The sequence below is a fragment of the Anaeromyxobacter dehalogenans 2CP-1 genome, assembly GCF_000022145.1.
In the GTDB taxonomy this organism is placed as follows: Bacteria; Myxococcota; Myxococcia; order Myxococcales; family Anaeromyxobacteraceae; genus Anaeromyxobacter; species Anaeromyxobacter dehalogenans.
On the sequence record NC_011891.1, the window covers coordinates 678,184 to 733,584 of the forward strand.

The window sequence follows — 55,401 nt, forward strand, 5'->3', positions numbered from 1 at the left end:
CGGCCCTCGCGGGCGGCACGCAGGGTGAATGGCGCGCCTGCGCGGGAGGCGCCGCACCCGCGCTGCCTAGCGCGGCAGGGCGTCGGTGCCGTGGACCACGCGCTCCACCGCCGCGCGCTCGCGGCGCCGCGACGGCCCGACCACCACCGCGACCAGGTTGCGGCGGCGGAAGGTCTCGCGCGACACGCGCAGCAGGTCGGCCGCGGTCACCTGCTCCACGCGCCGGCAGCGCTCCTCGAAGCCCTCCGGCGCGGACAGGACCTCGCCGGCGCCGTACCAGCCGGCCAGGTCGGCCGCGGAGTCGAGCGAGAAGGCGAGCGTCATGCGGTGGCGCCGCTGGACGCGGAGCAGCTCCTCCTCCGGCACCGGGCGCTCGGCCAGCCCGCCGAGCACGCGCAGGACCTCCTCGATGACCCGCGGCAGCTTGGCGGGCGCGCAGGCGCCGTCGATGACCGTCATGCCGGCGTCGGCGAACGTGTCGATGCCGGCGTGCAGCGAGTAGGCGAGGCCGCGCCGCTCCACGATCTCGAACGGCAGCCGCGAGGAGAGCCCGTCGTCGAGGATCCGGCGCAGGCACATGTGGGCCGGGTAGTCGGGGTGGCGCTCGGGCGGGCAGGGGAAGGACAGCGAGAACTCCGCCTGCGCGTCGTCGTGCTCCACCATCTCGAGCCGCGGCCCCTCCGGCCAGCCCGGCGCCGGGACATCCACGCTCAGCTGTCCGCGCGGGAGCCGGCCCAGGTGCCGCTCGGCGAGGTCCGCCACCTGGTCCGGCCGCACCGGCCCGGCCACCGCCAGCACCAGGTTCGAGCCGGTGTAGAAGCGCTCGAGGTGGACGCGCACGTCGCGCGGGCGGAGCCGCCGCACGATCTCCTGCGTGCCGGCGATCTTGAAGCCGAGCGGGTGGCGCCCGAAGACGATCTTCTTCGAGAGGTTGTCCGGGTCGATGTCGCGGCCGGACGCGTCCACCTCGTCGAGGATCTCCTCGAGGATGACCTCGCGCTCGACGTCCATCTCCTTGAGGAGCGGCCGCCGGATCAGGTCGCCCAGCACGGCCAGGCCGGTGCCCACCTCCTCGGGGTGGATGGGCGTGTAGTAGCAGCCGTGGTCGCGCGCGGTGATCCCGTTCAGGCTCCCGCCGGCGGCCTCCACCTCGGCGTTCATCGCCACCGTGTCCGGGTAGCCCACCGAGCCGCGGAAGAACAGGTGCTCGAGGAAGTGCGAGACGCCGTTGCGCGCCTCGGTCTCGTGGCGCGAGCCGGCGCGCACGTAGAGCGCGATCATGGCCGAGTGCAGCCCGGGGGCGCGGGCGGTGAGCACCCGGAGGCCGTTCGGCAGCACGGCCCGGTGCACCTCCCCCCAGTCCTCCTGCGCGCGCCGGACGCGCGCCGCCACCCGGGCGCGCGGCAGCGCCACGCGGAACGCGCCGCCCCGCTTCTCCGACGCATCCTTGCGCTGCTTCACCCGCACCTGCCGGCTCGACCGCCTCATGTGGCTGCACCCACCTCGTGTTCCACCCTGTCCTGGACCGCCGGGAAGCGGAGGGTGAAGATCGTTCCCCGGCCCACGGTGCTCTCGCACCGGATGGTCCCGCCGTGCTCCTCGACGACCTGCTGGGTGAACGCGAGCCCCAGGCCGGTGCCGCGTTCCTTCGTGGAGTAGAACGGCTCGAAGATCCGCGTCAGGTCACCTGGGGGGATCCCCCCCCCGGTGTCCCCCAGCTCGGCCTCGACGGCCGCGCCGGAGTCCGCCCGGCGGGTCACCACGGTCACGGTCCCGCCTCCGGGCATCGCCTCGCGGCTGTTCCGCAGGAGGTTCAGGAACACCGCGCGGAGCTGCCCCTCGTCGCAGCGCACGCCGGGCAGGCCGGGCGCCAGGGCGCGGTGCACCGCCACGCGCGCGGCGGCGAGCTCGGGCCCGAGGAAGTCGAGCAGGCCGCCCAGGATCTCGTTCAGGTCGTGGCGCTCGAGCTGCGGGCGCGGGAGGCGCGCGAAGCGGAGGTACTCCTCGGTCACCGCGTTCAGCCGGTCCACCTCGCGCGAGATCGCGGACACCAGCCCGGTCGCCTCGGCCGGCGGCGCGGGCAGGGCGGCGATCTCCTCGGCGAGCAGCTCGGCGTTCAGGCCGATGGCGTTCAGCGGGTTCCGGATCTCGTGCGTGATCTGCGCCGAGATGCGGCCGACCGCGGCCAGCCGCTCCGCCCGGAGCAGGTCGGCGCGCTGCCGGTCGAGCGAGGCCGCCATGGCGTTGAACTCGTGCGCGAGCACCGAGATCTCGTCCCGGCCGCGCGCCTCCACCTTGCGGGTGAGGTCGCCGGCCGCGACCGCCTTCACGCCCTCGGTCAAGGTCTGGATGGGCGCGAGCAGCCGCTGCGAGATGGCCGCCGCGCCGACGCCCACCGCCAGCGCGAGCAGGGAGTAGATCACCGTCAGCGCGACGGTGTTCCCCTCGGTCCGCTCGGCGGCGTGCACGCGGTCGGCGATCTGCGTCTCGAGCGCGACCTGCAGCAGCTTCACGTCCAGGCTGAGCCCCTTCTCCAGCTGCCGCACCGCGGCCACGCGCGCGTCGAACGCCGCCGCGCCCGGGCCCAGGCCCGCCCCGCCCTCCAGCGCGTCGAGCAGCGCCCGCGCCTCGCGATCGTAGTCGGCCCATCGCGCGGCGAGGCCGTCCAGCCGGGCGAGCACGTCGCCGAGGAAGTGGGCGTCGTCGCCGGAGGCGTTGAGCCGCGCGCCGGCGGCCACGCGCTTGCCCTCCTCGATCTTCTCGCGCACCAGCGCGGGGAAGTGCGCCCTCGCCACCGGGAGGTAGGCCCGCCGGGCGGCGGGGTCGAGCACCCGCGCCTCCAGCGCGCGGGCGGTGACCCAGTCCTTCACGTCGAGCTGCGCCGCGATCCGGGTGAGCGGGATGTAGCCGGAGGACAGCGTGCGCAGGTCGCGCCGCAGATCGTGGAGGCGCGCCACACCGAACCCGGCCACCGCCGCGAACGCCGCCAGGGCGACCGCGAAGGTGAGGAAGATCTTGGTGGCGACGCGTCGCATGGGGGAGCCGGCGATCCTACCGTGCCCGGCCCGGCGGCGGGCGGGAACGTTCCTAACCCGCGCCACCCGCAAGCGCCGCGCCGGGCGCCCGCTCGCATGGCCGTGGTGCTTCCCAGGCGCGAGCACCTGGGGTAGTGAAGGAGTCCCACACCGGAGCCTTCACCCCATGACCGGCCTCGCCCTCGTCGTCGCCCTCGTCGGCATCGCCATCGCCGTGCTCTCCTTCCGCAGCGCCAGCGCCGCCCGGGCCGCGCTGGCCGCGCGCGCCGCGGAGGACGTGAAGCGCGGCGAGGAGCTGGAGGCGGCCCGCAAGGCGGAGCGCGCCGCCCGCGCCGAGGCGAAGGAGCGGCGCGACGACGCCACCGCCGTGAAGGCGGAGCTGGAGCGCACCAAGAAGAAGGCGTTCGAGCAGCAGGAGGCGGCGAAGAAGGCCGGCGGCGCCCAGGCGCTCCGCGTCGAGATCGACAAGCTCGCCGCCCGGCTCGCCGAGGCCCGCGCCGAGGCCGAGCACCAGGCCACCCGCGCGCGCGCGCTGGAGAAGGAGCTCGAGAAGGCCGCCGCCGCGGTGAAGCGGCTCGAGGCCCGGCCGGTCGAGGTCGCCGCGCCCGCGCCGGTCGTGCCCGCGCCGAGGCCCGCCGCCCCGGCCGCGCCGGCGGCCGACGACGGCCGCCTCGCGGCGGAGAAGGACCGGGCCGACAAGGCCGAGGCGAAGCTCGCCGAGGCGCGCAAGCGGGTGGCCGACCTGGAGAAGGACGTGAAGAACGTCCGGGGCCGGCTCGAGACCGAGAAGCGTGTCTTCATCGTCCAGAAGAGCGAGCTCGAGCTCGCCGGCGATCGGTACGCCGAGCTGCGCCGCCGCCACGAGGCGCTGCGCAAGGATCACGACGAGCTGGTCGAGGCCGTGCGCCAGGCCGCGCGCGAGGAGCGGCGCCTGACGCAGAAGGAGGCGGCCCGCGCCGAGGCGGCCACGCCGCCCGCCGCGCCGGAGGGCGACGGCGAGGGCGAGCCGGGCGGCTCGACGGCGGCGTAGGGCAGCGGCACCGCGCGGCGCAGCCGCGCTCGCGGGGCCCGCGCGCGCGGGCGCGCGAGGTCACGGGAGCCGCGCAGCCAGGGGTGGGGCCCCGACGCGCTTTGCTCGGCGGGGCGGCACGCCCCGCCATCCGTTCATTCGGCGTTGGCCAGAACCTTGTACAACGGCGCCAGATCGCGGAACACGCCCAGCAGGTCGCCCAGCGCGATGCTCCGCGCCTCCTCCTGCGTCCACGCGATCCCGAGGTCGAGGCCCGCGCCGCCGGGCGCGAGCGCCTCGCCCATCTCCAGCCAGAACGCGGTCGAGTGGGCCGGGGCGAGCTCGGGCAACTCCTCGTGGTTCCAGTCCAGGAACTCGCGGAGCTTCCGGAACGGCTTCCCCTTGCGCGCCAGGTTGGTGGCCTCGCGCTCGAGCGCGCGCTGCATGCCGGTGCGCCGCGGCGAGTCGCCCCGCACGCCCACCCGGGCGTGCAGGTGCTCGCGGGTCATGACCACGGCGAGGAAGGCGAGCCCACGGTAGCCCTTCGGGCTGTCGGAGAAGGCGACCAGCACCTCCTCGGGCGCGGCGTTGCGGCGGCGCGGCAGCTTCCCCGGGTGGACGAACAGCTCCTTGCCGGCGACGCGCGCGAGGCCCGAGCTGCACTGGGCGCCCAGGGCGAGGAGCTTCGGCTGGAGCTCCTCCTCGAGGGCCCGGGCGCGCTCGTCGGGATCGCCGAGCTCGAACAGCGCGAAGTCGGGTGGACCGAGTCCCAGCCCTGCCATCAGCACGCTCCCGCGCTCCCGGGGGAACCGCCAGTTTAGCACATTGACTGGCCGGGCGGGCTCTGCGACGTTCTCGCGCGATGCAGAAGGATCAGCGGCTCCTCGATCTCGCGGCGCTCCTCCTCAAGGCCGCCGAGCCGGTCTCCTGGCGCGAGATCCAGGAGCAGTTCCCCGAGGACTACGGCGGCAAGGGCGAGGCCGCGATCCGCAAGTTCGAGCGCGACAAGGCCGACCTGCTCGAGCTCGGGATCCCGGTGCGCTACGCGAGCGGCGACGAGGATCTCCCCGCCGGCTACCTCATCGACCGGGACGAGTTCTACCTGCCGGACCTGAAGCTCCCTCCCGAGGACCTGGCGCTCCTGTACCTGGCCGGCTCCGCCGCGCTCGCCACCGGCACCTTCCCGTACGCTCGCGATCTCGCCCACGCGCTCAACAAGCTGTCGTTCGCGGCGCGGGCGCCGGGTGCCTCCGAGGCGGCCGCGTTCGCCGCCCGCCGGCTGGGCGAGGGCGACGGCCCCGGGCCGGCGGTCGGGCCCATCGTGGAGGAGCTGTCGCGCGCCATCGCGCTGAAGAAGCGCGTGCACCTCGCCTACCTCGGCGCCGAGCGCCGCGAGCAGACCGAGCGCGACGTGGACCCGTACGGCCTGTTCCAGCGCGGCGGGGCCTGGTTCCTGGTGGGCTGGTGCCACCTGCGCCGCGACCTGCGCACGTTCCACGTGTCCCGGATCGAGTCGCTGACGGTGAACCCGTCCGCGCGGCGCACCCCCGACTTCCAGCCGCGCAAGGACTTCTCGCTCGCCGATCACGCCACCCGCGAGGCCTGGGAGTACTCGGTCCACGCGCCGGTGCGGTGCAAGGTGCGGCTCGAGCCGCCGGTCTCGGCCGAGGTGCTCGCCTCGTTCGGCGCTCGCGCCCGCGTGCGGGAGGACGGCGCGGCCACGCTGGTGGAGGTGGACGCCACCAACGGCGAGGGGCTGCTGCGCCACGTGCTCGCGCTGGGCGACGGGGCCGAGCTCCTCGCGCCGAAGGCGCTGCGCGACCGCGCGCGGGCGGTGCTCGAGCAGCTCGCGGAGGAGCTGGCGTGAGCGCCGCCGGGTCGCGGCGCCGTCCCGCCGGGGCGCGGGCGAAGGCGCCCACGAAGGCGGCGGCCGCCAAGGCGCCGCCGGCGGCGAAGCCGGCCCGCGGTGCCGCGCGCGCCGCCCCCCGTCCCTCCGCCCGCGCGCCCGCCGCGCCGAAGAAGGCCGACCCGCGCGACCGGCTCCGCCGCGTGCTGTTCCTCGTGCCCTACGCGGTCCGCCACCCGGGCATCCCGGTGCGCGACCTGGCGCGGCGCTGCGGCTGCACCGAGAAGGAGCTGCTCGAGGACCTCGACTTCCTGCTCGAGGTCGGCTCGCCCCCGTTCGCCCCCGACGACTTCCTCGACCTCTACGTCGAGGGCGACCGCGTCTACGTGGCGCTGCACCAGAGCTTCTCGCGCCCGCCGCGGTTCACCGAGAGCGAAGCCGCCGCGCTCGCCGCGGCCGCGGCCGCGCTGGGCGGCGAGGGGCGCGAGCGCGCCGTGAAGGCGCTCCGCGACTCGGTCCCCCGCGACCGGCGCGCCAGCTTCGACGAGCTGGTGGAGCGCATCTACGCCGGCGCCCCCCCGGCGCGGGACTCGGTGCTGGGCCGGCTCCAGCGCGCCATCGCCGAGCGGCGCGCGGTGCGCCTCGCCTACCACTCCGCCTCGCGCGACGCCGAGACCGACCGGACCGTGCGCCCGTACACGCTCGCGCAGCGCTTCGGCCACTGGTACCTGTACGGGCACGACGCCGAGCGGGGGAAGGCGCTCGCCTTCCGCCTCGACCGGATCCGGGAGTGCACCTTGCTGCCGGAGCGCTTCGAGCCGCCCACCGAGGCCGAGCTGGCCAGGGCCCGCCTGTTCTCCGAGGCGGCCGGCGAGCCCGTGCGGATCCGGCTCGGCGCGCAGGCGGCGCCCTGGGCGGTGTCGCGTCCCGGCATCTCGCTGGTGGAGCGGACGCCGGGCGGCGGGGCCGTGGTGGAGGTGGCCGGCGCCGGGAACGACTGGGCCACCCGGTTCGCGCTCTCGCTGGGTGGCGGCGCCGAGGTGGTCGCGCCGGCCGCCGCGCGCCGCGCGTTCGCCGAGACGGTGCGTCGCACGCTGGCGCGCTACCGCTGACGCGCCGGGTGCGTCCGGCACGCACCGTGCGGGGTGGGGCCGCTGTCCCGGGAACGAATGACCCAGGGTCGCGCGACGGCCCTGGGATCCCTCCGGAAAACACGGGCCGGCGCCCGGCACGCGGCACGCAACGCGCCAACGGCAGGGGGCTGGAGGACGCCGTGGCGCAGGTTCTCATCGTGGACGACACCGACATCGTGCGGCGCGCCATCGAGCTGGCGCTCCGCCGGATGGGACACGTCGCGGTGTCGACCTGCGACGCCGCCGAGGCGCTCGTCCTCGCGCGGCGGAACCCGCCCGACCTCGCGCTGCTCGACTTCCGCATGCCCGGCATGGACGGCGCCACCCTGTTCCAGGAGCTGCGCGCCGCGCTCGGCGAGCGGTGCCCGCGGGTGCTGTTCGTGTCGGCGTCGCCGCCCGACGAGGTGGCGCGCGAGGTGGAGCGGATCGCGCCGGCGGCCGGGTACGTGCGGAAGCCCTTCCACCTCGACGATCTGGTCCGCGCCGTGGCCGAGGCGCTCGAGCCCGCCGGACCGACGCGACCCGCGCTGGCGGAAGGTGCGCCGTAGGCGCGACCCGCGTCACCGCCTCCGCGTCCACTCCAGGTAGAGGTCGGCGAGCGCCGCGACGTCCTGGTCCCCGCGGCCGGCCTCGGTCGCGGCGGCCATCAGCTCGCGGACCGCCTCGCTGACCGGGACCTGCGCGCCCAGCTCGGCCGCGGCCTCCTGCGCGAGGCGCTGGTCCTTCTCCGCGAGCGCGATGCGGAACCGCGGCGCCCAGTCCTTCTTCTGCACCAGCTCGCCCTTCATGAGGTAGAGCGGCGAGTGGAAGGCGGACGCCTGCAGCACCTCCACCAGGCGCGACGGCTCGACGCCGCCCGCGGAGGCGAGCGCCACCGCCTCGCCGAACGCGGTCATCATCGCGCCGCCGACCGCGTTCACGCACAGCTTCATCAGCGCGGCCTGCGCCGGGTCGTCAAGCTCGAACAGCCGGGCCGAGATCGCGTGGAGCGCCGGGCGGAGCCGCTCGCGGGCCGGACCGGGGCCGCCCGCCACCAGCACGACCTGCGCCTGCTCCGCGGCCGTCTTCGAGCCGAGCACCGGGCAGGCGACGAAGCGCGCGCCCCGCGCGTCCGCGCGGGCGGCGACCGCGCGGGCGGAGGTGACGCCCGCGGTGGTGAGGTCCACCAGCACGTCGCCCTCGCGCAGCCCGGCGAGCACGCCGTCGGGCCCGTCGAGGACCGCGTCGAGCGCGCGCTCGTCGGACACGCAGGTGAACACCGCGTCCCTGCCGCTCGCGCACTCGCGCGGCGTGGCGGCGCGCTTCGCGCCCCTGGACACGAGGTGATCCGCCCGGGCCGGCGTGCGGTTCCAGACCGCGAGCTCGTGGCCAGCGCGGCGCAGGTTGTTGGCGATGGGCTCGCCCATCGTCCCGAGGCCGATGAAGCCGATCCGCAAGCGCATCCGGGATCTCTAGATCAATCGAACGGCCCCGGCCAGCGCGGCGGAGCGCCGCGCGGGCGCGCCCCGCGGCCGTGCGGGAGGCCGGCGAAAAGCCCTCTGGCGCGTCGCGGCGTTCTCTGCGAGGCTTCCTCGTCCTCTCGGCGGGGACGTCACGCAGCGGAAGGTCCATCGACATGGCAGACGTCATCGTGGTCGGCGCGGGCATCAGCGGGCTCGCGTTCGCCTGGAAGGCCGGGCAGGCGGGCAAGCAGGTGCTGGTCCTGGAGCGCGACCGGCGCGTCGGCGGCTGCCTGCACTCCGAGCGGCGCCCCGACGGCTACTGGTTCGAGATGGGCGCGCACACCGTCTACAACAGCTACGGCGCGTTCCTGGACATCGCGGTGGGCGGCGGCGTGGCCGGAAAGATCGTCCAGCGCGGCCCGGCCCGCGCCAGCTTCGGGCTGCTGCGCGACGGGACCTATCGCTGGCTCACCCCGCCCAAGGTCCTGCTCCAGCTGAGCTGGCTCGAGGCCGCGGTGCACTTCCCCGCCGGCATCTTCCGCAAGAAGGAGGGGGAGACCGTCTACTCGTACTACTCGCGGCTGCTCGGCCGCGGGAACTACGACCGCGTCATCTCGCCGTTCTTCGCCGCGGTGCCGTCGCAGAAGGCGGACGGCTTCCCGCTGGAGGGCGCCGGCTCGCTGTTCAAGAAGCGGCCGCGGCGGGAGGAGTTCGTCCGCAGCTTCGGGTTCGACGGCGGCCTGCAGCTGGTGGCCGACGCGGCGGCCCGCTCGAAGGGCGTGACGGTGGAGACCGGGGTCGAGGTCCGCCGCGTGGCGCGCACCGCCGGCGGCTTCGCGGTGACCACCGCCGACGGGCGCACGCTGGAGGCGCCGCTGGTGGCGGTCGCGGCGCCGCCCGACGCGGCGGCGGCCATGCTCGAGCAGGACTTCCACGAGCTCGCCACCGGGATCCGCCGGGTCGGCACGGTCCGGGTGGACAGCATGGGCGTGGTCCTGCCGCGCGCCGAGTGCTGGATGCCGGAGTGCGCGTTCCTGGTGCCGGTGGACGACCTGTTCTTCTCGTGCGTGACGCGCGACCCGTTCCCGGACCCGCGGATGCGCGCCTTCGCGTTCCACTTCCGCGACGGGACCTCGCGCGAGCAGCGCCTGAAGCGCATGAGCGAGGTGCTGCGCGTGCCGGTGGAGCGGCTGGGGACGCCGGTGGAGCGGCGGACCACGCTGCCGTCGCCGGCGCTGGGGCACGCGGACATCGTGGCGGAGCTGGACCGCTGCCTGGCGGGCGGGAAGCTCGCCGTCACCGGCAACTACTTCGCCGGCCTCGCCATCGAGGACTGCGTGCTCCGCTCCAACGAGGAGTGGAAGCGGGTGGCGGGGTAGCGCCGAGCCCGGTCGAGCGCGCGCGGTCCCGGCCTCGTCAGCGCCGCGCGCCGTCGAGCGGCGTCGGGTCGAGCACCAGGCCGAACAGCCACGCGTCGAGCCGCTCCTCGAAGCGGATGTTGAGATAGTCGTACCCGACGTGGCGCCGCACGAAGAGGCCCATCACCATGCCCTTCGGGTTGCGGGGCAGGATGGCCACCTCCGCCGACAGGTCGCCGAACGGGCCGCGCGCCGCCCCCAGGTGCACGTTGCCCGAGAGCGTGGCCCGCAGGCTGCTGTCCAGGTGGACCGTGCCGAGCAGCGGGACGCGCCGCGTGCGACCGCGCAGCACCAGCGCCTCCCACTCGGCCAGGTACCGGGCGTTCACCGGCCCGAAGCGGCGGCGCATGCCCTGCGGCATGCACGCGCCGAGGCCGCAGGCGACCTCGTACTCGAGCCCGCCGCCCACCGTGAGCGCCGAGGTGAACGCGCCGGGCTGGTCGCCGGTGCGGAGCAGGCGCAGGTACGCGCCGCCGGCGACGAAGTTCGTGGTGAAGCTGCCGTCGTCGAGGTTGAGCGCGGTGGAGGGCGGGTCGGTGGCCGGGGCGCACTCCCAGTCGCCGTCGCCCGGGCGGCGGACGTGCTCGTCGAGCGAGCACCCGCGCTGCCCGTTGGAGCGGTGGCCGCCGCCCAGCTCCAGCACCGCCATCCGCATCCAGGGCTGCGGCGCCGAGGGCGCGGGGCGCGCACCGGCCGGATCGAGATGGAAGAGCTGCAGCTTCGCGTGCGGCTCGTAGGTGGGCGTGCGCACCGGCGCCGAGTCGCCGCGCGACACGCGCAGCGTGGCCAGGAACGAGGCCGAGAGCGCGCTGGCCCACCCGCCCCGCTCGAAGACGTCCGGGTCGTCGAGCCCGTTGTGCAGGAGCACGTGGAGGGCCGGCGCCGCCTCGAAGGACTGGCCGCTCGCCGTGGACGCGCCCACGTAGCTGCGCTCGAGCAGCATGGTGGGCTCGTCGGAGCGGGGCATGTGGGCGACGCAGCCGGACGTACCGGCGAGCAGCGCGGCCGCGACCAGGATGGCGGGCCGGGGGAGGGGGGGGCGGCGCATGCCGGCACAACCTACGACGGGTGCGTGCGGCGGCAAAGCACGAGTTCGGGCCGCGCAGCGGTCCGGCGGCTCATGGCGCCTCCCGTTCGCGTGGGGCCCGTCGCGAGGCACACGATGGCGTCGCCGAGCCGGGCACACGAGGACCGAGCAGCGCAGGCGTGCCCCTGGGCACGTCGAGCAGCGCAGGGACGAGTCTGCCCGGCGCAGGCAGCCAGCGTGCGCCGCAGCAGGGCTCCACGTGAATGGGCGGCGCTGTCAGTGGGTCCGCTCGCCGCCCTCGCCGGCCAGCGCGGAGGGGGTGCCGAGCAGCTCCGCCAGCCGCGCCGCGAGCCGCCGCGGGCGCAGCTCGCCGGCGGGCGCGACGAAGATGGTGTCGTCGCCGGCGATGGTGCCGAGCACCTCCGGCGGCTGGGCCAGGTCGATGGCGCGCGCGATGGCGGGCGCGCTGCCGGGGTGGGTGCGGATGACCACCATGGACGCGTTCGCGGCGATGCTGCTCACCAGGCCGCGCAGCGCGGCCAGGCCGCCGTCGGCGCCGTCGGCGCCCAGCTCGTACACCGCGCCCTCCGGCCCGGAGACGCGGCGCGCGCCCAGCCGGGCGAGGTCGCGCGAGAGCGTCGCCTGGGTGGCGCGGAAGCCGGCCCGCTCCAGCGCGGCGAGCAGCTCCTCCTGCGTCCCGATGCGGCGGGCGCGGATGATGCGGGCGACGGCGTCGCGGCGGCGGTCGGCGGAGGTCATTCGGCGGTGAGGAGCGAGCCCACCCCGCGGTCGGTGAAGAGCTCGGCGATGACGGTGTGCGGCTGCCGGCCGTCGAGGACGTGCACCCGGCCCACCCCGCCGCGGAGCGCGGTCTGGATGGCCCAGGCCTTCCACTTCATCCCGCCGGTGATGGCGCCCGCCTGGATGCGGCGGTCGAGGTCGGCGAGCGTGAGCTGGCGGACCAGCTGCCCGTCGGGCGCCGACTCCAGCACCCCGGCGACGTCGGTCAGGTAGATGAGCTTCGGCGCCCCGAGCGCCACCGCGATGGCCGCGGCGACGTCGTCGGCGTTGATCGACAGGCCGGTGCCGTCGTCGGTGAGGCCGATGGGCGAGATCACCGGGACGTAGCCGCCGTCCAGGAACATGCGCAGGAACTGGGTGTTCACCTGCACCACCTCGCCCACGTAGCCGAGGTCGCGGCCGGACTCGTGCACCGCCTTGCGCGCCCGGAGCAGCTGCCCGTCCTTGCCGGACAGGCCCACCGCGCCGGCGCTGCGCGCGTTGAGCAGCGCCACCAGCTCCTGGTTCACCTTGCCGGTGAGCACCATCTCCACCACCGGCAGGCTCTGCGCGTCGGTGATGCGCATGCCGTCCACGAACTCGCTGCGCTCGCCCAGCTTCTCGAGCGTGCGGGTGATCTCCGGCGCGCCGCCGTGCACCACCACCGGCTTCAGCCCGACCTTCTTCAGCAGCGTCACGTCCTCGGCGAACGCGGCCTTCAGGCTGTCCTTCACCATGGCGGCGCCGCCGTACTTGATGACCGCCACCTGCCCGGAGAACGCGGCGATGTACTTCAGCGCCTCGGCGAGCAGGGTCCGCTTGAACGCCGGGCTGTAGTTGGAGACGCGGTCGTCCTTGCCGACGCCGCCGTCGGGCCGCTGCACGATGAGCGAGGTGTAGTCGGCGTTGATCTTGACGTAGTCGTAGGAGAGATCGCAGCCCCAGGCCACCGCGCGCGCGGTCCCGTCGGCGAGCTCGACCAGCACGTCGATGCGGCTGTCGCGCATGCGCGTCCGGAGCCCCTCGCGATCCAGCTCGACCGGCGCGCCGCCCTCGAACACCGTCACGCCCTGCAGCACCACCCGCGCCCGGTACGGGTCGATGGGGTAGTTCATGGCGCCGGCGCGCGCGCCCACCGTGGCGAGCACGCGGCCCCAGTTCGGATCGGCCCCGAACAGCGCCGCCTTCACCAGCGGCGAGGAGGCGACGGCGCGGGCGCAGTCGCGTGCCGCCTCGTCCGACGGGGCGCCGGACACCACCACCTCCACCAGCTTGGTGGCGCCCTCGCCGTCGGCCGCCATGGCGCGGGCCATCTCCTCCAGCAGGTCGGTGAGCGCGGTCTCCAGGCGATCCAGGTCCGGCCCCGGGTCGGAGATGCGCGGGTTGCCGGCCAGCCCGTTCGCGAGCGCGTAGACCGTGTCGTTGGTGGACATCTCGCCGTCCACCGTCACCATGTGCAGCGTCCGCTCCACCGCCCGTGCCAGCGCGTCCTGCAGCGCGCGCGGCGTCACCGCCGCGTCGGTGACGAGCAGGCAGATCGTGGTCGCGAGCTGCGGCGCGAGCATGCCCGAGCCCTTGCAGATCGCGGTCACGATGGCGGTCTTCCCGCCCAGCGTCACCTCGCGCGCGGCCATCTTCGGCCGCGTGTCGGTGGTCATGATCGCCTCGGCGGCGAGATCCGGGTGGTCGCCGAGCTGGTCCACCAGCGCCGGCAGCGCGGTGACCACCTTCATGGCGGGCAGCCGCGCGCCGATGACGCCGGTGGACGCGGTGAGCACCGCGCGCTTCTGGAGCCCGAGCGCGTCGGCCACCGCGGCGCGGATCACGGTGACGTCGTCGAGGCCGGCCGGGCCGGTGAGCGCGTTCGCGTTCCCGGAGTTCACCACGATGGCGCGGATGCCCTCGGCCGGCACGCGCGTGCGCGCGTCGATGACCGGCGCGGCGGCGGCGCGGTTGATGGTGAACAGGCCGGCCGCGGCGGCCGGGTGGTCGGAGACGACGAGCGCGAGGTCGCGGCGCTGCGGCTTCAGCCCGCACGCCACCCCGCCGAACCGGAAGCCCTTCGGGATCCTCACCGCTAGCCTCCCAGCAGGTCGAGGCCGGCCGTCTCCGGCCAGCCCAGCGCGGCGTTCATGGACTGCACGGCCTGCCCCGCGGCGCCCTTCACCAGGTTGTCGATGGCGGAGACCGCCACCAGGGCGCCGGCGCGCGCGTCCAGCGCCGCGCCCACGTGGCAGCGGTTCGTGTGCACCACGTCCTTCACCGCCACCTTGTCGGGCGCGCGCACCGAGACGAACGGCTCGTCGCCGTAGGCCCGCTCCAGCGCCGCGGCCACGTCGGCCTGCGTCGCGCCGGGGGCGGGGCGCAGGACCGCGGTGGCGAGGATGCCGCGGCGGATGGGCACGAGCACCGGGGAGAAGGAGATGGGGCCGCACGCGCCGGCGTGGCGCGCCACGGTCTGCTCGATCTCCGGGACGTGCTGGTGGCGGCCCAGCCGGTAGGCGCGCAGGTCGTCGGAGACCTCGACGAAGCTGTAGTCCTCGCTCGACTTGCGGCCGGCGCCGGACACGCCGGAGAGGCCGGTCACCGCGATGCCGTCCGGCGAGGCCACGCCGCTGCGCACCAGCGGCGCGAGCGCCAGCGCGATCGTCGTGGCGTAGCAGCCCGGGTTCGTGACCAGCCGCGCGCCGGCCAGCGCCTCGCGGCCCAGCTCCGGGCAGCCGTAGCGCGCCTCGGCGAGCAGCTCCGGGGCGGGGTGGGTGAAGCCGTACCAGGCCGGATAGGCGGCGGGGTCGGTGAGCCGGAACGCGCCGGAGAGATCCACCACCAGCTTCGCCCCGCGCGCGAGCAGCCGCGGCACGAGGTCGGCCGAGACCTCGGCCGGCGTGGCGAGGAACACCACGTCCGCGTCGGCCGCCTCGCCCTCGGCGAGCGGCAGGTACGCGAGCGAGGCGGCGGGGCCGGGCAGCGGCAGGCGCGCGCCGGCGCGCTCGCCGCTCCAGCGGTCGGAGTAGATCGCGGTGAGGCGCGCGTGCGGGTGGCGCGCCAGCAGGCGGGTGAGCTCGAGGCCGGAGTAACCGGACGCGCCGATCACCGCGGCCGAATGGCTATGCATGGGGATGCATAAATATGCAGTCGGCCCGCGATGTCAATACGCGCCGGGCCGGGCCCGCGGCCGCGCCGGGCGATCAGGGCGCGGGCGGGCACGGGAGCGGGCCGGATCGGCGCCTGGAGGCGAAAAAAAGACCGGCGGGCTTTCGCCCGCCGGTCAGTGCCCAGGAGAGGATTCGAACCTCCACGGTTTTGAGGCCGCCAGACCCTGAATCTGGTGCGTCTACCAGTTCCGCCACCTGGGCGAAGGGGCCTCCTCTCTAGCCGGGGGTGGCCGGGGTGTCAACTAGTACGGGGCCTGCGGCCCCGCCCCACGGAGCGGAGCTCCGCGGGGCCCGACCCTGCCCCGCGGGTCCCGTGACCTCGCGCGCCCGCGTGCGCGGGCTCGCGCGAGGTCCCCGCGGGCGCGGGGAGCGTGGGAAGCGGGACGGGGCGGCTCCGCGCGGACGCGGCTGCGCGCGAGGCTGGAGCGGGCCTTCGGGGCTGCGGCAAGCGACGGGCGCGGAATCGCTTCGCTCGCGGAGCGTTCCCGAACCCGGAGCGGCCGTCTAGAATCCGCCGACTCCGGAGGGATCACCATGCTCGCCACCGTCGCCGCGCTCCACCTCGTCCTCGCCGCCCCGGGCCCCGTGCTCGCCCAGGCGAACCCCGGCGACGCGCCGTTCGGCGGCAACCCGCCGCTGCCCGAGAAGGGGAAGCGCAGCCCGGCGCCGCCGCCCGGCGCGATGCTCCCCGCGCCGCCGCCGCCGGCCCAGGACGCGCCCCCCGGCGCGCCCACCGACGCCGCGCCGCCGGAGGCCCGGCCCGCGCCGGCCCCCGCGCCCGCGCGTCCGCCGCCCGCCCGCGCCGAGCCTGCGCCGGCGCCGGCCGCCCCCGCCTCGTACGGCGCCGCCCGGGCCCCGCTCCGGTCGCTCCTCTCCGCCGAGCCGCTCGGCGGCGGCTCCGCCGTCGAGGTCGAGGCGGGCTGGCCCTCGCTCGGCGCGATGTACGGCCAGGGCCTCACCCGGATCGACGACCTGGGCGCGCTCGCCTCGCTGGACTGGGCCAAGACCGAGCTCCGCCTCGGCGGCTGGTACCGCCGTGGCCTGGGGCGCTCGAGCGGCCTCGACGTGGCCGCCCGCCTCGCCGTGGCCTGGTACGCGAACTTCGGCGGCACCTGGATCGACTCGAAGAACCACACCGACCGGGGGCTCGAGGTCGCGCCCGGGCTCGCGCTCTCGCGGCGCGCCGGCGGCGGGGTCGCGTCGGCGCTGGGCGAGCTGCCCCTCGTGTTCACCGTCCGGCACGACGCCGGCCTGCTGTTCCTGCCGCGGGTCACCTTCGCGTACGAGGCGCCGTTCTACGGCGACTTCACGCTGGGGGCCCGCGCCGGGTTGGGCGTGCGCGCCGGTGCGGGCGACGCGCCGCTGAAGGAGACGCGGGGCGAGCTGACGTTCCTGATCGTCGGAGGCTTCCGGGCGTTCTGATCGTGACGAGGGCTGCGCCCTCGCGCCGGGCTGCTACCAGCGCGAGGCGCAGGCCATCGCGACCGGCTCGCCCTGCACCGCGGCGGGCTTCGCCGGCGACGGCTGGCCCTCGCAGGCGCGGTCCACGGCGCGGAGCTTCTGCACCATCTCGCCGGCGGAGATGGCGCCCATCACGCGGTCCGGCACCTCGCGACCGCGCGGGTCGATGAAGATCACGGTGGGCATGCCCACCACGCCGTACTTCTCGGCGAGCGCGTTGAACGCGTCCGAGCCGTCGGTGCCGTCGAGCTTCAGCGCCACGAACCGGGCGGCCTCGTCCTGCACCTCCGGCTTCGCCCAGGCGATCTTGTCCAGCTCCTTGCAGGCGGTGCACCAGTCGGCCCAGAAGTCGATGATGACCGGCCGGCCCTCGGCCTTGGCGAGCGCGAGCGCCTCCGCCTCGGAGTGGAGCCACGAGAAGCCCGCGTGCGCGCGCGCCCGCTCGCGGGCGCCGGCCGCGCCGGCCGCGTAGGCGATCCCGCCCACCAGGAGCGCGACGCCGAGCCCCTTCGCGAGCCGCTGCCGCGCGGGCGCGTGGAAGCTCCCGGAGAGCGCGCCGGCCAGCACGCCGAGCGCCGCCGCGGCGGCCGCCGCGAACGCCGCGCCGCGGGCCGCCGAGAACAGCGGCTTCAGCGCGGGGAACGCGTCCTTCAGGAAGATGAGCGCGGCCGCGAGCAGCGCCACGCCGAACACCGACTTCACCGTCTCCATCCACGCCCCGCTCTTCGGGAGCGAGATGGAGAACGCGCCGATGAGGAAGAACAGCAGCCCCATGCCGAGCGCGTACGCGAACATGATGCCGAAGCCGAACGCGACCGAGCCCTTGGCCGCCACGAAGGTGAGCGCGGCGGCGAGCACCGGCCCGGTGCAGGGCGCGGCGATGATCCCGGAGACGAGCCCCATCGCGAAGGCGCCGGCGCGGCCCGCGCCGCCCACGCCGTTCAGGCGGGCCTGCATCGAGGCCGGGAGCTGCAGCTCGAACGCGCCGAACATCGAGGCCGCCATGGCGGCGAGCACGAGCGCCACGAACCCGATCACCCACGGGTTCTGCATCACGCTGCCGAACGCCTTGCCGGTGAGCGCCGCACCCACCCCGAGGGCGGAGTACATCGCGGCGATGCCGAGGACGTAGAGCGCCGACACCGCCATCGCCTCGCCGCGGGAGCCCGCCTTGCGGGCGCCGAAGATCGAGACGGTGATCGGGATGAGCGGGTACACGCACGGCGTGAGGCTGGTCGCCACGCCGCCGGCGAACGCGACCGCGAACGCCAGCACGGACCCCTCCGCCAGCAGTGCGCCGAGGCGCAGATCGCTCGACCCCCCAGCGGGTCCGAGACCGATCAGGTCTGGGATCCACGCCACGGCGGCGAAGGTGAGGGCAGCGAGGAGGGTGCGGATGGCGAAGCGCATGCGAATGGCCTTGCAGATCTAAGAAAAAAAGTCCTGTCGCGCCCGATAGTTTGGTAGAGGGGGGCCGCTTGACCCGATGACGTGAATCTTTATACTCGACCCCGGCCGTCCACGTTGGTCACGGCCGAGGCCCCTGCATCTTAGAGGTTCCGGGCGCGATGAAGATTCCCATCTACATGGATTACCACGCGACGACGCCCGTCGATCCGCGCGTGCTGGAGGCCATGCTCCCGTACTTCACCACGGAGTACGGGAACGCCGCGTCGAAGAGCCACGCCTTCGGCTGGAAGGCCGAGGAGGCGGTGGAGGCAGCCCGCGAGGAGGTCGCGAAGCTGATCGGCGCCTCGGCCAAGGAGATCGTCTGGACGAGCGGCGCGACCGAGTCCGACAACCTCGCGGTCAAGGGCGCGGCGCACTTCTACCAGGCGAAGGGCAAGCACCTCGTCACCTGCAAGACCGAGCACAAGGCGGTGCTCGACTCGATGCACGCCCTCGAGCGGCAGGGCTTCGAGGTCACCTTCCTCGAGCCCGAGCGCGACGGCCGGCTCGATCCCGCCAAGGTGCAGGCGGCGCTGCGCCCCGACACGATCCTCGTCTCGGTGATGCACGCGAACAACGAGACCGGCGTGGTCCACCCCATCGCCGAGATCGGCCGCATCGCCCGCGGGGCGGGCGTGGTGTTCCACTGCGACGCGGTGCAGTCGATCGGCAAGATCCCGTTCGACGTCGAGGCGATGAACGTGGATCTCGCCTCGATCTCCGCGCACAAGATGTACGGCCCGAAGGGGATGGGCGCGCTCTACGTCCGCCGCAAGCCGCGCGTGCGCCTCGTCGCCGAGATGGACGGCGGCGGCCACGAGCGCGGCTTCCGCTCCGGCACGCTGAACGTCCCCGGCATCGTGGGCATGGGCAAGGCGGCCGAGCTGGCGCGGCTGGAGCGCGACGCCGAGGCGGTCCGCGTCACCGCGCTCCGCGAGCGGCTGCGCAAGGGCCTGGAGAAGGAGCTCGATCTCCTGACCGTGAACGGGAGCCTGGAGCACCGCGTCCCCGGCAACCTCAACGTGAGCTTCGCCTACGTCGAGGGCGAGGCGCTCATGATGGCGGTGAAGGACGTGGCCGTCTCCTCCGGCTCCGCCTGCACCAGCGCGTCGCTCGAGCCGTCGTACGTGCTCCGGGCGATGGGCGTGTCCGAGGACCTGGCCCACTCGTCGATCCGCTTCGGCCTGGGCCGGTTCAGCACGGAGGAGGAGGTGGACTACACGATCCGCCTCTTCGGCGAGAAGGTCCGCAAGCTGCGCGAGATGTCGCCGCTCTACGAGATGGTGAAGGACGGCGTCGACCTGAACCAGATCGAGTGGGCGAACCCACACTAGGACCGGGACTGCTCGAGCCGGTCCACGTGGACGGGAACGAGGGAAGGAACGACCGATGGCGTACTCCGAGAAGCTCATCGACCACTACGAGCACCCCCGCAACGTCGGCTCGCTCGACAAGAACGATCCGGACGTCGGCACGGGCCTGGTGGGCGCCCCGGCCTGCGGCGACGTGATGAAGCTGCAGATCAAGGTCAGCGACGACGGCGTCATCGAGGACGCGAAGTTCAAGACGTTCGGCTGCGGGTCGGCCATCGCCTCGTCGTCGCTCGTGACCGAGTGGGTGAAGGGCCGGACGGTGGAGGAGGCCCTCACCATCAAGAACACCGACGTGGCGAACGAGCTGAACCTGCCGCCGGTCAAGATCCACTGCTCGGTCCTGGCGGAGGATGCCATCAAGGCGGCGGTGGCCGACTGGCAGAAGAAGCACGGCCGGGAGCCGTCGGTGAAGCCGAACACGGTCCAGGGCGATCGCAGCGCGCTCATCGAGAAGGGCGTGCTGAAGTCCGGGATCTAGGAGCGCGGGACATGGCGGCGGCGATCGAGATCAGCGAGAAGGCGGCGGTGCAGATCAAGGCGCTCGGCGCGCAGAAGGGCACGCCCGCGGGCGGGCTCCGCCTCGGCGTGAAGGGCGGGGGCTGCTCGGGCCTGTCGTACTTCATCGACTGGTCGAACGAGCCGGCCAGGTTCGACCAGGTCATCGAGCGCGACGGCGCGCGCGTGTTCGTGGACCCGAAGAGCGCGGTGTTCCTCGCCGGCACCGTGATCGACTGGCAGCAGACGCTCATGCAGACCGGGTTCGTGTTCCGGAACCCGAACGTGAAGAGCGCCTGCGGCTGCGGCGAGTCCTTCACGATCTAGCCGCCCCGGCTGGATCGCGTTCCCGCTTCGCCCCGCGCCACGGCGCGCAGGCAGGGCGGGAACGATCGTTATCGGGGCCACGGAGGCCGCGTGGCGCACTGCTGGAGCTGCAAGGCGCAGGAGGAGCAGCAGACCCCCTTCTGCCCGAGCTGCCAGAAGATCCAGCCGGTCGGGCGCACCGAGGACTACTTCTCGCTGCTCGGCCTGCCGCGCCAGTTCGCGCTCGATCCCGCGGAGCTCGACCGCAACTTCCGCACGCTCTCCCGCTCGCTGCACCCCGATCGCTTCGCCAAGGCGGAGGCGCGAGAGCGCCGCCTCTCGCTGGAGCGCGCCACCCGGCTGAACGACGCGCACCGCTACCTGAAGGACTGGCGCCTCCGCGCCGCCTACCTGCTCAAGCTGGCCGGCACCGACGTGTTCGCCGAGGGCAGGACCTTCGCCGATCCGCAGTTCCTGGAGGAGCAGCTGGAGTGGCGCGAGGACATGGCGCTCGCCCAGTCGGATCGCGACGCGGCCGGCCTGCGCGACATCGCGGCCCGCGCCCGGGCCCGCCTGCAGGCCCTCGAGACCGAGGTGGCGCGCTGCTTCGAGGACGATCACTGGTTCTCGGAGCTCGTGATCGAGATCGCTCGCCTGCTCTCCCGCGCCCGGTATTACGATCACATCATCGCGGACGCGGAGCGCGCCAGCGCGGCGGTCGCGTCCTAGCGATCCGTAGTAGAAGAAAGCCATGCCCCGCGCGATCGGGATCGACCTCGGCACGACCAACTCGCTCGTCGCCCACGTGGACGAGCGGAACCGCCCCCGCATCCTCCCGGTGGACGAGGGCAGGCCGCTGCTCGCGTCGGCGGTGTTCTATCCGCCGGACGGCAGCGTCGAGGTCGGCGGCGCCGCCAAGCGCCGCGCCCCCGAGCGGCCGGTGGACACGATCCTGTCGGTGAAGCGCTTCATGGGCCGCGGTCCGGGCGACATCCGGCCGGAGGACCGGGGCATCTACCAGTTCGACGAGGCCGGCGCGATGGTGCGCCTCCGCGTCGGCGGCGGGAAGCGCACGGTGACGCCGATCGAGGTCTCGGCGGAGATCCTGCGCGTGCTGCGGCGCGCGGCGGGCGAGGCGCTGGGCGGAGCACCGGGCGGCTGCGTGATCACCGTGCCGGCGTACTTCGACGACGCGCAGCGCCAGGCCACCAAGGACGCCGGCCGGCTCGCCGGGCTGGACGTGCTGCGCCTCCTGAACGAGCCGACCGCGGCCGCGGTGGCGTACGGCCTCGACAAGCGCTCGCAGGGCGTGTTCGCGGTCTACGACCTGGGCGGCGGCACGTTCGACGTGTCGATCCTGCGGCTGGAGGAGGGCGTGTTCGAGGTGCTCTCCACCGTCGGCGACACGCACCTCGGCGGCGACGACTTCGACCGCCTGGTGGCGCGCAGGCTGCTCGACGGCGGCCTCACCCCGCCCAGCGCCGACCCGTCGCCGGCGGTGCTGCGCGGCGCGGTGGCGGCGGCGCAGCGGATCCGCGAGGCGCTCACCGACGAGGAGACCGTCGAGGCCGAGGTGGAGCTGCCGGAGGGTCATCACCTGCGGGCGCGCCTGACCCGTGCCGAGCTGGAGGCGCTCATCCAGCCGGTGGTGGAGCGCACCACGATCCCGTGCCGGGCGGCGCTCCGCGACGCGGGCGTCGAGAAGGTGGACGGGGTGGTGCTGGTGGGCGGGGCCACCCGCACGCCGCTGGTGCGCCGCCACGTGAAGGCGCTCTTCGGCCAGGAGCCGCTCACCGACCTCGACCCGGACACGGTGGTGGCGCTCGGGGCCGCGGTGCAGGCCGACGCGCTCGACCGGGGCGGGCGCGAGGACGTGCTGCTGCTCGACGTCATCCCGCTCTCGCTCGGCGTCGAGATGATGGGCGGGGTGGTCGAGAAGATCATCCTGCGCAACTCCACCATCCCGGCCTCCGCCACCCAGCAGTTCACCACCTACGCCGACGGCCAGACCGGCATGGTGATCCACGTGGTGCAGGGCGAGCGCGAGCTGGCCCGCGACTGCCGCTCGCTGGCCCGCTTCACGCTGAAGGGCATCCCGCCCATGCCGGCCGGCATCGCGCGGGTGGAGATCACCTACTCGGTGGACGCGGACGGCATCCTGCAGGTCTCGGCGCGCGAGCTCACCACCGGCATCGAGCAGCGGATCCAGGTGAAGCCCACCTACGGCCTCACCGAGGAAGAGGTCGAGCACATGCTGGTGGAGAGCATCGAGCACGCCGAGGAGGACGTGTCCGAGCGCTTCCTGCGCGAGTGGCGGGTGGAGGGCGACCGGATCCTCTCCTCGCTCGAGACCGCGTTCGCGATGGACGGCGAGCTGCTCCGGCCCGACGAGCGGGCCGCCGTCGAGGAGCGGATGCGCGGCCTGCGCACCGCCATGGAGGGCACCGACTACCTGGCCGTGAAGGCCTGGATCGAGTCGGTGGACGCGGCCTCCAAGGCGTTCGCGGAGCGGCGCATGGACAAGCACGTGGCGAAGGCCATGGCCGGCCACCGCGTGGACGAGTTCGGCGACGCCCCGCCCGCCACGGGCGCGAAGGGCGAGGACCAGGAACACGGGGAGGAGGGCTGACGTGCCAAGGGTGACCTTCCTCCCGGACGGGAAGTCGGCCGAGGTGCCGGCCGGGACCTCGATCCTCGACGCGGCCGAGGCCGCCGACGTGGACCTGCCGCACAACTGCGGCGGGGTCGCGGCGTGCACCACCTGTCACGTGTGGATCGAGCAGGGGCTCGCCTCGCTCTCGGAGCTCGGCGACCGCGAGGACGACAAGCTGAACGAGGCGGCGGGGCTCGCGCCCAGCTCGCGGCTCGGGTGCCAGGCCTGCGTCGGCGGCGAGGACGTGGTGGTCCGCATCCCCGGCAACCGCATCGCGTCGTGAGCCGCGGCCGCCGCGGCCGGCGCTGGAGGCGAACATGAAGTGGACGGACGTGCGGGACATCGCGATCGAGCTGGCGGACCGCCACCCCGGCGTGGCGCCGCTCTCGGTGCGCTTCACCGACCTGCACCGCTGGGTCCGCGAGCTGCCCGGCTTCGCCGACGACCCGGAGAAGTCGAGCGAGAAGGTCCTCGAGGCCATCCAGATGGCCTGGCTCGACGAGGTCGAGTAGCGGCCCTATCGCGCCCAGGCCAGCAGGGCGGGCGCGATGCGCGGGAGCGGGAGCACCTCGACGGCCCCGCCGCGGGCGATGGCCTCCTTCGGCATCCCGAACACCACCGAGGTGGACTCGTCCTGCGCGACCGTGTGCGCGCCGGCCCGTCGCAGCTCCACCATCCCGTCCGCGCCGTCGTCGCCCATGCCGGTGAGCAGGATGGCGAGCGTGCCCGGTCCCGCGACCCGTGCGGCCGAGTGGAACAGCACGTCCACGCTGGGCCGGTGCAGCGAGACCGGCGGGCCGTCGGACACCACCGCCACCAGCCCGCCCGCGCGCTTCACCGAGAGGTGACGGTTGCCGGGCGCCACCAGCGCGCGCCCGGGCAGCAGCCGATCGCCGTCGGCGGCCTCCTTCACCTCGATCCGGCAGAGCTTGTCGAGGCGCCTCGCGAACTGCTCGGTGAACACCTCCGGCATGTGCTGCACCACCGCGATGGCGGGCGCGTCGGCCGGCATCGCCTCGAGCAGCACGCGCAGCGCCTCGGTGCCGCCGGTCGAGGCGCCCACCACCACCAGCTCGGCGCGCCCGGGCCGCGCCGCGAGCCGGGGGGCGGGACGGGGCTGGGCGCCGGCCGGTGCCCGGGGCAGCGGGCGGAGCGCGCGGACCCGGGCCCGCAGGCGCGCCTGCGTGGCGGCGCGGACCACCTCCACGATCCGCCGCGCCGACTCCTCCAGGAACCCCTTCACCCCGAGGCGCGGCTTCTCGATGACGTCCACCGCGCCGTGCTCCAGCGCGTGCAGCGCCACCTCGCTCCCCGGCCCGGCCAGGCCCGAGCACACCACCACCGGCACGGGATCCTGGGCCATGACGCGGTCGAGGAACGTGAGCCCGTCCATGCGCGGCATCTCGATGTCGAGGACGATCGCGTCCGGGCGGGCCCGGCGCATCTTCTCCATCGCCACCAGCGGGTCGATGGCGGTCTCGACCTCGAGCCCGGCCCGTCCCAGGATCTGGGACAGCGCCATCCGGACCACCGCCGAGTCGTCCACCACCAGGATGCGCGGCGCCACGGGCAGGACCTCAGGCGGAACGCGCCGGCGGCGCGTCGGCGGCGAGCTGGTACACGGTGGGCACGACCGCGCGCGCCCGGGTGGAGAGGCCGCCCAGGCTCTCGGCGTGGCCGAGGAACAGGTGGCCGCCCGGCACCAGCCGGTCGAGGAGCCGGTTCACCACCTTGGCCTTGGTGTCGCGGTCGAAGTAGATGAGGACGTTCCGGCAGAACACGAGGTCGAAGTGCCCGATGGCCGGGTACGGCTCCTGGCTGAGGTTCAGGCGCGCGAAGCGGACCAGGCGGCGGATCTCCGGCCCTGCCTTCATGAGGCCCTCCTGGCTGCCGAAGCCCCGCAGCATGTAAGCCTTCAGGTACGCCGCCGGGATCTCCTTCGCCTTCTCCACCGGCCAGAGCGCGTCCTCGGCGCGCGCCAGCACCTTCGTGGAGAGGTCGGTGGCGACGATCTCCACCTCCCAGCCCGGCAGCCCGGCCAGCAGCGACATGGCGAGCGAGTACGGCTCCTCGCCGGTGGAGCACGCGGCGCTCCACACGCGGGCCCGCCGCGGCCGCCGGCCCGCGTCCGCCTCGGCCACCCAGGCCGGGACGATCCGCTCGGCCAGCAGGTCGAAGTGGCGCGGCTCGCGGAAGAAGTGCGTCTCGTTGGTGCAGATGGCGTCGAGCATCCGCACGCGCTCGGCGCCGTCCTCCACCACGCGGTCGTAGTACTCGCCGTAGCCGTGCAGCCCGAGCTCGCGCAGGCGGCGCGCCAGCCGGCCCACCAGCAGCGCCTTCTTCACCGGCGCGAGCCAGATGCCCGCCTCGCGGTTGATGAGCGCCTGGAAGCGCAGGAAGTCGCGGTCGCTCACCGTGGCGAGCGGGCGCGGTTCGACCAGCGCGGCGCGGCGGGGCGCGCCCTCCTCGGCGGCGCGGCTCACGGGGCGGGCGGCGCCTCCGCGGCGGGCTCGGGCGCGGCGGCGGCGGCGTCGCCGGCGGCGCCCTCGGCGGCGGGCGCCTCGGCCTCGGGCAGCCCGTCGCGCACCGCCTCGGCGAACTCCTTCTCGTCGGCGGAGATCACCCGGTCGAGGTCGAGCAGCAGCACGAAGCGCTTGCCGACCTTGCCCATGCCGAGCAGGAAGTCCACGCGGACCTGGGTGCCGAAGGACGGGGGCGGCTCGACGTCGTCGAACCCGAGCTCGATCACCTCGCGGACCGCGTCGGCCATGACGCCCACGACCGTGGGCTGGCCCTCGAGCAGCGCCTCGACGATCAGGATGCAGGTGAGGCGGGTCACCTCGGTCTCGGCCAGGCCGAACTTCACGCCCAGGTCGATCACCGGGACCACCGCGCCTCGCAGGTTGATGACCCCGCGGACGGAGCGCGGCGTGGAAGGCACGCGCGTGATCGCCTCGTACTGCAGGATCTCCTTCACCTTGAGGATGCCGACGCCGTACTCGGCGCCCCCCAGCGAGAAGGACAGGTACTGTGCGCGCTGCGCGCTCTCGGTGCTCTCGGCCATGGTTCCTCCCTCGGGTTCGCGATGCCTCAGGCGGCCGCCTGCGCCGCCGCCCGGCGGAGCGTCTCGCGCAGGATGCCCGCCACGTCCAGGATCAGGGCCACCCGGCCGTTGCCCAGGATCGACGATCCCGAGACGCCGGCCACGGCGCCCACCAGCCCGCCCAGCGGCTTGATCACCGTCGAGCTCTCGCCGTGCAGCACGTCCACGGCCACGCCCGCCACCTGGGCGCCGTGCTGCACCACCACCACGTTCTCGCGCTGCGGCGCGGCGCCGGCCACCTTGAAGTGGTCGCGGAGCCGCAGGTACGGGAGCGGCTTCCCGCGCACGTTGATGACGCCCCAGGGCGCGCCGGCCCGCGTCTCCTCCGGCGGGAGCTCCAGGCACTCGGAGACCGCGTCGAGCGGGAGGATGTACGTCTCGCCGCCCACGCCCACCTTGAAGCCCTGGATGATGGCGAGGGTGAGCGGGACGCGCAGGGTGATGGCGGTGCCGTGCCCCGGCTCGCTCTCCACCGACACCGAGCCGCGCAGCGCCTCGATGTTGCGCCGGACCACGTCCATGCCCACGCCGCGGCCGGACAGCTCGGTGACCGCGTCCGCGGTGGACAGGCCCGGCTCGAAGATCAGGCCGGCCGCGTCCTCGGGGCCGATGCGGGCGGGATCGGAGGCGAGCCCGCGCGCCACCGCCTGCTGCGCGATGCGCCGCACGTCCAGGCCGCGCCCGTCGTCCAGCACCTGCACCACCATGCTGCCCGCGTCGTGGAACGCGCGCAGCGTGAGCGTGCCCACCGGCGGCTTGCCCGCGGCGCGCCGCTCGTCGGGCCGCTCGATGCCGTGGTCGAGCGCGTTGCGGACCATGTGCAGCAGCGGGTCGCGGATGTGCTCGATGACCGCGGTGTCCACCTCGACGTCCTCGCCCTCCATCACCAGCCGGGCCTGCTTGCCCAGGTTCGAGGCGAGGTCGCGCAGCGTGCGCACGTGCTGGTGGAACGTCGGCCCGATGGGCACCATGCGGGCCTTCATGATCAGCTCCTGCAGGTCGAGGTAGAGCCGGTCCGCCTCGCGGTGCGCGTCGAGCGCGTCCTCCGCCGACACCCCGCCACGCCGCTCCAGCATCTCGCCCAGGCGCCCGCGCGCGATGGCGATCTCGCCCGACAGGTTGAGCATGCGGTCGAGCTTGCCCACGTCGACGCGGAGCGTGCGCGCGGCGGCTGCGTGCGGCGCGTGCGGCTCGTGCGCGTCCGGCGCCTCGGCGGCGCCCGAGGGCGCGGCGCGCTCGGCCACCGCCGCCCGGGCCGCCTCGGCCAGCCTGGCGCGGAACGCCAGGACCGCGTCCGAGGCGCCGCCCCCACCGGCCCCGGCCTCGGCCTCGGCCACGGCCCGGCGGAGCACGTCCACCGACTGGAGCAGCAGCGTCACCAGCGCGTCGGTGACCGCGAGCGTCTTCTGGCGGAGCCGCTCCAGCACGTCCTCGAGGTCGTGCGCCACGTCGCGCGCGCCGTCGAACGACACCAGCGACGCGGCGCCCTTCAGCGTGTGCACGTCGCGGAACAGCGCGTTCAGGAGCTCGTCGTCCTCCGGCGTGCGCTCGAGCGCGAGGAGCTGCTGCTCCATGTGCGCGAACGTCTCGTCCGCCTCCGCCAGGAACGTGGCGAGCAGCGCCTCGCGATCGATCTCGAGCTCGTCCATCACCGCTCCCTAGAGCTGCCGCACCCAGGCGGCGCCGTCGTCCACGTGGAAGATGAGCTTGCGCCCCCGCGCGCCGCCCACGTCGCGGTCGAGCACCGGGATGTGGGCCTCCTCGAGGAGGCGCAGGGCCAGCTGTACGTTCTCGTCGCCGAGGTTGCGTGCGCCGCGGAACGCGCCGATGACGCTGGCGCCGCCGAAGACCTTCGCGACCAGGCTCGCCCGCCGCGCCCCGGCTCGCTCCACCGCCTCGACGAGCTGCGGGACCGCGACCGTGCCGAAGCGCGCCGACTGCTCGCGCTCGACGTGCAGCGGCAGCAGGAAGTGGTTCATCCCGCCCACCCGCGCGACCGGATCGTGCAGGCACACCGCCACGCACGAGCCGAGCACGGTGACGATCGCGGTCGGCTCGGTCGCCACGGCGATCTGGCCCGCGTGCAGGTACACCTGGGCGCGGCCGCCGCCGCCCGGGGTCTCCCCGGCCGCCGGCGCTGCTCGATCCGGCGCTGCGCCGGTGGTGCGGGTCACGGTCAGCTCGCCGCGCCGGCGCGCTCGGCCTGCGCGCGGAGGTGGAGCGCCAGGCCCGCGTGCGCCGAGAGCAGGTCGAACACCGCCTGGTCGGACTCGCCCAGGCCCGGCTTGTGGCCGAGCAGCCGGAAGATCGCGAGCACCGCGGTGACGCGGTCGCCGACGCGGAGCGGGATGCAGGCGGTGAGGTCCCGGTCCGCCTCGTCGGGCGAGCCGTCGCGGCCCGCCACGTAGAGCCGGCCGGTCCGGGCGGTGCGCCCGATGGCGCCCTGGCCGAGCGCGATCTCGCGGAGCGGGCCGGGCGCCACGCCGAACGCGTGCGCCAGCACCAGCTTGCCGTCGCGCACCTCGAGCAGCGCCAGCTCCTCGGTCCCCACCACGTTGATGACGATCTCCTGCAGCGCGGTGAGCACCTCGGCGCGGGTGGGCGCGCCGTGGATCCGCTCCAGCGCCACGAACAGCTGCGCCAGCTCGGAGTGGCGCTCCTCCACCGCCACGTAGTCGTCGGAGACGCGCTGGTGCTCGGCCTCGATCTCCGCAAGCCGGTCGCGCAGGCGGGCGCGCTCGGCGGTGGCGTGCTCGACCGCCTCGCGCGCCAGCGCCAGCTCGGCCGCGAGCCGCTTCTTCTCGAGGTCCACCGCCGCGGGCGGCGACGGCTCGGCGGCGGCCGGCACGGGCGCGGGCGTCGAGGCGGAGTGGCGCGACTCGGAGAGCCGCTCCTTCTCGGTCCGGAGCGAGCTGATGAGCTCGCGCAGCTTCTCGTTCACCTGCTGCAGGTCGCGGCCGGTGCCGCCCGGCTTGCCACGGATGTCGCTCATGCGCGTCGCGCTCCGGCTACTGGCCGAGGCAGCTGCGCACCTTGGCGAGCAGCTCGAGGCCGTTGATGGGCTTGGTGACGTAGTCGGTGCAGCCGCTCGCGTAGCCGGTCTCCACGCTGGCGAGCTCGCCGCGGGTGGTCACCATGATCACCGGGATGGCGGCCGTCTCCTCGTGCTCGCGGAGCTTGCGGCACGCCTCGAAGCCGTCCATGCGCGGCATGACCACGTCCATCAGGATGAGGTCCGGCCGCTCGGCCCGCGCCTTCTCGACCCCCTCCTGCCCGTCGCGCGCCGTGACCACGTCGTACGCGCTCTTCGCGAGGATCATGCGTTCCATGAGCAGCACGGTGCTCGAGTCGTCCACGAGCAGGATCTTCTTCCGCTCCATCTCGCCTCCAGGTCGGCCTCGCACTCCGTGCAAGCCTGGCACCACGCGGCGTCCCCGCGCCACGGGACGGTGTGGTCGCCGCGGGGGAGCGCGCACACACCCGGCGGCCGATCGGATTTCCCTGGAACGGCGGCTGGATGCGACCGAGCCGCGCCGCGCCTCCGCCCTCCGGTGCGGCGGCTGCGCCGGCCGGCGCGGACGCGTACCCGCAGTCGTTCCACCGCGAGCGCGTGCGGGGCCGGGTCGCCGTGGCCCCTCGGGTCGCGCGCGCGTGGGTGAGGACGCACCTGTCCCCGGGACGCGTGACCGCCCGGGCGGCGTACCGCGCGGCCGAGGTGCGTCCCATGCCCACCGCGCAAGGCCGCGGAACGACGGTCCGGCGCGCTGGTCCGCCCCGTGCTCTCGTCGGGCCGCATGGCCTCGCCCCACCTCGCCCTCCTCGCGGCCGCGCTCGCGCTCTGCGCCGCGGCGCCCGCGCGCGCCCAGCCCCGCGCCGCGCCGCCGCCCGCCGGCGCGCCGTATGCCATCGTCTACGCCGCGCCCCCGGCCGCCGTCGCCCGCGGCGCCGATCCCGCCGGCGCGGGCGACGCGGCGGACGCCGAGGTCGCCGCGCTGCAGGCCGCGGCCGCACGCCGTGCCGAGCGCGCCGGCTCCCTCTCCGGCTCCTTCCCGGCGCGCGCGCGGCTCGCGGCGCTCCTGCCACGCATCACCGCCGAGTACCGCCACGAGGAGCAGTCGAACCGCGTGGTGGGGCTGCAGGGCTCGGGGGAGGTGGACTACCTGCGCGTCGCGCCCGGCAACACGTTCCTCCTCCGCGCCACCTGGGACCTGGGGCGGCTGGTGGCCGCGCCGGGCGAGCTCCAGGCGGCGGCGCAGGACGCGGCGCGCGCGCGGCGCCGGGACGAGGCGGTGGCGCGGGCCACCCGGCTCCACTTCGAGCGGCAGCGGCTCCGGGTCCGGCTCGTGCTCGCGCCGCCGGCGGAGTCGCTGGCGCGCGCCGAGCTGGAGCTGGAGATCGCGCGGCTCGGCGCCGAGCTGGACGCGGTGACCGGCGGCGCCGGGGTGGCGCGGTGAGCGGCCGCCGGGCCGGCCCGGTGAGCGGGCGGCGCGCAGCGCTCCCCGCGGTCATCTGGGCGGCGGCGCTCGCGGCGGGCTGCGGGCTGCCCGAGGCGGCGCCGCACGTGCGGGTGATCGCGCTCGAGCCGGCCGGGCCCGGCGTGGCGCCGGAGCTGGCCGAGGCGGCGGTGACGTTCAGCGCGCCGGTGGACCCCGCCGGCCTGGCGGATGGGGCGCGCCTCGTGCTCGTGCCGGCCGACGCGATGAAGGCAGCGCTCGACGCGGTCGAGTCGGAGGAGGGCGGGGCGGGCCTGGCGCAGGCGGTGCCGGCGCGCGCGGCGCTGGATGCGGACGGCACGCGCGCGGTGCTCCGGCCGGACGCACCGCTCCGCGCGCACGCCGGGTACGCGCTCGTGCTCTCGTCGCGGGCCCGCGCGGCGGATGGCCGGCCGGTGCTCGACGCCGACGGTCGCCGCCGGCCGTCGATCGCGACGTTCGAGACCGGCGCCGCCGCCGGGCCTCCGCCGGCCCCGGCGCTGACCGAGGTCCGCGCCGACGCGGCCACGCCGGAGGCGGGCGGCGAGTACGCCGAGCTCGCCAACCTGGGCGAGGGTCCGCTCGACCTGTACGGCCACCGGCTGGCCAAGCGCACCTCCACCGGCGGGCTCTCCTCGTGCGCGCTCCCGCCGGACGCGGTGGTCGCGCCGGGCGAGGTGGTGGTGCTGGCGGGCGGCGCCTATGACGGACGGTACGCGCTGCCGGCGGGGACGCGCGTGCTCGCCTGCGGCGCCACCGCGCTGCTCGGCGGGATCGCGAACGATCGCCCGCCGGAGCTGCTGCTGCTCGACGGGAGCGGGGCGATGGTGGCGAGCTTCGGGGCGGCCGGCGTCGCGCCGGTCTGTGCCGAGGCCGCGGCGGTGAAGCGCGATCCCGCGGGCCCCGATGTCGCGGCCAACCTGGCCTGCGCCGCCGGCTCGCCGGGCGCGCTCTGACAGCGCGTCAGCCGGCGTTCTCGGCGATCCACTTTCCGAGCAGCTCGCCCTTCGAGAGGAAGCCGTCCGCGCCGCACTCCGCCACCAGGCGCTGGACCTTCTCCTTGTCCTCGCCCGAGCAGAACAGCACCTTGATCGACCGGAAGCGCTCGTTCTTCTTCACGAACCGGCAGAACTGCCCGCCGTCCACCTTCGGCATGTTGACGTCGAGGAGGATGAGGTCGGGGCGGGTCTGGCGCTTCAGGATGATCGAGGTCGCCTTCTCCGCGTCGGGCGCGTAGTGGATCTCGAAGCCCTTCGCCTCGAGCTCCTCCTGCAGCAGGCGCGCGACGATCTCGGAGTCGTCGACGATGAGGACGCGCCGCCGGGCGCCCACCGCGGCGGTGAAGCGCTGCGCGAAGTCGTCGGTGGCCGGCGAGGCCACCGCGCCGTCCAGCGTCAGCTCCGCGGCGGCGCGGGTCAGCTCCTCCTGCGCACCCTCACCCACCAGCAGCGACCGGCCGGCGAAGCCGCGATCGCGCAGCAGCGCGGGCGCCTGCCGGGCGCGCCCCGCGTCCACCAGCAGCGCCGCCGCGCCCTGCACGTGGGGCAGCAGCGCGTGCGGTTCGCGCTCCAGCGCCACCTGGTGGCCGGCGGCCTCCAGCGCCATCCCGGTCACCTGTAGGATGATCTCGCTCTCGCAGCAGATGAGGACCTTCACGCGTTCCCTCGGGACGGGAGAAATTAGCACCGATCTTGCCCGGCCGTCCCACCCTCGCGGATAATCCCGCGCCGAATGGCCGACCCGAAGCCCACCGACGCGACGGGCGCCGACGCCTGGTACTTCTGCCTCCGCCTGCTGGGCGCGCGCTACGCGTTCGAGGCGCCGCTCGTGACCGAGGTCGTGCGCCTGGGACCGCTCACCCGGCTCCCCGCCGCGCCCGCCTTCCTCCCCGGCGTGTTCACGCACCGTGGCGAGGTGCTGCCGGTGCTCGACATCGGCCTGCTGGTGGGCCACGGCGCCGTCGCCATCCGCGCCAGCACCCGCGCCGCCATCGTGCACTGCGGCCCGTGGAAGGTGGCGGTGGTGACCGAGGGCGTGGAGGGGCTCGTCGCGATCCCGCGGCGCGCCATCGAGCCGCCGCCGGCCGAGTCCTCCGGCATGGCCGAGTTCCTCTCCGGCGTCGGGCGCGATCGCGCCGGGACGGTGGCGGTGCTCGACCTGCCGCGCCTGGTGGAGACGGCCCGCGCGCGCGCCGTTCCGGCGGGGGGCCCGGCGGCGTGACCGAGCCCAGCAGCGAGATCCTCCTGTTCCAGGTGGGCGCGCGCGTGTTCGCGGCCGTGGTGCACGACGCCGTGCGGATCGGCGCGGTGCGCGACGTCTCCGAGGACGACCTGGTGCTGGAGAGCGCGCTGGGCGCGCCGTTCGCGCGCGAGCGCGGCATCGTGGTGGCGAGCCACGAGGGCGCGTCCGAGCGCACGCTGGTGGTGGACCAGGTGGTCGGGGTCCGCAGCGTGCCGGAGGCCGACGTCCAGCCGCTCCCCGCGTTCGCCGCCGCCTGCCTCGTCTCCGGCGCCGTCACCGGCCTCGTCATGCTGGACGACGCGCCCCTGCTCCTCGTCGATCTCCCCACCCTGGTCCGCGAGCGCTCCCCCGCCGCGCCCGAGCTCACCGCCTGAAGAGGCCCACACCGATGCGCGACCCCTCCGAACTCGACAAGCCGAAGAAGAAGCCCGCCCGCGCCGCGAGGCCCGCCCGCAAGACCGGCGTCGCCCCCGGCGACGCGTTGCAGGTCGAGGCGTTCCTGCGCTCCTTCGCCGCCGGCGAGCACGGGGTGGCCCGGCTCGACGTCTCCGCGTTCGCGGATCCGATGCTGCGCGGCATCGCCGAGGCCGCCAACGCGGCCGCCGACCACGCGGCGGGGCAGCTGGACGCGTCGCGCCAGCGCGTGCAGGTCGTCACCGCCGGCGTCGACGAGGCCATCGAGGCGATGATCCGGCTGGTCATCCAGGGCGACCTCTCGGGCACGCTGCGGCTGGGCGTGAGCGACGCGGCGCTCGCGCCGCTCATCGCCGGCATCGGGCAGGTGATGGAGACGCTGAAGCGCTTCGTCACCGAGATCCGCGAGGCGGCGCTGCAGCTCTCGACCTCCTCGGCCGAGGTGCTCGCCGCCGCCACGCAGAACGAGTCCTCCACCAGCGCGCAGGCCTCGGCCATCCACGAGACCACCGCCACGATGGAGGAGCTGAAGGGCGCCTCGCACCAGATCGCCGAGAACGCGCAGATGGTGGCCGCCATCGCCGAGCAGACGCTCACCGGGGCGAAGCAGGGCGAGGGCGCCATCAAGTCGTTCATGTCCTCGATGGAGAAGGTGCGGCACAACGCGGTCGAGGTGGACGACGCCATCGCCAAGCTGTCGAAGCGCGTGGAGCGCATCGGCACGGTGGTGGAGGTGATCGACGAGATCGCCGACCGCTCCGATCTGCTCGCGCTGAACGCGGCGCTGGAGGGCGCCAAGGCGGGCGAGGCCGGGCGCGGGTTCTCCATCGTGGCGGCGGAGATGCGGCGGCTCGCCGAGAACGTGATGGAGTCCACCAAGGAGATCAAGAACCTCATCACCGAGATCCGCGAGGCCACGCACGCCGCCAAGGAGGCGTCGGACGGCAACAAGCGGATGGCGGCCGAGGGCGAGCAGCTCGGCGGCAACGCCATGACGAGCGTCTCCGGCATCCTCTCCGGGATCCAGGAGACCAGCGACGCGGCCCGCGTCATCCACCTCGCCACCCAGCAGCAGCGGACCGCCACCGAGCAGGTGGTGCAGTCCATGTCGGAGATCGAGGAGGTCACGCGGCAGGCGCAGACCGGGTCGAAGCAGGCCACCGGCGCCGCCTCCGAGCTGACCAAGCTGGCCGAGCGGCTCGCGGAGCTGGTGAAGCGCTTCAAGGTCGAGTAGCCGCGGGGCGCCCCGCAGACCGCCGCCGCCATGGGCATCTCCGAAGAGATCCGCCAGAAGCTGCTCCCGCGCTTCCGCGAGACCACCGCGGACCGCGTGGAGAAGATCTCGGCGGCGCTGCTCGAGATCGAGCGCGGCGCCGCGACGCCCGAGGTGCGCGAGGAGCTGGCCCGCGAGCTCCACACGCTGAAGGGCGAGGCCCGCATGATGGGCTTCGCGGGGATCTCCACCGTGGTGCACGCGGCGGAGGACCTGCTGAAGGCGCTCCCGGCGGAGCGCCCGGGCGACCGGATCGACGCGCTGCTCAGCGCGTGCGACACGATCCTGCCCATGCTCGACGCGCCCGCCGACGGCGGCGCCGCCGCGACCGCGCTGGCGGAGCGGATGCGCGCGCTCATCTCCGGGGGGCCTGCGCCCGAGGCCACCGCGGCGGCCCCCGCCGCGCCCGCCCCCGCCGCGCCGCCGGCCGCGCCGCCGGCCGCCCCGTCCCCCCCGCCGCGCGAGGCCGAGGCCGCCCAGCCCGCTCCGCCCGCCGCGGTCCCGCACGCCGAGGAGGCGCCGCGCGCCGAGCTGCGCGGGGACAAGCCCGCCGCGTCCATCCGCGTGGACGTGGACCGGCTGGACGAGATCGCCGCCCTGGCCGGCGACGTGATGGTCGAGGGCGCGCGCGCGATGCGCCGCTCCAAGGACCTCGTCGGCCTGTTCGCCCGCTGGGCGCGGATCTCCGACCGCGTGGTGGCGCTCGCCGAGCGCGTGCGCGACCCCCGCACCGCCAAGCTGGTCGAGCAGATCGAGGGCGACGTCCACCTGCTCCGCTCCGACACGTTCCGCTTCGCGCGCGTCCACTCCGAGGCCGCCTCGAGCGCGCACGCGCAGCTCGGCCAGCTCTCCGAGCGGATCGGCGAGGCCCGCCTCATCCCGCTCTCCGGCGTGCTGGCCGGCTTCCCGCGGGCGGTGCGCGACATGGCGCACGAGCAGGCGAAGGAGGTCGAGTGCGTGGTGCGCGGCGCGGAGACCGGGGTGGACAAATCCATCCTGCTCTCGCTGAACGACCCGCTCGTCCACCTGGTGCGCAACTCGGTCGATCACGGCGTCGAGGCGCCGGAGGAGCGCGAGGCGGCCGGGAAGCCGCGGGTGGGGCGCATCACCATCTCGGCGCGGACCGACGGCGACCTGCTCGCGGTGACGGTGGACGACGACGGGCGCGGCATCACCCCGGCGGCGGTGCGCGCCGCGGCCCTGCGCAAGGGGCTCATCGGCGAGCAGCAGGCCGCGAGCCTCTCGTCGCGCGCGGCCCTGGACCTCATCTTCACCCCCGGCTTCTCCACCCGAGAGCAGGCCGGCGAGACCAGCGGCCGCGGGGTGGGGCTCGACGTGGTCCGCAAGCGCGTCACGGCGCTGGGCGGATCGGTGACGGTGGAGTCGAGCCCGGGCAAGGGCACGCGCTTCACGCTGCGCATGCCGCAGTCGCTGTCGCTGATGAAGGTCCTGCTGGTCCGGATCGACGACGACGTCTACGGCGTCCCGGCGGTGGACGTGGACAGCGTGGGCCGGCTCGACCCCAAGGACAGCACCGAGGTGGCCGGCATCCGCGCGGTGCGCTACCGCAACCGGCTCATGCCGGTGGTGGCGCTCGGGCCGCTGCTCTCGCTGAACGGCGGCCCCCGCGCGCAGCGGCCCATGGTCGTGTACGTGAGCCACGGGTCCGAGGGGGCCGCGGTGGTGGTGGACGGCCTGCACGGCGAGCGCGAGGTGGCGGTGAAGGCCCCGGGCGCGTTCCTGAAGGGCATGCGCTTCGTCACCGGCGCGGCGGCGCTGGAGGACGGGCGCGTGGCGGTGCTGCTCTCCACGCCGGACCTGGTGAACGCCGCCCGCCGGCTCGCCTCGCCGGCCATGACCCGGGGGCGCGATCGCCGCCGGCTCCGGATCCTGCTGGTGGACGACAGCGCCATCGCGCGCGAGGCCGAGGCCGCGCTGCTCCGCTCGCTCGGCCACGAGGTGGACGAGGCGGTGGATGGCGAGGACGGCTGGGCGCGGCTGCAGAACGGCCAGTACCACCTGCTCGTCACCGACGTGCAGATGCCGGTGCTCGACGGCATCGACCTGACCCGACGGGTCAAGGCGACGCCGCGCTTCGTGAAGCTGCCCATCGTGATCATGTCCTCGCTCTCGGCGCCCGAGGAGCGGCGGCGGGGCGTGGACGCCGGCGCCGACGCCTACCTGGTGAAGGGCGAGCTCGACGCGGAGAGCCTCGCGGTCACGCTCGAGCGGCTGTGCGGGGTCCCCACGTGAGCCTGGCCGCGGGGGACCGGCCCATCCGCGTGCTGGTCGCCGACGACTCCGAGCTGTTCCGCGAGCTGCTCGCGCGCGTGGTCGCGGCCGAGCCCGGCTTCGAGGTGGCGGCGGTGGCGGCGGACGGCGACGCGGCGGCGGCCATGGCCCGCGCGCTGCGGCCGGACGTCGTCACCATGGACCTGCACATGCCCGACGCCGACGGCTACTCGGGCATCGCGCGGATCATGGCGGAGACGCCCACGCCCATCCTCGTGCTCACCGCGAACCCCACCGAGGCGGCGGGCTTCCGCGCCCTCTCGCTGGGCGCGCTCGACATCCTCGAGAAGCCGTCGGCCACCGCCGACCTGGGCGAGTACGGGCGGCTCATCCGCTCGCGGCTGCGGCTGCTCGCCGGCGTGAAGGTGATCCGGCACCTGCGCGGCCTGCGGGAGCGCCGCGACGCGGCGCCGGCGCACGGCGCCCGGGTGGAGGTGGTGGTGATCGGCGCCTCGCTGGGCGGCCCCCGCGCCCTCGCGGCGGTGCTCCGCGGCCTGCCGCCCGACTTCCCCGCGCCGATCGCCGTGGTCCAGCACATCGCCGACGGCTTCACCGCCGGGCTCGCCGGCTGGCTCGCGCAGGAGTCGCGCCTCGACGTGCGCGAGGCCCGCGACGGCGAGCCGCTGCGGCCCGGGCGCGTGCTCATCGCGCCCACCGGCCGGCACCTGGTCCTCGGCGAGGGCGTGGCGCGGCTCTCCGGGGCGCCGCCGGTGGACACGTTCCGCCCGTCGGTGACGCCGCTCTTCACCTCCGCGGCGCGGCAGTACGGGCGGCGCTGCTGCGGCGTGCTGCTCACCGGGATGGGCCGGGACGGCGCCGAGGGGCTGCGGGTCATCAAGGACGCGGGCGGTCCCACGCTGGCGCAGGACGAGGCCACCAGCGCGGTGTTCGGGATGGCGCGCGCCGCGGTGGAGCTCGGGGCGGTGGACCGGGTGCTGCCGGTGGACGAGATCCCGCGCGCGCTCCGGGAGCTGACGCGGTGAAGCCGATCGCGTCCGAGCACCTGCTGGAGCTGGCCGCGCTGCTCAAGGAGCGGGTCGGGCTCCACGTGCGCCGCGAGGGCCACTCCGCGCTGCGCATCGCGGTGGCGGCGCGCCTCGAGGGCCTGGCCGCGGTCGCGGACTCCGGCGCGTACCTGGCGCTGCTCCGCTCCGGCGCCGGCGACGAGGAGCTGCGGCGCCTGCTCCCGCTCGTCACGGTGGGCAAGACCAGCTTCTTCCGCGACGAGCGGCAGTTCCGGGCGCTCGACGCGATCCTGCCGGGTCTGCTCGAGCGCGCGCGCTCCGGCGGGCGGCGCGTGGCCATCTGGTCGGCCGGCTGCGCCACCGGCGAGGAGCCGTACTCGATCGCCATGGCCGCCGCCGACGCCGGGGCGGGCCCGGACGACGTCGAGATCCTCGCCACCGACGTGAACCCCGAGGCGGTCGCGTTCGCCGCGCGCGGCGCCTACGACCCGCGGCGCGTGCGCGAGATCCCCGCGCACTACCTCGGCCGGCACTTCGATCGCGACGGCGACGCGTTCCACGTGCGCTCCGGCCTCCGGCGGTACCTGCGCGCCATCCGCCCGCACAACCTGGTGTCGTCCGCGTTCCCGCGCCCGGCCGAGGGCGGCTGGGACGTCGTGTTCTGCCGGAACGTCATCATCTACTTCGACACGCCCACCACGCAGGCGGTGCTGGCGCAGTTCCACGAGGCGCTCGCGCCGGGCGGGTACCTGTTCCTCGGCTACTCGGAGTCGCTGTTCCGGCTGTTCGACGGCTTCGAGCTCACCGAGGTCTCCGGCGCGTTCCTGTACCGCCGCCCCGAGGCGCCCACCCGCGCCGGCCCGTCCGCCCCGCTCGCGCCGCCGTCCCGCCCGCACCTGGTGCAGATGCCGGCGGCGCCGCCGCCAGTGCGCCACCTCTCGCTGGTGCCGCCGCCCGCCGCGCGTCCCTCCGCGCCCGCGCCGGACCCCGAGCCGCTGCCCCTCGCGCCGCAGGAGTACCTCGACGCCGCGGTGGCGCTGTTCGCCGACGGCCGCTTCGGCGCCGCGCGCGAGCTGCTGGAGCGGCTGCTGGAGAAGGGCGGCGACGACCTGGCCGCGCGGCTCACGCTCGCGAACCTGTACGGCGTGCTGCGCCAGCCCGACCGCGCCCGCGCCAGCTACCAGGCCGCGCTGGCGCTCGAGCCGCTCAGCGCCGAGGCGCACCTGTTCTACGGCATCCACCTGCTCTCGGGCGGCGACGCCGAGGAGGCCGCGCTGGAGCTCGCGCGCGCGCTGTTCCTCGACCCCGATCTCGCGCTCGGCCACTACTACCTGGGCCGCTGCCGCGAGGCACAGCGCGACGTGGTCCGCGCCCGGCTGGCGTACCGCAACGCGCTGGAGGCGTACCGCCGCCGGCCGGACGGACGGGCGCAGGCGTTCCTGGGGTACTATCCGGACATCCCCGAGGACGGCAGCGCGTTTGCGCGCGCGGCCGAGTACGCGCTCGCCGCCTTGTAGGGCGGCCCGGAGCTCCCGGCGGGAGGCGAATCGACATGGCCGAGAAGAAGCGCATCCTCCTGCTCGACGACTCGGCGATCACGCTCGAGATGGAGAAGGCCGTGCTCGAGGACCGCGGCTACCGCGTCGCGGCCGCCTCGAACCTGCTCGAGTTCCAGGCGCAGCTCGACGGGTTCCAGCCCGAGGTGATCCTCACCGACCTCATGATGCCGGACATCTCGGGCAAGGACATCGTGCGGGTACTGAAGCAGGACTTCCACACCGAGAAGATCCCCATCATCCTGTTCAGCTCGAAGACCGACGAGGAGCTCGAGCCCATCGCCGAGCAGGCCGGCGCCGACGGCTTCCTGTCCAAGTCGCACGGCATCGAGCGGCTCGGGGACATGGTGGACGAGCTGGTGGAGTCGATCATCTGGTAGGGGGAGAAGGTGCGGTCATCGCCCCGAGGCGCGCAACCTACGCAGCAGGCGCTCGCCGAGCGCCAGGAGCTGCCCCGGGATCGTCGCGTCGAAGCCCATGCAGCGGGTGACGCGGCGGTAGGCTGCGGCGTCGACCCGGGGCTCCGGCCAGGTCCGGACCCTGAACGGTTGCGCCACCGCGCGAATGTGGCGAGGGGCGTCCTCCGGGCAGTGGGTGCCTCCCGCCTCGAACCCGCGGTTCTCGACGAGCGAACGCGCGGGGAACAGCGCGAGCCCGCCGCGCATGAACACCGTCAGGTACCAGAGGATCGCCCAGGAGTCGCTTCGGCCGCTCACCTGGTCCTCCAGCATCCCGGAGAAGCCGTACCTGCCGCCGAGGTCGAAGCGTTGGCGGAGCGCGGGATCGGCAAGCAGCCGTGCGCGGCCGGTCGCCTCGCCGTCGAGGTGGCGCCACGCTCGCTCCCAGGTCGCCCAGCCCCATGAGCTGATGAAGGGGAGGAACACGGCGTCCTCGGGCGCGCGCAGCCTGACCGGATACTGGAAGCCGGAGACCGCGTAGACGCGCTCATCCTCGGAGTAGCGGTCGAGCGCGGCGTTCATGTACTCGAGGAACGTCGGTGACAGCACCAGGTCGTCCTCGAGCACGATCGCTCGCCCGTGCTCGCGGCACAGGCGCGTCACGCCCTCTCGAACCGACCTGGCCAGGCCGAGGTTCCGCTCCCGGGCGACGACCTCGAGGTGCGGAAGGCCCGCCGCCTGGACCACGCGCCGGGTCTCGTCGACGGCGGCTGCGTCCGCCGCGCTGCGCGGACCGTCCGAGAACACGACCACCTGCGTGTCGCGGACCTCGGGGTTCGCCGCGAGGGACGCGAGCATCTGCTGCGCGCGGGCGGGGCGACGGAAGACGAATGCGGCGACGGGAGCGTGGCGCATGCGATCGCTCACCCGCCGAGCCGGACGAGCGTGACGGTGGGGGGCTCCAGCGCGACCAGCTGATACCCTGCGGCGCGGAGGCGGCGCACGAGGGCAAGGTTCCGCCGCGGCCACGGATCGTGCAGCTCGGCGCAGACGATCCGCGGCCTCACCGCGGTCGCGAGCAGGTCGTCGAGGATGTCGTACTCGGCGCCCTCAACGTCCAGCTTGAGCAGGTCGATGCGCGCGTCTCCCGCCTCCCGCATCGCCGACGCGAGCGTCTTCATCGGGACGGCGATGGACGTCGACGTTCCCTGCAGGTTGTGGATCGAGTGCGACACGTGCGACGGGTCGCGGGGCGCGAAGAACCGCACCTCGCCGTCCCGGTTCCAGATTCCGAACGCATGGTACGTCAGCTGCGGCGGGCGCTCCGGAAGGGCGGCCAGGTACCGCGCAGCCCGGGGCGTCGGATCGAAGGCGCGGACGGTGCACCTCGTTCTCCGGATGAGGTCGAGGTCGAAGCTCGCGTCCTCTCCGATCCCCACCGAGTAGGCGATCCAGTCCGGCGCGACGAGCGGGAGCGGCACGACGTAGCCACCGTACGCGCTTCCAATCCGGACCAGCGGATGCGCGGTTGGGCGAAGGTGGAAGGTGCGCAGGAGCCGCATGGTCGCCCACGCGGCATGGCCGGTCCAGCGTCCCACGTCAGAGCCCCAGGCAGTTCTCGCCGCGGTAGAGGATCGATGTTTCGGTCTTGTAGTCGATTGCCGGCGCGAGCCCGATCAACTCGACGCGCTTGAACCCGGCGTCGGCGAGCGCGCGGAAGCCGGGCTCGTACTGCGGGCGGTCGGAGTTGTCGAACACGATCACCCCTCCCGGCCGCAACGCCTCGATCGCCGCGCCCACGCAACGGACGCGCTGCCTGCCGTCGATCACGACGACGTCGAACCGGACGCCGTGCGCGAGCACGTTCTGCGCGTACGCGCCGCCGTCGTCGAGCGGAACGTGCGTCACGGTGGCGTTCGGCGGAAGCTGCGCGCCTACGCGCTCCGCCCATCCGGCGTCGTGCTCCACGGCGACGACGCGCGCAACGCGGCGCGCCCACCAGGCGGTGCTCGCGCCGGAGCCGTACTCGAACACCGTCATGTCCGGCCGCACCCGGCGGCGCAAAAGCTCGATGGCGGGGTAGGAGATCCAGGGGAGCGGCTCACCGGCGAGATCGACGCTGCGGTGCTCCCGCCGGCTCCGGAACCAGCCGTCCGCGTGCAGCGCCGGGACCTGCGAGCGCATGAGCCGGTCGTCCAGCCCGCTCAGCTGGACCGCGCGCCACGCGAGCCGCAGGATGGGGTTGCCGGCGCTCAAGATCCGGCAGTCTCGCCGGGCTGGTCCGAGAGGTCAATGCCGCCCGGATCGACTCGTCCGCGCAGTTCCTCTAGATTCGCTCGATGCTCGAGGAGCCTGCGGCACCCCCGGCCGATGGACCGGCTTTGCCGGGATCGGCCCCGCCGCTGGCGGCGGGCGCCACGTGGCGATTCCTCGGCACGGTGGTGCGGATCGCCGTCTCCTTCCTGAGCGTGCCGATCCTGACGCGCCTCCTCGGCATGTCGCAGTGGGGCGTGCTCGCACTGTGCCAGGCCGCCGTGGCACCGCTCGCGCTCCTGGACGCCGGCTTCGGCGCCGCGAGCGTCCGCTACGTAGCGCAGTCGGTCGGGGCGGGCGAGCGCCGGGGCGCGGTGCAGGTCGTGCACACGACGCTGATGGTCAATCTCGCGATGGGGCTCGCCGGCGCCGCAGCGCTCGCGGGACTGGCGGGCTGGCTCGCCAGCTCGGTCTTCGCGATCCCGGCCGAGCGGGCCGCGGCCGCCGCCACGGCGTTCCGCCTCATTGGTCTGGCGTGGCTCGTCGGAATGACCCAGGGCGCCTGGGTGAGCACGGTCGCGGCGCACCAGCGCTACGACGTGCTCCTGCGCATCGGGACCATCTCGACGGCGCTGACGGCCGCCGCGCAGGTGATCGCTGCGGTGGTCACCCGGGACCTGCGCTGGGTCGTGGCCGGCCAGGTGGTGGTCGCCACCGCCGTCGCGTTGATCTACCGCCGCGTCGCGGACCGCCTCCTCCCCGGTGCCGGGGGGCCGCCGCGCTTCGACCGAGCCGCCTTTGGCCGGTCGGCTCGGTTCGGCGGCTGGCAGGTCACCGCGACGGTCGGTGGAATGCTCGCGGGCTGGGCCGATCGCTACGTCCTGGGAATCCTGTCGTCGCCCGCGGTGGTCGGGGCGTATGCGGTCGCGCACGCCGTGTACATCCAGCTCTATGGCACGTTCGGCGAGCTCGGCGAAGTCTTGTTCCCGGCGGTGAGCCACCGCGAGGGCCAGGCCGATCTCGTGAGCGCCCGCCGCCTCACGCTGCTCGCCGGCTGGACGCTCACCTCCGTGTTCGGCGCCTGCGCGGCCGTCGTCGCCGCCGTCGGGGGCGACTTCCTCCACCTCTGGATCTCGCCGGACGTGGCGCGGGCCGCCACGGGCACGCTCCGCGTCCTGTGCGCGGCCGGGGTCGTCGGCATCGCCGCGGTCGCGCCATTCCAGTACGTGCTGGGCGTCGGCGAGCCCCGGTGGAATGCGGTGTGCGCGCCGCTGCTCGGCCTGACGGTGCTCACGATGAGCCTCGTGCTCGTGCCGCGCCTCGGGCTCCCCGGGGTGGGCTACGGCCTCCTCGCGGGCATGATCCTGCGGTGGGGCTTCGTGGCGCTCATCTGGCGTGCGCACTTCTCGGCCGAGGCGTCGCTCCCGAAGTTCGCGGTCCAGGTCTGGGCGCCGGCGGCCGCGGCGCTGCTGGTGATGAGCGGGCTGGTGCTCGGACACGATGCCATCGGACGTGATCCGACGTGGCCGTGGCTCGTGGCCGAGGGGGCCGGCGCGACGGTGGTCGCGGCGGCGGCGCAGCTGGCGATGGGCGAGCTGCTTCCGGGCGGCCCCGCCAGGCGGCGCGACGTGATTGCGTCGTTCCGGCCCGTGCTCCTCGCGGCGCTGCGCCGGCGCGGTCACGCCTAGCCGTTCGCCTTCGCGGACGCTGTGCGGGCGCTCCGGCCACCCGATCGCAGGAGGTCCTCGTAGAGTGCGCGGTACCGTCGCGCCTGGACCGCGAGCGCGTACTCGGACTCGGCGCGCCGCCGCGCGGCCGCGGACAGCTCGAGGTGGCGCGACCGATCCTCGACCACCCAGCGGATCGCGTCCGCCAGGGCACGCGGGTCGAACGGCTCCGCGAGCGCTCCGCTCACGCGATCCTCGATCATGTCCGGCATGCCGCCGACGCGGAAGGCGACCGCCGGCGTGCCGGCCGCGAGCGCCTCCAGCACGGTGTTCGCCAGGTTCTCTTGCACGGATGGGACCACGGCGACGTCCACGGCGGCATTCCAGGCGGCCAGCGCACGATCGTCGCCGATCACGCCGAGCCAGCGCACCGGCACCCCGCAGTCGGGCCGGGCGCCGGCCGGAGGCGTCCCGGCGACGACGAGCTCCAGCGGAAGACCGCCGTTCGCTGCCAGGATCCGCGCCGCGGCGGCCAGGTGCTGGAAGCCCTTCTTCGGATCATTGGCGCCGCTGGCGGCAGCGAAGAGCAGCATCCGCCGGTCGAGTGGCAGTCCGAGCGCGCGACGCGCCTCGGACCGCTCGATCGGTCGAAACACGTCGGTGTCGATCGAGTTCGGGATGACCTCGACGTGGGCGTCCCGCAAGAGCGAGCTCCGCCGTGCCGCGTCCGCCATCCATCGGCTGGGCGCCACCGCGACCAGCGGCGCGCGCCGCAACGCCCGCCACTTCCGCAGCCATCCCACCCGCGACAGGTCGAGCGCGGCGCGCGAGCCCAGCGCCGGGCAGGCGCCGCACCGTGCCGCGTAGGCTTCGCAGTCCCCGAAGTAGTGGCAGCCCCCGGTGAACGGGTAGGTGTCGTGGAGGGTCCAGACGAGCGGTCCGCGTCGCGCGAGCCGGCCGATGCTCTCCGGCGTGACGAACCCCGCGCCGACCCAGTGGACGTTCACGACGTCCGGCCGCAGGGCCCGCACCTCGCGAGCGACCAGATCCGGTACCCAGCTCGCGCCGAACATGACGGGGGCGTGGTGGGGATAAAGCCGTCCGGTGACACGCTCGGCGACGGCGCCACCGCTGCCGAGGAGGCGGGCCGCACGTCCTCGCAGGCGCACTATCTCGGGCTCGTTCAGGAACCGCTCCCGCACGAGCATCGAGGAGTCTACCCCGGCGTCGCGCAGGCCGCGATGGAGCCTGAGCGCCGCGCGCGCCGCCCCGCCCTGCGAGTCCGAGGTGCTGACGTGGACGACCCTCACGCGCCCGCCCCCGGATCTGGCGGCCCCGGCCGATCGGCGGGCGGGTGCCGCCAGGCGCCCTCCGCGAGCGCGAAGGGATCACGGGTCAGCCGATCGTGATCGTTCCACTCGGGCGCGAAGCGGTTCGCCTGCGGGCCGCAACGCAGCAGCGAGGCGGCGTGTGCCGCGAGCGTGTCGGGTGTGGTCTCTCCGGGGAGCACGCGGCTCCGAAATGCGGCGATGCGCGGATCCTGGCGTCGCAGGAGGAGATCCTGGAAGGCATTGTCGAGGTTCGGGCCCCAGGCGATCTCGAGGGTGGCGGCCGCGTGCGCCGACGGCAGCAGCATGTTCGAGCCATGGACGCCGAGCACGAGATGGCTCGCGGCGAAGCGCGCGCAGGCGGCCCGCTCGTCGGCCGGGGTGGGCCGCGGGCCCCGAAGATCGCCGATCCAGTCCGGAAGCCCTCCGCGCTCACCGAGCCCGGTCACGGCTAGGTCGAGGTCCGGCCAGAGGGCGCGGAGCGCCTCGCCGAACCGCGCCACGCGGCGGAGCTGGCGGGCCGTGCCCGAGGGCGCGAGCCGCACCCTCTCCGCCGCGCGTCGCGACCACCCGACGATCCCGCGGTTTGCCGCGTCCAGCGGGTCAGCACCCCAGGGGCGGTCGTTCCGCAGGACGAAGGTGACGACGGCGCGCTCCACCGGCTCGCCGAGGCGTCGCTCCGGGAAGGGCGCGACCCCGGTGAAGCGCTCGATGTCCACGTCGCGCGCATTGGGCAGCCCGGTTCCCACGCTGAGCATCGCCGGTCCGGGGAGTCGCCGCGCCACGTCGTCCGCGAGCCAGTCGTACCAGCCCGCTCCGCGTCGCAGCGGGAGGTCGACGGTCCAGACCTCGGCGGCGCCCGCCGGCACCATCCAGCGAAGGAAGCGCGGGACCAGCACCACCAAATCGTACGCGGCGTGACGAGCGAGGTGGCCCTGCGCGTTCAGCAGCTTCAGCAGGGCGTGGCCGTAGATGCCGTCGAGGCAGTTGAGCAGCAGGGGTCGCCGGACCGGCCTCAGCCGCTCGACCTCGAGCGGCACCGGGTCGCTCGTCCGGTGCCGCCACCCGTCCCGCAACCAGGCCCCGAACCACGCGCCCATCGCCGGGCCGGTCACCTCGCCCGTCGCCCGGTCGAGGAGCATGGGGTAGTAGAGGCCGTGGCCGGACGGGAGGTCGCCGTAGAACGATCGCCCGCAGGGTGGGCATTCGAGCGCGGCGAGGCATCGCATTCCCGGGACGCGAAACCCCACGGCGCGGAGCGGGCGCGCGCAGCCGGGGCACGCATGGCGTGCGAGGGGGATGGGCGCGAGGGGGATCATCCGCGTCCGCGGAGGTGATAGCAGCCGACCGCGTCCGCGCGGGGTGGGCGCACCGGGACGAGCCGGGACCCGTGGATGTACGCACGGTCGACGACCTCGAGCGGCGCGAGCAGCGAGAGGAAGTAGGCCTCGTCGAAGGCGCGGTGGGCGTTGAAGTGGACCCGGTTCCCGTCGCGGACCGGCACCGAGACGTACAGGTCCCCGCCGCGCGCCAGCACGCGCTTCAGCTCGGCCACGGCCTTCTCGTGGCCCAGCGGATCCAGCGGATCCCCGTAGCGGCCGAGGCCGATGTGCTCGATCACGCACAGCGAGGAGAGCGAGGGGATCGATCCGTCCTCGAACGGAAGCGAGAGGATGGATCCCTCGCGAAAGAGAAGCCCGTCGAGCGGAAGCTCGAGCGGGCGAATGTCGACCATCGTCAGGCGCACGACCCGCGAGAGCAGGGCGACGAACTTGTGGTGAGATCCCACGTCGACGTGCGACGGCGGGTGGGCCGCGACGATGCGCTGGAACGCCCAGGCGTCCTGGTAGAAGTAGATGGGGTCCACGGGCGTGGTGGCGGTGTCCTCACCCACCCTGGGAATGGCGAGCGCAGGATCGAGCCGCCACACGTCGGGCGCGAGCCGGTCGAAGTCGCGGTAGGTGCGCCAGAACCGCACCCAGCGCCCGACCCACGCGCCCGCGCCGGCAACGCGCCGGAGCGCCTCGTACGCCGCCCGCCGAACCATCCACGCCGCTTCACGGTGCACCCGGGACGTCCCTCCTCCCAGCGCGCGGCGAGGTCGCCAGGACGCGGGATGGCGAAGTATACCGTTGCGTCGGATAGGAGATAAGCATGGGCATCGTGAGGATGGGGCCGCCCGAGGGCCTGGTGAACGCCCTTCGCCTGGAGCTCGGCGCCGGGACCTTCGTCGAGACCGGCACGCACCACACACCGCGCGGCGGGCGGCCGGATGGTTCGGCCACGTCGTGACGATTGAGGCCTCGGAGGCGCTGTTCGCGAAGGCTCGCGCGAGCCTGGCGCCGATCGAGAACGTCGAGGTGGTCCGCGGCGACTCCCGCGAGGTGCTGAGACGGATCGTCCCGGCGCTTCCAGCTCCTGCGGTGTTCTGGCTCGACGCACACTGGAGCGGTGGGGAAACGTACGGTGCAGGGGACGAGTGCCCGGTCCTGGAGGAGCTCGGGATCGTGCTCGGCGCGCCGGTGGAGCACGCCGTGCTGATCGACGACGCCCGGCTGTTCCTGGCGCCTCCTCCCCTGCCGCACCGGGCGGAGCAATGGCCTGATATCGGCGCGCTGCTTGAGGGCGTCCTGCGCGCCGGTCCCGGCCGACAGGTGGTGGTGATCGAGGACGTCGTCGCGATCGTGCCTGCTCGCGCGCGAGACCTCCTGGTGCGCTGGGCCCAGGAGCGGACCACCGCCGAGGCGCGCGCGAACGCGGCGACGCGCCTGGTCCGGAGCGCGCGCCTCGTCGCGGAGGCTCTCCGGGTCATCGTCGGCGCGTGAGCGCGCCGCCCCCCCCACCGCTGCCGTCGCGCGGCGCCGCGCCCTGCGCTAGGCTCGGAATACGCGCCGACGCCGGTGCGCCGGGAGGGCCGCTTGCGCGCCTACGAGATCATCCACGCGAAGCGCGACGGCCGGGTCCTGCCCGCGGACGCCATCGCGGCGCTGGTGGACGGGTTCACCCACGGCGAGGTCCCCGACTACCAGATGGCGGCGTTCTGCATGGCGGTGTTCTTCCGCGGCATGGACGACGCGGAGGTGCGCGCGCTCACCGAGGCGATGCTCCGCTCCGGCGACGTGCTCGATCTATCGGACGTCCCGGGAGCGAAGGTGGACAAGCACTCCACCGGCGGCGTGGGCGACAAGGTCTCGCTCGCGCTCGCGCCGCTCGCGGCGGCCTGCGGCGTGAAGGTGCCGATGATCTCCGGGCGCGGCCTGGGCCACACCGGCGGCACGCTCGACAAGCTGGAGGCGATCCCGGGGTTCCGGGTGGACCTGCCGGTGGAGCGCTTTCGCGCGCAGGTGCGCGACGTGGGCGCCTGCCTGATCGGCCAGACCGCGCGCCTCGCGCCGGCGGACCGGAAGCTCTACGCGCTGCGTGACGTGACCGCCACGGTGGAGTCGATCCCGCTGATCGCCGCCTCGATCATGTCGAAGAAGCTGGCCGAGGGGATCGACGCGCTGGTGCTGGACGTGAAGGTCGGCTCGGGCGCGTTCATGAAGCGGCCGGAGGACGCGCGGGCGCTGGCGCGCACGCTCGCGGCGATCGGGCGCGGGATGGGCAAGCGGGTCACCGCACTGCTCACCGGGATGGACCAGCCGCTCGGCCGGGCGGTGGGGAACGCGCTGGAGGTCGCGGAGGTGCTCGAGCTCCTCCGCGGCGGCGGGCCCGCGGACCTGCGGGCCATCACGGTCGAGCTCACGGCCGAGATGCTCCTCGCCGGCGGAGTCGCGCCGGAGCTCGCCGCGGCGCGCGCGGCGGTGGAGCAGGCCATCGGCGACGGGCGCGGGCTCGCCAAGCTGGAGGAGATCGTGGCCGCGCAGGGCGGCGATCCGGCCGCCATCCGCGATCCGTCGCGGCTGCCGCGCGCCGCCGGCACCTACCCCGTGCCCTCTCCCGCCGCGGGGTTCGTGCAGGCCGTGGACACCGAGGCGGTGGGGCTCGCCGCGGTCGCGCTCGGCGCCGGGCGTGCCCGGGTGGACGACCCGGTCGACCCGGCGGTGGGCATCCTCGTCGAGCGCAAGCTGGGCGACCGCGTCGAGCGGGGCGAGCCGCTCTGCGTCGTCCACCACGGCCCGCGCAGCGAGCCGCGCGAGCGCATCGCCGCCCGGCTCGCGGGCGCGTACCGCATCGGCCCGGCCGCGCCCCCCGCCGCGCCCCTGTTCCTCGAGAGGCTGACATGACCCGGCGCGCCGATCTCCCCACCCGGCTCTCCTACGCGCTCGCCTGGGTGCGCGGCCAGGCCGAGGCCGCGCCCGCCGCCGGCGTCATCCTGGGCTCCGGCCTGTCCGCGTTCGCCGAGCGCCTGCAGCACCCGGTGGTGATCCCCTACGAGCGCATCCCGGGCTTTCCGGTCGCCAAGGTGGTGGGCCACCCCGGGCGGCTGGTGCTGGGCGAGCTGGACGCGGAGGGTGGCCCGGTGCCCATCGCGGCCATGCAGGGGCGGGTGCACGTGTACGAGGGCTGGTCGCCGGAGGACGTCGCCTTCGGCGCCCGCGTGCTGTGCGGCCTCGGCATTCGCGCGCTGCTCGTCACCAACGCGGCGGGCGGGGTGAACCCCGCGCTCGGCCCCGGCGACCTGGTGCGCATCACGGACCACCTGAACCTCTCCGGCCAGAACCCGCTCGTCGGCGAGAACCTCGACCGGCTCGGGCCGCGCTTCCCGGACATGTCCGAGGCCTACGACGAGCGGCTGGGCGCGCTGCTCGACGCGACCGCGGCGGAGCTCGGGCTCCCGCTCGCCCGCGGCGTGTACGCCTGCATGCTGGGGCCCTCGTACGAGACGCCCGCCGAGGTGCGCATGCTGAGGGCGCTCGGCGCGGACCTGGTGGGCATGTCCACCGTCCCGGAGGTGATCGTGGCGCGCCACATGGGCGTGCCCGTGGCCGGGCTCTCGGTGGTGACGAACCACGCGGCCGGGCTGGTGCGGAAGCCCCTCACGCACGCGGAGGTGGCCGCGACCGCGGACCGCGTCCGGGACCAGCTCGGGGCGCTGGTGTCGGCGTTTCTCGCACGGGCCGGGCGTTGATGGCGCCCCCCGGGCGCTGCTAGCCTCGCGATCCCGAGGTGGCGCGCATGCGTGAGCCGAACACGGCAGGTGGACCGGCGGTGACGCCGGAGGCGGATCGACGCGACAGCGGCCGGGTGCCGCTGGAGCTGCTGGTGCGCGACGCCGCGCTGGGCGGATCGTTCGAGCCGCGCCGGGGCAACCTGGCGCTGGGCGGCGTCTACTTCGACGGCCTCCACCCGCCGGCGGGCAGCCGGTTCGAGCTGCGGTTCATCCTGCCCGGCCACGGCGGCGAGATCCGCGCCGTCGCGGAGGTGCTGGGCGTCACGCGCGAGGACGAGCGCTTCGGCACGCACCTGCGCTTCGTGGAGATCCCGCTCGACGCGGAGCTCGCCATCGCGCGCTTCCTCCAGCAGGCCTGAGCGCGTGGCGCCTCCGGTCGGCACCCGCGACGAGCTCGTCCGCGCCGCCCGCGCCGCGCGCGGCCGGGCCTACGCCCCGTACTCGCGCTTCCGGGTGGGCGCGGCGGTGCGCGCCGGCGGGGCCGTTCACGCGGGGTGCAACGTCGAGAACGCGAGCTACGGCCTGACCGTCTGCGCCGAGCGCGCCGCGGTCGCGGCCGCGGTCGCCGCGGGAGCCCGCCGCCTGGAGGCGGTGGCGGTGGCGAGCGGCACCAGCCCGCCGACCCCGCCCTGCGGGGCCTGCCTCCAGACGCTCGCCGAGTTCGGCGGGCCGGACCTCCCGGTGGTCCTCGCCGGCGCCCGCGGCGCCCGGGTCGAGACCACCCTCGGCGCGCTGCTGCCCAGCGCGTTCGGGCGCCGGTTCCTGTAGGCGGTCGTCCGGGGCGCCGGCGCGGGCGAACGGCCGCACGCGCGTGCGATTGACGCCGGGGGGCCCCGGACCTATGAACGGCGGCGTGCAGGTCTTCCGCTCCCCGGAGCAGGCTGCCGCCGCTGGCGTGCTCCGCGGCGGCGCGGTCGCGATCGGGAACTTCGACGGCGTCCACCTCGGGCACCAGAAGCTCGCCGAGGTGGCGCGCGCCTGGGCCGCCTCGCGCGGGCGCAGCGCCGGCGTGCTCACCTTCGAGCCGCACCCGGTCCGCGTGCTCCGGCCGCAGCTCGCCCCACGGGTGATCACGCCGCTGCCGCGCAAGCTCGAGCTGCTCGCCGGGCTCGGGCTCGACGCGGCGGTGGTCCAGCCGTTCGACCTCGGCTACGCCGGCACGCCCGCGGCCGAGTTCGCGGCGCGCGACCTGGCCGGCCGGCTCGAGGTCGCGGACGTGGTGGTGGGCTGGGACTTCACCGCCGGTCGCGACCGCGCCCGGGTGGACGCGCTCCGCCCGCTGCTGGAGCGCCACGGCATCTCGCTCCACGTGGTGGACCCGGTCACCGTCGACGGCCTGGTGGTGTCGTCCACGAAGGTCCGCGAGTTCCTGCGCGAGGGGAACGTGGAGGCGGCCGCGCAGCTCCTCACCCGTCCCTACGACCTCGACGGCGAGGTGGCGCGCGGGGCGGGGCGCGGGCGCGGCTTCGGGTTCCCCACCGCGAACGTGGCCACCACGGGCCTGCTGCCCGCGAACGGCGTCTACGTCGTCCGCGCGGAGCTGGGCGGCGCCCACCGCGAGACCGGCCTCTCCGGCGCGGCGGTGCACGGCGGCGTGTGCAACGTGGGCGTGAAACCCACCGTGGAGTCGGGGGCCTCCCCAGTCGCCGAGGCGCACCTGTTCGGTTTCGACGGCCGGGACCTGTACGGCACGCCCATCCGGCTCGCCTTCCTGGCCCGCCTGCGCGACGAGCAGCGCTTCCCGTCGGTGGAGGCGCTGCGCGCGCAGATCGCCCGGGACGTCGAGGCGGCGCACCGCGTGCTCGCCGGCTGAGGGCGCCCTGCGCGCCTGCCGACCAGCGGGTCCGATGTAGGGACCGTGTCGCTTTCTCCTTGCAAATCGCGGGCTTCGACCTGGCCCGTTCCTTGACCCTCCCAGGAACCGCCTGTTAAGGTCGCTGGGCTCCCCGCGCGGATCCCGCCGCGCTCCGGCGAAGGCAACGAGGGCTAAGACGACATGTCCGGACGGCTCGGCGAACTGCTGGTGCGGGAGAACCTCATCTCCCTGCAGCAGCTGCAGAAGGCCCAGGACGAGCAGCGCAAGACCGGAGGGCGCATCGGCTCGCTGCTGGTGAAGCAGGGCGCCATCGCCGAGAGCGACCTCACCGGCTTCCTCTCGAAGCAGTACGGCGTCCCGGCGATCTCGCTGAAGGACTTCGACATCGACGACGAGGTGCTGAAGCTCGTCCCGAAGGCGGCCGCGGAGAAGCATCAGGTCATCCCGGTGAACCGCGCCGGCTCCTCGCTCATCGTGGCGATGAGCGACCCGTCCAACATCTTCGCCATCGACGACGTCAAGTTCCTCACCGGCTACAACGTCGAGGTGGTGGTCGCCTCCGAGCAGGCGATCCGCGAGGCGATCGAGAAGTACTACGCGGAGAAGGGGCCCGACCTCGACGAGGTGATGCAGGGCTTCGACGACTCGGAGGTCGCGATCGTCGAGGCCGACGGCGACGACATGAACGTCGTCGACCTCGAGAAGAGCGCGGAGGAGGCGCCGGTCGTCAAGCTGGTGAACCTCATCCTGCTCGACGCCATCAAGAAGGGGGCCTCGGACATCCACGTCGAGCCCTACGAGAAGGACTTCCGCGTCCGCTTCCGCATCGACGGCGTGCTGTACGAGGTGATGAAGCCGCCCATGAAGCTGCGGAACGCCATCATCTCGCGCCTCAAGATCATGTCGGAGCTCGACATCTCCGAGCGCCGGCTGCCGCAGGATGGGCGCATCAAGCTGAAGCTGGGCAAGGGCAAGGAGATGGACTTCCGCGTCTCCATCTGCCCGACGCTGTTCGGCGAGAAGGTGGTGATGCGCCTCCTCGACAAGTCGAACCTGCAGCTCGACATGACGAAGCTCGGGTTCGAGGAGCAGCAGCTCAAGGACTTCATGGAGGCGATCGACCGGCCCTACGGCATGGTCCTCGTCACCGGCCCGACCGGCTCCGGCAAAACCACCACGCTCTACTCGGCGCTCTCCAAGCTGAACGAGGTCGCCTGGAACATCTCCACCGCCGAGGACCCGGTGGAGTTCAACTTCTTCGGCATCAACCAGGTCCAGATGCACGAGGACATCGGCCTCAACTTCGCGGCCGCGCTGCGCAGCTTCCTGCGGCAGGACCCCGACATCATCATGGTCGGCGAGATCCGCGACTTCGAGACCGCCGAGATCGGCGTGAAGGCCGCGCTCACCGGGCACCTCGTGCTCTCGACGCTGCACACCAACGACGCGCCCGGCACCGTCTCCCGCCTCCTCAACATGGGCATCGAGCCGTTCCTGGTGACCGCGTCCCTGAACGCGATCGTGGCGCAGCGGCTCTGCCGCCGGCTCTGCCCCGAGTGCCGCAAGGCGGTGGCGCCGGACGAGCAGGCGCTGCTCGACGCCGGGTTCCCCGCCGAGGAGATCGGCACGTTCCAGGTGTACGAGCCGGGCGGCTGCAAGGCCTGCAACGACCGCGGCTACAAGGGGCGCGTGGCGGTGTACGAGGTGATGCCGCTCTGGGACGGGCTGAAGGAGCTCGTCATCCAGGGCTGCTCCGCCGCCGAGCTGAAGCAGGAGGCGATCCGCCTCGGCTTCCGCACGCTGCGCATGAGCGCGCTCAACAAGGTGAAGACCGGCATGACCAGCCTCGCCGAGGCGGTCGGCAACACCGCGCCGGACAAGTTCTAGGAGACGGCCAACCTTGGCGAACCTGCACCAGCTCCTGAAGGCGATGGTCGAGAAGGGGGCCTCCGACCTCCACGTCACCACCGGCTCCCCGCCCCAGCTCCGCATCGACGGCAAGCTGGTGCCGCTGAAGACCCCGCCGCTCTCGCCCGTCGAGACGAAGCAGCTCTGCTACTCGATCCTCACCGACGCGCAGAAGCACAAGTTCGAGGAGGAGAGCGAGCTCGACCTCTCCTTCGGCGTGAAGGGGCTCTCGCGCTTCCGCGCGAACGTCTTCATGCAGCGCGGCGCGGTGGCCGGCGCGTTCCGCACCATCCCGTTCAAGATCCTCACCTTCCAGGAGCTGGGCCTGCCGCCCATCGTGGCCGAGCTGGCCAAGAAGCCGCGCGGCCTGGTGCTCGTCACCGGCCCCACCGGCTCCGGCAAGTCCACCACGCTCGCGTCGATCATCGACAAGATCAACACGGACCGCCACGAGCACATCATCACGATCGAGGATCCGATCGAGTACCTGCACCCGCACAAGAACTGCGTGGTGAACCAGCGCGAGGTCGGGGCGGACACCGCCTCGTTCAAGAAGGCGCTGAAGTACATCCTCCGCCAGGATCCCGACGTCGTGCTCGTCGGCGAGATGCGCGATCTCGAGACCATCGAGGCGGCGCTGGTGATCTCCGAGACGGGCCACCTCGCCTTCGCGACGCTGCACACCAACAGCGCGGTCCAGACGATCAACCGCATCCTGGACGTGTTCCCGCCCTACCAGCAGCCGCAGGTCCGCGCGCAGCTCTCCTTCGTGCTGGAGGGCGTGCTCACCCAGAACCTGCTGCCCAGGGCCGGCGGCCCCGGCCGCGTGCTCATCATCGAGGTGATGGTCCCGAACCCCGCGATCCGGAACCTCATCCGCGAGGACAAGGTGCACCAGGTCTACTCGCAGATGCAGGTCGGCCAGGCCAAGTTCGGCATGCAGACCTTCAACCAGAGCCTGGCGATGGCGTTCGCGAAGCGCCTCATCACGCTGGAGGAGGCGCTCGGCCGGTCCTCCGACGCGGAGGAGCTGAAGAACATCATCGCGAGCGGCGCCGCGCTGCGCGGGCCGCCGCAAGGTGCGGCGCGGTAGCAGCCCCGGATTCGACCCGATCCCACCCCCGCGCTAGGATGCGGGAGCCGTCGCTTCGTGAGGAGACCATGGCCCAGGCCGCAGCCGCGAACGTGAAGACCCGGGCAGCCACGCCGGCCAAGGTGTGGAAGTGGTCCGGCAAGACCCGGCAGGGCGAGGTGCGCTCCGGCGAGATGGAGGCACAGGACGCGGCCGCGGTGCAGGCCCGCCTCCGGCAGATGGGCATCGAGCCGGAAAAGGTCCGCCGCAAGCCCAAGGAGATCCAGCTCAAGATCCCCGGGATGGGCGGCGTCACGACCAAGGACCTCCTGGTCTTCACCCGCCAGTTCTCGGTGATGATCGACGCCGGCCTCCCGCTGGTGCAGGCCCTCGACATCATCGCCACCCAGGCGGACAACCCCGAGTTCCGCAGGGTCCTCTCGACCGTCAAGGTCAAGGTCGAGTCCGGCTCGACCTTCGCGGACGCGCTCGGCGAGCACCCCAAGGTCTTCGACGAGCTGTTCGTCCAGCTCGTGCGCGCCGGCGAGATCGGCGGCATCCTCGACACCATCCTCCAGCGCCTCGGCGCCTACATCGAGAAGAACGAGAAGCTGAGCCGCCGGGTGAAGGGCGCCATGGTGTACCCGGCCATCGTGCTCACGGTCGCGGTCGGCGTGGTGGCGGTCCTGATCGCGTTCGTGGTCCCGACGTTCGAGAAGATGTTCAAGGACTTCGGCGGCGCCATGCCGGCCCCGACGCAGTTCCTCATCGACATCTCGCACGGGTTCCGGAACTACTGGTTCGTCTACGTCGGCGTGCCGGTCGCGCTGTTCGTGGCGTTCAAGACGGCGACACGGAAAGGCCGCGGGCAGGAGATCTGGCACGACACGGTGCTCAAGTTGCCGGTGTTCGGGCCGCTCGTCCGCAAGGTAGCGGTGGCGCGCTTCA

At 74.3% G+C, this 55,401-nt stretch carries 56 protein-coding genes and 1 tRNA gene (1 of these 57 only partly in view); 33 read left to right on the forward strand and 24 right to left on the reverse strand.

The annotated features are described in order from the left end of the window. Window positions 1-66: 66 nt before the first annotated feature. Window positions 67-1,488 carry a M16 family metallopeptidase gene (locus A2CP1_RS03005; protein WP_012632007.1) on the reverse strand — a complete coding sequence of 474 codons (1,422 nt, stop codon included), beginning with the start codon at window positions 1,486-1,488 and terminating at the stop codon, window positions 67-69. Continuing rightward, the gene (locus tag A2CP1_RS03010; protein WP_012632008.1) at window positions 1,485-3,035 is read right to left on the reverse strand and encodes a sensor histidine kinase; all 1,551 of its coding nucleotides are present in this window, start codon (window positions 3,033-3,035) and stop codon (window positions 1,485-1,487) included. Before A2CP1_RS03010 ends, A2CP1_RS03005 begins: the two co-directional genes overlap by 4 nt. A 166-nt stretch (window positions 3,036-3,201) precedes the next feature. Between A2CP1_RS03010 and A2CP1_RS03015 the strand changes: the two genes are divergently transcribed. Beyond that, window positions 3,202-4,065, forward strand: a complete 864-nt coding sequence (locus A2CP1_RS03015; RefSeq protein ID WP_012632009.1) for a hypothetical protein — start codon at window positions 3,202-3,204, stop codon at window positions 4,063-4,065. 134 nt (window positions 4,066-4,199) lie between these two features. Here the strand turns inward: A2CP1_RS03015 and A2CP1_RS03020 are convergent, their stop codons facing one another. Next, on the reverse strand, window positions 4,200-4,826 hold the full coding sequence (locus A2CP1_RS03020) for a DUF1054 family protein (protein WP_012632010.1): 627 nt from the start codon (window positions 4,824-4,826) through the stop codon (window positions 4,200-4,202). Between the two features lie 80 nt (window positions 4,827-4,906). On the opposite strand from A2CP1_RS03020, the gene A2CP1_RS03025 reads away from it, so the two are divergent. From A2CP1_RS03025 to A2CP1_RS03035, 3 genes are all read left to right on the forward strand, one after another. Next, on the forward strand, window positions 4,907-5,911 hold the full coding sequence (locus A2CP1_RS03025; protein WP_012632011.1) for a helix-turn-helix transcriptional regulator: 1,005 nt from the start codon (window positions 4,907-4,909) through the stop codon (window positions 5,909-5,911). Then, window positions 5,908-7,002 carry a helix-turn-helix transcriptional regulator gene (locus tag A2CP1_RS03030; RefSeq protein WP_012632012.1) on the forward strand — a complete coding sequence of 365 codons (1,095 nt, stop codon included), beginning with the start codon at window positions 5,908-5,910 and terminating at the stop codon, window positions 7,000-7,002. The genes A2CP1_RS03025 and A2CP1_RS03030 overlap by 4 nt, the downstream gene beginning before the upstream one ends. A gap of 161 nt (window positions 7,003-7,163) precedes the next feature. Further along, window positions 7,164-7,571, forward strand: a complete 408-nt coding sequence (locus A2CP1_RS03035; RefSeq protein WP_012632013.1) for a response regulator — start codon at window positions 7,164-7,166, stop codon at window positions 7,569-7,571. A 12-nt stretch (window positions 7,572-7,583) separates the two neighbouring features. Here A2CP1_RS03035 and A2CP1_RS03040 read toward each other — a convergent pair whose 3' ends face one another. Continuing rightward, the gene (locus A2CP1_RS03040) at window positions 7,584-8,465 is read right to left on the reverse strand and encodes an NAD(P)-dependent oxidoreductase (protein ID WP_012632014.1); all 882 of its coding nucleotides are present in this window, start codon (window positions 8,463-8,465) and stop codon (window positions 7,584-7,586) included. Between the two features lie 173 nt (window positions 8,466-8,638). On the opposite strand from A2CP1_RS03040, the gene A2CP1_RS03045 reads away from it, so the two are divergent. Next, window positions 8,639-9,844 carry a protoporphyrinogen/coproporphyrinogen oxidase gene (locus A2CP1_RS03045; RefSeq protein WP_012524690.1) on the forward strand — a complete coding sequence of 402 codons (1,206 nt, stop codon included), beginning with the start codon at window positions 8,639-8,641 and terminating at the stop codon, window positions 9,842-9,844. Between the two features lie 37 nt (window positions 9,845-9,881). On the opposite strand, the gene A2CP1_RS03050 is transcribed toward A2CP1_RS03045, so the two are convergent. The 5 genes from A2CP1_RS03050 to A2CP1_RS03070 form a co-directional block, all read right to left on the reverse strand. Next, complete coding sequence (locus A2CP1_RS03050) at window positions 9,882-10,931, reverse strand: hypothetical protein (protein WP_012632015.1); 1,050 nt, start codon at window positions 10,929-10,931, stop codon at window positions 9,882-9,884. A gap of 255 nt (window positions 10,932-11,186) precedes the next feature. Further along, on the reverse strand, window positions 11,187-11,669 hold the full coding sequence (locus A2CP1_RS03055) for an arginine repressor (RefSeq protein WP_012632016.1): 483 nt from the start codon (window positions 11,667-11,669) through the stop codon (window positions 11,187-11,189). Beyond that, the gene (gene argJ, locus A2CP1_RS03060; protein WP_012632017.1) at window positions 11,666-13,765 is read right to left on the reverse strand and encodes a bifunctional glutamate N-acetyltransferase/amino-acid acetyltransferase ArgJ; all 2,100 of its coding nucleotides are present in this window, start codon (window positions 13,763-13,765) and stop codon (window positions 11,666-11,668) included. Before argJ ends, A2CP1_RS03055 begins: the two co-directional genes overlap by 4 nt. Window positions 13,766-13,767: 2 nt before the next feature. Further along, window positions 13,768-14,805, reverse strand: coding sequence for an N-acetyl-gamma-glutamyl-phosphate reductase (argC, locus tag A2CP1_RS03065; protein ID WP_012632018.1), 1,038 nt, complete (start codon window positions 14,803-14,805; stop codon window positions 13,768-13,770). A gap of 157 nt (window positions 14,806-14,962) precedes the next feature. Next, window positions 14,963-15,046: transfer RNA gene (locus A2CP1_RS03070), tRNA-Leu, on the reverse strand. A 333-nt stretch (window positions 15,047-15,379) separates the two neighbouring features. Here A2CP1_RS03070 and A2CP1_RS03075 point away from each other — a divergent pair. Continuing rightward, window positions 15,380-16,267: a hypothetical protein gene (locus tag A2CP1_RS03075; RefSeq protein ID WP_012632019.1), complete on the forward strand. Its 888-nt coding sequence runs from the start codon at window positions 15,380-15,382 to the stop codon at window positions 16,265-16,267. A 33-nt stretch (window positions 16,268-16,300) separates the two neighbouring features. On the opposite strand, the gene A2CP1_RS03080 is transcribed toward A2CP1_RS03075, so the two are convergent. Further along, window positions 16,301-17,581 (reverse strand): protein-disulfide reductase DsbD family protein, encoded by a 1,281-nt coding sequence (locus A2CP1_RS03080; protein WP_245529969.1) that lies wholly within the window; start codon window positions 17,579-17,581, stop codon window positions 16,301-16,303. Between the two features lie 293 nt (window positions 17,582-17,874). Between A2CP1_RS03080 and A2CP1_RS03085 the strand changes: the two genes are divergently transcribed. The 7 genes from A2CP1_RS03085 (at window position 17,875) to iscX (ending at window position 23,094) form a co-directional block, all read left to right on the forward strand. Beyond that, a complete protein-coding gene (locus tag A2CP1_RS03085) occupies window positions 17,875-19,089 on the forward strand; it encodes an IscS subfamily cysteine desulfurase (protein ID WP_012632021.1) in 1,215 nt (404 codons plus the stop codon). Between the two features lie 55 nt (window positions 19,090-19,144). Further along, on the forward strand, window positions 19,145-19,606 hold the full coding sequence (iscU, locus tag A2CP1_RS03090; protein WP_012524699.1) for a Fe-S cluster assembly scaffold IscU: 462 nt from the start codon (window positions 19,145-19,147) through the stop codon (window positions 19,604-19,606). A gap of 11 nt (window positions 19,607-19,617) precedes the next feature. After that, a complete protein-coding gene (locus tag A2CP1_RS03095) occupies window positions 19,618-19,950 on the forward strand; it encodes a HesB/IscA family protein (RefSeq protein ID WP_012524700.1) in 333 nt (110 codons plus the stop codon). Window positions 19,951-20,040: 90 nt separating this feature from the next. Next, entirely contained in the window at window positions 20,041-20,658 is a 618-nt protein-coding gene (hscB, locus tag A2CP1_RS03100) for a Fe-S protein assembly co-chaperone HscB (protein WP_012524701.1), read from the forward strand. A gap of 22 nt (window positions 20,659-20,680) precedes the next feature. Further along, window positions 20,681-22,558: a Fe-S protein assembly chaperone HscA gene (hscA, locus tag A2CP1_RS03105; protein ID WP_012632022.1), complete on the forward strand. Its 1,878-nt coding sequence runs from the start codon at window positions 20,681-20,683 to the stop codon at window positions 22,556-22,558. Between the two features lies 1 nt (window position 22,559). After that, on the forward strand, window positions 22,560-22,865 hold the full coding sequence (locus A2CP1_RS03110) for a 2Fe-2S iron-sulfur cluster-binding protein (protein ID WP_012632023.1): 306 nt from the start codon (window positions 22,560-22,562) through the stop codon (window positions 22,863-22,865). 34 nt (window positions 22,866-22,899) lie between these two features. Then, complete coding sequence (iscX, locus tag A2CP1_RS03115) at window positions 22,900-23,094, forward strand: Fe-S cluster assembly protein IscX (protein WP_011419658.1); 195 nt, start codon at window positions 22,900-22,902, stop codon at window positions 23,092-23,094. A gap of 5 nt (window positions 23,095-23,099) precedes the next feature. Here iscX and A2CP1_RS03120 read toward each other — a convergent pair whose 3' ends face one another. The 7 genes from A2CP1_RS03120 to A2CP1_RS03150 are packed head-to-tail and all read right to left on the reverse strand — an operon-like array spanning window position 23,100 to window position 29,065. Continuing rightward, entirely contained in the window at window positions 23,100-24,149 is a 1,050-nt protein-coding gene (locus A2CP1_RS03120) for a protein-glutamate methylesterase/protein-glutamine glutaminase (RefSeq protein ID WP_012632024.1), read from the reverse strand. 10 nt (window positions 24,150-24,159) lie between these two features. Then, complete coding sequence (locus A2CP1_RS03125) at window positions 24,160-25,065, reverse strand: CheR family methyltransferase (protein ID WP_012632025.1); 906 nt, start codon at window positions 25,063-25,065, stop codon at window positions 24,160-24,162. Continuing rightward, window positions 25,062-25,646, reverse strand: a complete 585-nt coding sequence (locus A2CP1_RS03130) for a chemotaxis protein CheW (RefSeq protein WP_012632026.1) — start codon at window positions 25,644-25,646, stop codon at window positions 25,062-25,064. Before A2CP1_RS03130 ends, A2CP1_RS03125 begins: the two co-directional genes overlap by 4 nt. A gap of 26 nt (window positions 25,647-25,672) precedes the next feature. Further along, a complete protein-coding gene (locus A2CP1_RS03135) occupies window positions 25,673-27,334 on the reverse strand; it encodes a chemotaxis protein CheA (RefSeq protein ID WP_012632027.1) in 1,662 nt (553 codons plus the stop codon). Between the two features lie 9 nt (window positions 27,335-27,343). Further along, window positions 27,344-27,859 carry a chemotaxis protein CheD gene (locus A2CP1_RS03140; RefSeq protein ID WP_012632028.1) on the reverse strand — a complete coding sequence of 172 codons (516 nt, stop codon included), beginning with the start codon at window positions 27,857-27,859 and terminating at the stop codon, window positions 27,344-27,346. 2 nt (window positions 27,860-27,861) lie between these two features. Further along, complete coding sequence (locus tag A2CP1_RS03145) at window positions 27,862-28,677, reverse strand: GAF domain-containing protein (RefSeq protein ID WP_012632029.1); 816 nt, start codon at window positions 28,675-28,677, stop codon at window positions 27,862-27,864. Between the two features lie 16 nt (window positions 28,678-28,693). Next, on the reverse strand, window positions 28,694-29,065 hold the full coding sequence (locus A2CP1_RS03150; protein WP_012632030.1) for a response regulator: 372 nt from the start codon (window positions 29,063-29,065) through the stop codon (window positions 28,694-28,696). A gap of 414 nt (window positions 29,066-29,479) precedes the next feature. Between A2CP1_RS03150 and A2CP1_RS03155 the strand changes: the two genes are divergently transcribed. Continuing rightward, window positions 29,480-30,139, forward strand: coding sequence for a hypothetical protein (locus A2CP1_RS03155; protein WP_012632031.1), 660 nt, complete (start codon window positions 29,480-29,482; stop codon window positions 30,137-30,139). After that, entirely contained in the window at window positions 30,136-31,113 is a 978-nt protein-coding gene (locus A2CP1_RS03160; protein WP_012632032.1) for a lamin tail domain-containing protein, read from the forward strand. Before A2CP1_RS03155 ends, A2CP1_RS03160 begins: the two co-directional genes overlap by 4 nt. Before the next feature lie 7 nt (window positions 31,114-31,120). Here the strand turns inward: A2CP1_RS03160 and A2CP1_RS03165 are convergent, their stop codons facing one another. Then, window positions 31,121-31,813: a response regulator gene (locus A2CP1_RS03165; RefSeq protein WP_012632033.1), complete on the reverse strand. Its 693-nt coding sequence runs from the start codon at window positions 31,811-31,813 to the stop codon at window positions 31,121-31,123. Between the two features lie 75 nt (window positions 31,814-31,888). Between A2CP1_RS03165 and A2CP1_RS03170 the strand changes: the two genes are divergently transcribed. From A2CP1_RS03170 to A2CP1_RS03200, 7 genes are read left to right on the forward strand one after another with little or no spacing between them, the layout of a single operon-like run. Continuing rightward, window positions 31,889-32,377 (forward strand): chemotaxis protein CheW, encoded by a 489-nt coding sequence (locus A2CP1_RS03170; protein ID WP_012632034.1) that lies wholly within the window; start codon window positions 31,889-31,891, stop codon window positions 32,375-32,377. After that, window positions 32,374-32,772, forward strand: a complete 399-nt coding sequence (locus tag A2CP1_RS03175; protein WP_012632035.1) for a chemotaxis protein CheW — start codon at window positions 32,374-32,376, stop codon at window positions 32,770-32,772. Before A2CP1_RS03170 ends, A2CP1_RS03175 begins: the two co-directional genes overlap by 4 nt. A gap of 14 nt (window positions 32,773-32,786) precedes the next feature. Continuing rightward, on the forward strand, window positions 32,787-34,046 hold the full coding sequence (locus A2CP1_RS03180) for a methyl-accepting chemotaxis protein (protein ID WP_012524716.1): 1,260 nt from the start codon (window positions 32,787-32,789) through the stop codon (window positions 34,044-34,046). 30 nt (window positions 34,047-34,076) lie between these two features. Further along, the gene (locus A2CP1_RS03185) at window positions 34,077-36,338 is read left to right on the forward strand and encodes a hybrid sensor histidine kinase/response regulator (RefSeq protein ID WP_012632036.1); all 2,262 of its coding nucleotides are present in this window, start codon (window positions 34,077-34,079) and stop codon (window positions 36,336-36,338) included. Next, on the forward strand, window positions 36,335-37,360 hold the full coding sequence (gene cheB / locus A2CP1_RS03190) for a chemotaxis-specific protein-glutamate methyltransferase CheB (RefSeq protein WP_012632037.1): 1,026 nt from the start codon (window positions 36,335-36,337) through the stop codon (window positions 37,358-37,360). Before A2CP1_RS03185 ends, cheB begins: the two co-directional genes overlap by 4 nt. Beyond that, entirely contained in the window at window positions 37,357-38,859 is a 1,503-nt protein-coding gene (locus A2CP1_RS03195; protein ID WP_012632038.1) for a CheR family methyltransferase, read from the forward strand. Before cheB ends, A2CP1_RS03195 begins: the two co-directional genes overlap by 4 nt. Window positions 38,860-38,894: 35 nt before the next feature. Further along, window positions 38,895-39,278 (forward strand): response regulator, encoded by a 384-nt coding sequence (locus A2CP1_RS03200; RefSeq protein ID WP_011419675.1) that lies wholly within the window; start codon window positions 38,895-38,897, stop codon window positions 39,276-39,278. A gap of 15 nt (window positions 39,279-39,293) precedes the next feature. On the opposite strand, the gene A2CP1_RS03205 is transcribed toward A2CP1_RS03200, so the two are convergent. From A2CP1_RS03205 to A2CP1_RS03215, 3 genes are all read right to left on the reverse strand, one after another. Continuing rightward, window positions 39,294-40,211: a glycosyltransferase family protein gene (locus A2CP1_RS03205; RefSeq protein WP_012632039.1), complete on the reverse strand. Its 918-nt coding sequence runs from the start codon at window positions 40,209-40,211 to the stop codon at window positions 39,294-39,296. A gap of 8 nt (window positions 40,212-40,219) precedes the next feature. Then, complete coding sequence (locus A2CP1_RS03210) at window positions 40,220-40,777, reverse strand: FkbM family methyltransferase (protein ID WP_041450423.1); 558 nt, start codon at window positions 40,775-40,777, stop codon at window positions 40,220-40,222. Between the two features lie 118 nt (window positions 40,778-40,895). Next, window positions 40,896-41,552, reverse strand: a complete 657-nt coding sequence (locus A2CP1_RS03215) for a class I SAM-dependent methyltransferase (RefSeq protein ID WP_012632041.1) — start codon at window positions 41,550-41,552, stop codon at window positions 40,896-40,898. A 125-nt stretch (window positions 41,553-41,677) separates the two neighbouring features. On the opposite strand from A2CP1_RS03215, the gene A2CP1_RS03220 reads away from it, so the two are divergent. Continuing rightward, a complete protein-coding gene (locus A2CP1_RS03220) occupies window positions 41,678-43,237 on the forward strand; it encodes a lipopolysaccharide biosynthesis protein (protein ID WP_041450424.1) in 1,560 nt (519 codons plus the stop codon). On the opposite strand, the gene A2CP1_RS03225 is transcribed toward A2CP1_RS03220, so the two are convergent. From A2CP1_RS03225 to A2CP1_RS23380, 3 genes are all read right to left on the reverse strand, one after another. Next, window positions 43,234-44,526: a glycosyltransferase gene (locus A2CP1_RS03225; RefSeq protein WP_012632043.1), complete on the reverse strand. Its 1,293-nt coding sequence runs from the start codon at window positions 44,524-44,526 to the stop codon at window positions 43,234-43,236. The genes A2CP1_RS03220 and A2CP1_RS03225 overlap by 4 nt on opposite strands. Next, a complete protein-coding gene (locus tag A2CP1_RS03230) occupies window positions 44,523-45,773 on the reverse strand; it encodes a hypothetical protein (protein ID WP_041450425.1) in 1,251 nt (416 codons plus the stop codon). The genes A2CP1_RS03225 and A2CP1_RS03230 overlap by 4 nt, the downstream gene beginning before the upstream one ends. An 86-nt stretch (window positions 45,774-45,859) precedes the next feature. Further along, the gene (locus tag A2CP1_RS23380; protein WP_049771354.1) at window positions 45,860-46,591 is read right to left on the reverse strand and encodes a DUF268 domain-containing protein; all 732 of its coding nucleotides are present in this window, start codon (window positions 46,589-46,591) and stop codon (window positions 45,860-45,862) included. A gap of 107 nt (window positions 46,592-46,698) precedes the next feature. On the opposite strand from A2CP1_RS23380, the gene A2CP1_RS23385 reads away from it, so the two are divergent. From A2CP1_RS23385 to pilC, 10 genes are all read left to right on the forward strand, one after another. Continuing rightward, the gene (locus A2CP1_RS23385; RefSeq protein WP_012632046.1) at window positions 46,699-46,836 is read left to right on the forward strand and encodes a hypothetical protein; all 138 of its coding nucleotides are present in this window, start codon (window positions 46,699-46,701) and stop codon (window positions 46,834-46,836) included. Further along, window positions 46,833-47,369, forward strand: a complete 537-nt coding sequence (locus A2CP1_RS23390; RefSeq protein ID WP_012632047.1) for a hypothetical protein — start codon at window positions 46,833-46,835, stop codon at window positions 47,367-47,369. Before A2CP1_RS23385 ends, A2CP1_RS23390 begins: the two co-directional genes overlap by 4 nt. 93 nt (window positions 47,370-47,462) lie before the next feature. Then, on the forward strand, window positions 47,463-48,770 hold the full coding sequence (locus A2CP1_RS03245; protein ID WP_012632048.1) for a thymidine phosphorylase: 1,308 nt from the start codon (window positions 47,463-47,465) through the stop codon (window positions 48,768-48,770). Beyond that, window positions 48,767-49,615 (forward strand): purine-nucleoside phosphorylase, encoded by an 849-nt coding sequence (locus A2CP1_RS03250; protein WP_012632049.1) that lies wholly within the window; start codon window positions 48,767-48,769, stop codon window positions 49,613-49,615. Before A2CP1_RS03245 ends, A2CP1_RS03250 begins: the two co-directional genes overlap by 4 nt. Window positions 49,616-49,662: 47 nt before the next feature. Continuing rightward, on the forward strand, window positions 49,663-50,016 hold the full coding sequence (locus A2CP1_RS03255; RefSeq protein ID WP_012632050.1) for a PilZ domain-containing protein: 354 nt from the start codon (window positions 49,663-49,665) through the stop codon (window positions 50,014-50,016). A gap of 4 nt (window positions 50,017-50,020) precedes the next feature. Next, window positions 50,021-50,425, forward strand: a complete 405-nt coding sequence (locus tag A2CP1_RS03260; protein ID WP_012632051.1) for a cytidine deaminase — start codon at window positions 50,021-50,023, stop codon at window positions 50,423-50,425. 73 nt (window positions 50,426-50,498) lie between these two features. Then, the gene (gene ribF / locus A2CP1_RS03265; protein ID WP_012632052.1) at window positions 50,499-51,470 is read left to right on the forward strand and encodes a riboflavin biosynthesis protein RibF; all 972 of its coding nucleotides are present in this window, start codon (window positions 50,499-50,501) and stop codon (window positions 51,468-51,470) included. 183 nt (window positions 51,471-51,653) lie between these two features. Then, window positions 51,654-53,360, forward strand: a complete 1,707-nt coding sequence (gene pilB, locus A2CP1_RS03270; RefSeq protein WP_012632053.1) for a type IV-A pilus assembly ATPase PilB — start codon at window positions 51,654-51,656, stop codon at window positions 53,358-53,360. Between the two features lie 13 nt (window positions 53,361-53,373). Then, complete coding sequence (locus tag A2CP1_RS03275; RefSeq protein ID WP_012632054.1) at window positions 53,374-54,474, forward strand: type IV pilus twitching motility protein PilT; 1,101 nt, start codon at window positions 53,374-53,376, stop codon at window positions 54,472-54,474. Window positions 54,475-54,542: 68 nt separating this feature from the next. Beyond that, window positions 54,543-55,401: the 5' portion of a type IV pilus assembly protein PilC gene (pilC, locus tag A2CP1_RS03280; RefSeq protein WP_012632055.1), read on the forward strand. It continues 395 nt past the right edge of the window; only the first 859 of its 1,254 coding nucleotides appear in the window; its start codon is at window positions 54,543-54,545; its stop codon lies beyond the right edge, outside the window.

Coding starts and splice junctions, on each gene's coding strand:
- A2CP1_RS03005 (WP_012632007.1), bottom strand. CDS start 1,488: ATGAGGCGGTCGAGCCGGCAGGTGCGGGTGAAGCAGCGCAAGGATGCG.
- A2CP1_RS03010 (WP_012632008.1), bottom strand. CDS start 3,035: ATGCGACGCGTCGCCACCAAGATCTTCCTCACCTTCGCGGTCGCCCTG.
- A2CP1_RS03015 (WP_012632009.1), top strand. CDS start 3,202: ATGACCGGCCTCGCCCTCGTCGTCGCCCTCGTCGGCATCGCCATCGCC.
- A2CP1_RS03020 (WP_012632010.1), bottom strand. CDS start 4,826: ATGGCAGGGCTGGGACTCGGTCCACCCGACTTCGCGCTGTTCGAGCTC.
- A2CP1_RS03025 (WP_012632011.1), top strand. CDS start 4,907: ATGCAGAAGGATCAGCGGCTCCTCGATCTCGCGGCGCTCCTCCTCAAG.
- A2CP1_RS03040 (WP_012632014.1), bottom strand. CDS start 8,465: ATGCGCTTGCGGATCGGCTTCATCGGCCTCGGGACGATGGGCGAGCCC.
- A2CP1_RS03045 (WP_012524690.1), top strand. CDS start 8,639: ATGGCAGACGTCATCGTGGTCGGCGCGGGCATCAGCGGGCTCGCGTTC.
- A2CP1_RS03050 (WP_012632015.1), bottom strand. CDS start 10,931: ATGCGCCGCCCCCCCCTCCCCCGGCCCGCCATCCTGGTCGCGGCCGCG.
- A2CP1_RS03055 (WP_012632016.1), bottom strand. CDS start 11,669: ATGACCTCCGCCGACCGCCGCCGCGACGCCGTCGCCCGCATCATCCGC.
- argC (WP_012632018.1), bottom strand. CDS start 14,805: ATGCATAGCCATTCGGCCGCGGTGATCGGCGCGTCCGGTTACTCCGGC.
- A2CP1_RS03075 (WP_012632019.1), top strand. CDS start 15,380: ATGCTCGCCACCGTCGCCGCGCTCCACCTCGTCCTCGCCGCCCCGGGC.
- A2CP1_RS03085 (WP_012632021.1), top strand. CDS start 17,875: ATGAAGATTCCCATCTACATGGATTACCACGCGACGACGCCCGTCGAT.
- iscU (WP_012524699.1), top strand. CDS start 19,145: ATGGCGTACTCCGAGAAGCTCATCGACCACTACGAGCACCCCCGCAAC.
- A2CP1_RS03095 (WP_012524700.1), top strand. CDS start 19,618: ATGGCGGCGGCGATCGAGATCAGCGAGAAGGCGGCGGTGCAGATCAAG.
- hscA (WP_012632022.1), top strand. CDS start 20,681: ATGCCCCGCGCGATCGGGATCGACCTCGGCACGACCAACTCGCTCGTC.
- iscX (WP_011419658.1), top strand. CDS start 22,900: ATGAAGTGGACGGACGTGCGGGACATCGCGATCGAGCTGGCGGACCGC.
- A2CP1_RS03130 (WP_012632026.1), bottom strand. CDS start 25,646: ATGGCCGAGAGCACCGAGAGCGCGCAGCGCGCACAGTACCTGTCCTTC.
- A2CP1_RS03135 (WP_012632027.1), bottom strand. CDS start 27,334: ATGGACGAGCTCGAGATCGATCGCGAGGCGCTGCTCGCCACGTTCCTG.
- A2CP1_RS03145 (WP_012632029.1), bottom strand. CDS start 28,677: ATGAGCGACATCCGTGGCAAGCCGGGCGGCACCGGCCGCGACCTGCAG.
- A2CP1_RS03150 (WP_012632030.1), bottom strand. CDS start 29,065: ATGGAGCGGAAGAAGATCCTGCTCGTGGACGACTCGAGCACCGTGCTG.
- A2CP1_RS03155 (WP_012632031.1), top strand. CDS start 29,480: ATGGCCTCGCCCCACCTCGCCCTCCTCGCGGCCGCGCTCGCGCTCTGC.
- A2CP1_RS03170 (WP_012632034.1), top strand. CDS start 31,889: ATGGCCGACCCGAAGCCCACCGACGCGACGGGCGCCGACGCCTGGTAC.
- A2CP1_RS03180 (WP_012524716.1), top strand. CDS start 32,787: ATGCGCGACCCCTCCGAACTCGACAAGCCGAAGAAGAAGCCCGCCCGC.
- A2CP1_RS03185 (WP_012632036.1), top strand. CDS start 34,077: ATGGGCATCTCCGAAGAGATCCGCCAGAAGCTGCTCCCGCGCTTCCGC.
- A2CP1_RS03200 (WP_011419675.1), top strand. CDS start 38,895: ATGGCCGAGAAGAAGCGCATCCTCCTGCTCGACGACTCGGCGATCACG.
- A2CP1_RS03205 (WP_012632039.1), bottom strand. CDS start 40,211: ATGCGCCACGCTCCCGTCGCCGCATTCGTCTTCCGTCGCCCCGCCCGC.
- A2CP1_RS03230 (WP_041450425.1), bottom strand. CDS start 45,773: ATGCGATGCCTCGCCGCGCTCGAATGCCCACCCTGCGGGCGATCGTTC.
- A2CP1_RS23380 (WP_049771354.1), bottom strand. CDS start 46,591: ATGGTTCGGCGGGCGGCGTACGAGGCGCTCCGGCGCGTTGCCGGCGCG.
- A2CP1_RS23385 (WP_012632046.1), top strand. CDS start 46,699: ATGGGCATCGTGAGGATGGGGCCGCCCGAGGGCCTGGTGAACGCCCTT.
- A2CP1_RS03250 (WP_012632049.1), top strand. CDS start 48,767: ATGACCCGGCGCGCCGATCTCCCCACCCGGCTCTCCTACGCGCTCGCC.
- A2CP1_RS03255 (WP_012632050.1), top strand. CDS start 49,663: ATGCGTGAGCCGAACACGGCAGGTGGACCGGCGGTGACGCCGGAGGCG.
- ribF (WP_012632052.1), top strand. CDS start 50,499: ATGAACGGCGGCGTGCAGGTCTTCCGCTCCCCGGAGCAGGCTGCCGCC.
- pilB (WP_012632053.1), top strand. CDS start 51,654: ATGTCCGGACGGCTCGGCGAACTGCTGGTGCGGGAGAACCTCATCTCC.